General features: G+C 36.2%; 54 protein-coding genes (1 of these 54 running past the window's edge). 16 read left to right on the forward strand and 38 right to left on the reverse strand.

Going from position 1 to position 57,671, the window contains the following annotated elements:
* Positions 1-508, reverse strand: the 5' portion of a protein-coding gene (locus tag MHI57_RS04195) for a superoxide dismutase (RefSeq protein WP_095373101.1). The gene continues 104 nt to the left of window position 1, outside the view; 508 of the gene's 612 nt are visible here — the first part of the coding sequence; its start codon is at positions 506-508; its stop codon lies beyond the left edge, outside the window.
* Positions 509-921: 413 nt separating this feature from the next.
* Between MHI57_RS04195 and MHI57_RS04200 the strand changes: the two genes are divergently transcribed.
* The gene (locus MHI57_RS04200; RefSeq protein WP_340975196.1) at positions 922-1,539 is read left to right on the forward strand and encodes an NUDIX hydrolase; all 618 of its coding nucleotides are present in this window, start codon (positions 922-924) and stop codon (positions 1,537-1,539) included.
* Between the two features lie 46 nt (positions 1,540-1,585).
* Here MHI57_RS04200 and trhO read toward each other — a convergent pair whose 3' ends face one another.
* The 6 genes from trhO to MHI57_RS04230 all read right to left on the reverse strand — a co-directional run bounded on the left by trhO (position 1,586) and on the right by MHI57_RS04230 (position 6,175).
* Complete coding sequence (gene trhO, locus MHI57_RS04205; RefSeq protein WP_340975198.1) at positions 1,586-2,548, reverse strand: oxygen-dependent tRNA uridine(34) hydroxylase TrhO; 963 nt, start codon at positions 2,546-2,548, stop codon at positions 1,586-1,588.
* Positions 2,549-2,561: 13 nt separating this feature from the next.
* Positions 2,562-2,825, reverse strand: a complete 264-nt coding sequence (locus MHI57_RS04210) for a DUF1450 domain-containing protein (protein ID WP_095373098.1) — start codon at positions 2,823-2,825, stop codon at positions 2,562-2,564.
* Between the two features lie 92 nt (positions 2,826-2,917).
* Positions 2,918-3,973: an undecaprenyldiphospho-muramoylpentapeptide beta-N-acetylglucosaminyltransferase gene (locus tag MHI57_RS04215; RefSeq protein ID WP_340978537.1), complete on the reverse strand. Its 1,056-nt coding sequence runs from the start codon at positions 3,971-3,973 to the stop codon at positions 2,918-2,920.
* A gap of 47 nt (positions 3,974-4,020) precedes the next feature.
* The gene (locus MHI57_RS04220) at positions 4,021-4,389 is read right to left on the reverse strand and encodes a DUF4363 family protein (protein WP_095373097.1); all 369 of its coding nucleotides are present in this window, start codon (positions 4,387-4,389) and stop codon (positions 4,021-4,023) included.
* Positions 4,390-5,118, reverse strand: coding sequence for a DUF421 domain-containing protein (locus MHI57_RS04225; protein WP_095373096.1), 729 nt, complete (start codon positions 5,116-5,118; stop codon positions 4,390-4,392).
* A 301-nt stretch (positions 5,119-5,419) separates the two neighbouring features.
* Positions 5,420-6,175 (reverse strand): exodeoxyribonuclease III, encoded by a 756-nt coding sequence (locus MHI57_RS04230; RefSeq protein ID WP_095373095.1) that lies wholly within the window; start codon positions 6,173-6,175, stop codon positions 5,420-5,422.
* A gap of 116 nt (positions 6,176-6,291) precedes the next feature.
* Here MHI57_RS04230 and MHI57_RS04235 point away from each other — a divergent pair, with 116 nt between their 5' ends.
* A complete protein-coding gene (locus MHI57_RS04235) occupies positions 6,292-6,732 on the forward strand; it encodes an OsmC family protein (protein WP_307313581.1) in 441 nt (146 codons plus the stop codon).
* A gap of 54 nt (positions 6,733-6,786) precedes the next feature.
* On the opposite strand, the gene MHI57_RS04240 is transcribed toward MHI57_RS04235, so the two are convergent.
* A complete protein-coding gene (locus MHI57_RS04240; RefSeq protein ID WP_307313579.1) occupies positions 6,787-7,656 on the reverse strand; it encodes a LysR family transcriptional regulator in 870 nt (289 codons plus the stop codon).
* A gap of 116 nt (positions 7,657-7,772) precedes the next feature.
* On the opposite strand from MHI57_RS04240, the gene MHI57_RS04245 reads away from it, so the two are divergent.
* Positions 7,773-8,687, forward strand: a complete 915-nt coding sequence (locus tag MHI57_RS04245; protein WP_322909448.1) for a DMT family transporter — start codon at positions 7,773-7,775, stop codon at positions 8,685-8,687.
* A 36-nt stretch (positions 8,688-8,723) separates the two neighbouring features.
* Positions 8,724-9,155 carry a terpene synthase gene (locus tag MHI57_RS04250; RefSeq protein WP_340975204.1) on the forward strand — a complete coding sequence of 144 codons (432 nt, stop codon included), beginning with the start codon at positions 8,724-8,726 and terminating at the stop codon, positions 9,153-9,155.
* 78 nt (positions 9,156-9,233) lie between these two features.
* Here the strand turns inward: MHI57_RS04250 and MHI57_RS04255 are convergent, their stop codons facing one another.
* The 8 genes from MHI57_RS04255 to MHI57_RS04290 all read right to left on the reverse strand — a co-directional run bounded on the left by MHI57_RS04255 (position 9,234) and on the right by MHI57_RS04290 (position 16,827).
* On the reverse strand, positions 9,234-10,508 hold the full coding sequence (locus MHI57_RS04255) for an MFS transporter (RefSeq protein ID WP_157733968.1): 1,275 nt from the start codon (positions 10,506-10,508) through the stop codon (positions 9,234-9,236).
* A 160-nt stretch (positions 10,509-10,668) separates the two neighbouring features.
* A complete protein-coding gene (locus MHI57_RS04260; protein WP_340975206.1) occupies positions 10,669-13,041 on the reverse strand; it encodes a xanthine dehydrogenase family protein molybdopterin-binding subunit in 2,373 nt (790 codons plus the stop codon).
* Between the two features lie 14 nt (positions 13,042-13,055).
* Positions 13,056-13,529 (reverse strand): (2Fe-2S)-binding protein, encoded by a 474-nt coding sequence (locus MHI57_RS04265; RefSeq protein ID WP_095373088.1) that lies wholly within the window; start codon positions 13,527-13,529, stop codon positions 13,056-13,058.
* The gene (locus tag MHI57_RS04270) at positions 13,522-14,415 is read right to left on the reverse strand and encodes an FAD binding domain-containing protein (RefSeq protein WP_095373087.1); all 894 of its coding nucleotides are present in this window, start codon (positions 14,413-14,415) and stop codon (positions 13,522-13,524) included. The genes MHI57_RS04265 and MHI57_RS04270 overlap by 8 nt, the downstream gene beginning before the upstream one ends.
* An 18-nt stretch (positions 14,416-14,433) precedes the next feature.
* Positions 14,434-14,883, reverse strand: coding sequence for an SRPBCC family protein (locus MHI57_RS04275; protein WP_095373086.1), 450 nt, complete (start codon positions 14,881-14,883; stop codon positions 14,434-14,436).
* A gap of 196 nt (positions 14,884-15,079) precedes the next feature.
* The gene (locus MHI57_RS04280; RefSeq protein ID WP_340975207.1) at positions 15,080-15,703 is read right to left on the reverse strand and encodes a nucleotidyltransferase family protein; all 624 of its coding nucleotides are present in this window, start codon (positions 15,701-15,703) and stop codon (positions 15,080-15,082) included.
* Positions 15,675-16,472, reverse strand: a complete 798-nt coding sequence (locus MHI57_RS04285) for an XdhC family protein (protein WP_307313564.1) — start codon at positions 16,470-16,472, stop codon at positions 15,675-15,677. The genes MHI57_RS04280 and MHI57_RS04285 overlap by 29 nt, the downstream gene beginning before the upstream one ends.
* A complete protein-coding gene (locus tag MHI57_RS04290; protein WP_307313562.1) occupies positions 16,447-16,827 on the reverse strand; it encodes an XdhC family protein in 381 nt (126 codons plus the stop codon). The genes MHI57_RS04285 and MHI57_RS04290 overlap by 26 nt, the downstream gene beginning before the upstream one ends.
* A gap of 188 nt (positions 16,828-17,015) precedes the next feature.
* Between MHI57_RS04290 and MHI57_RS04295 the strand changes: the two genes are divergently transcribed.
* Complete coding sequence (locus tag MHI57_RS04295) at positions 17,016-17,684, forward strand: class I SAM-dependent methyltransferase (protein ID WP_340975208.1); 669 nt, start codon at positions 17,016-17,018, stop codon at positions 17,682-17,684.
* Positions 17,685-18,077: 393 nt separating this feature from the next.
* On the opposite strand, the gene MHI57_RS04300 is transcribed toward MHI57_RS04295, so the two are convergent.
* Positions 18,078-18,728 carry an AAA family ATPase gene (locus MHI57_RS04300; protein ID WP_095373677.1) on the reverse strand — a complete coding sequence of 217 codons (651 nt, stop codon included), beginning with the start codon at positions 18,726-18,728 and terminating at the stop codon, positions 18,078-18,080.
* Positions 18,729-18,927: 199 nt separating this feature from the next.
* Here MHI57_RS04300 and MHI57_RS04305 point away from each other — a divergent pair, with 199 nt between their 5' ends.
* The 5 genes from MHI57_RS04305 (at position 18,928) to MHI57_RS04325 (ending at position 24,417) form a co-directional block, all read left to right on the forward strand.
* Positions 18,928-19,992, forward strand: a complete 1,065-nt coding sequence (locus MHI57_RS04305; RefSeq protein WP_340975209.1) for an AbrB family transcriptional regulator — start codon at positions 18,928-18,930, stop codon at positions 19,990-19,992.
* A 290-nt stretch (positions 19,993-20,282) separates the two neighbouring features.
* Entirely contained in the window at positions 20,283-21,230 is a 948-nt protein-coding gene (locus tag MHI57_RS04310; RefSeq protein ID WP_224938355.1) for a MerR family transcriptional regulator, read from the forward strand.
* A gap of 46 nt (positions 21,231-21,276) precedes the next feature.
* The gene (locus tag MHI57_RS04315; protein WP_157733964.1) at positions 21,277-21,441 is read left to right on the forward strand and encodes a hypothetical protein; all 165 of its coding nucleotides are present in this window, start codon (positions 21,277-21,279) and stop codon (positions 21,439-21,441) included.
* Positions 21,442-22,061: 620 nt separating this feature from the next.
* Positions 22,062-23,192 (forward strand): CAP domain-containing protein, encoded by a 1,131-nt coding sequence (locus MHI57_RS04320; protein ID WP_233435241.1) that lies wholly within the window; start codon positions 22,062-22,064, stop codon positions 23,190-23,192.
* A 217-nt stretch (positions 23,193-23,409) separates the two neighbouring features.
* Positions 23,410-24,417, forward strand: coding sequence for an LLM class flavin-dependent oxidoreductase (locus MHI57_RS04325; protein WP_095373080.1), 1,008 nt, complete (start codon positions 23,410-23,412; stop codon positions 24,415-24,417).
* Between the two features lie 159 nt (positions 24,418-24,576).
* Here the strand turns inward: MHI57_RS04325 and MHI57_RS04330 are convergent, their stop codons facing one another.
* Positions 24,577-25,146 (reverse strand): DUF1836 domain-containing protein, encoded by a 570-nt coding sequence (locus tag MHI57_RS04330; protein WP_340975213.1) that lies wholly within the window; start codon positions 25,144-25,146, stop codon positions 24,577-24,579.
* A gap of 132 nt (positions 25,147-25,278) precedes the next feature.
* On the opposite strand from MHI57_RS04330, the gene trhA reads away from it, so the two are divergent.
* The gene (gene trhA / locus MHI57_RS04335; protein ID WP_095373078.1) at positions 25,279-25,926 is read left to right on the forward strand and encodes a PAQR family membrane homeostasis protein TrhA; all 648 of its coding nucleotides are present in this window, start codon (positions 25,279-25,281) and stop codon (positions 25,924-25,926) included.
* Between the two features lie 94 nt (positions 25,927-26,020).
* Here the strand turns inward: trhA and MHI57_RS04340 are convergent, their stop codons facing one another.
* Positions 26,021-27,451: an aldehyde dehydrogenase gene (locus MHI57_RS04340; RefSeq protein ID WP_340978540.1), complete on the reverse strand. Its 1,431-nt coding sequence runs from the start codon at positions 27,449-27,451 to the stop codon at positions 26,021-26,023.
* Positions 27,452-27,476: 25 nt separating this feature from the next.
* Between MHI57_RS04340 and MHI57_RS04345 the strand changes: the two genes are divergently transcribed.
* Complete coding sequence (locus MHI57_RS04345) at positions 27,477-28,151, forward strand: lysoplasmalogenase (protein WP_340975215.1); 675 nt, start codon at positions 27,477-27,479, stop codon at positions 28,149-28,151.
* 140 nt (positions 28,152-28,291) lie between these two features.
* Positions 28,292-28,441: a hypothetical protein gene (locus MHI57_RS04350; RefSeq protein WP_157733963.1), complete on the forward strand. Its 150-nt coding sequence runs from the start codon at positions 28,292-28,294 to the stop codon at positions 28,439-28,441.
* Positions 28,442-28,491: 50 nt separating this feature from the next.
* Here MHI57_RS04350 and MHI57_RS04355 read toward each other — a convergent pair whose 3' ends face one another.
* Genes MHI57_RS04355 through MHI57_RS04370 form a run of 4 tightly spaced genes read right to left on the reverse strand, consistent with a single transcriptional unit; the run spans position 28,492 to position 31,933 of the window.
* The gene (locus MHI57_RS04355) at positions 28,492-29,175 is read right to left on the reverse strand and encodes an ABC transporter permease (protein WP_095373075.1); all 684 of its coding nucleotides are present in this window, start codon (positions 29,173-29,175) and stop codon (positions 28,492-28,494) included.
* A 12-nt stretch (positions 29,176-29,187) separates the two neighbouring features.
* Positions 29,188-30,108: an osmoprotectant ABC transporter substrate-binding protein gene (locus MHI57_RS04360; RefSeq protein ID WP_370873274.1), complete on the reverse strand. Its 921-nt coding sequence runs from the start codon at positions 30,106-30,108 to the stop codon at positions 29,188-29,190.
* Between the two features lie 16 nt (positions 30,109-30,124).
* On the reverse strand, positions 30,125-30,778 hold the full coding sequence (locus tag MHI57_RS04365) for an ABC transporter permease (protein ID WP_095373074.1): 654 nt from the start codon (positions 30,776-30,778) through the stop codon (positions 30,125-30,127).
* A 15-nt stretch (positions 30,779-30,793) separates the two neighbouring features.
* Positions 30,794-31,933: a betaine/proline/choline family ABC transporter ATP-binding protein gene (locus tag MHI57_RS04370; RefSeq protein WP_095373073.1), complete on the reverse strand. Its 1,140-nt coding sequence runs from the start codon at positions 31,931-31,933 to the stop codon at positions 30,794-30,796.
* Positions 31,934-32,239: 306 nt separating this feature from the next.
* On the opposite strand from MHI57_RS04370, the gene MHI57_RS04375 reads away from it, so the two are divergent.
* Together MHI57_RS04375 and MHI57_RS04380 are read left to right on the forward strand one after the other, a co-directional pair.
* Positions 32,240-32,767: a GbsR/MarR family transcriptional regulator gene (locus tag MHI57_RS04375; RefSeq protein WP_233435238.1), complete on the forward strand. Its 528-nt coding sequence runs from the start codon at positions 32,240-32,242 to the stop codon at positions 32,765-32,767.
* Positions 32,768-32,884: 117 nt separating this feature from the next.
* Positions 32,885-33,907 (forward strand): DUF1646 family protein, encoded by a 1,023-nt coding sequence (locus tag MHI57_RS04380; protein ID WP_340975218.1) that lies wholly within the window; start codon positions 32,885-32,887, stop codon positions 33,905-33,907.
* A 301-nt stretch (positions 33,908-34,208) separates the two neighbouring features.
* Here MHI57_RS04380 and MHI57_RS04385 read toward each other — a convergent pair whose 3' ends face one another.
* Complete coding sequence (locus tag MHI57_RS04385; RefSeq protein ID WP_340978542.1) at positions 34,209-35,267, reverse strand: DmpA family aminopeptidase; 1,059 nt, start codon at positions 35,265-35,267, stop codon at positions 34,209-34,211.
* Between the two features lie 49 nt (positions 35,268-35,316).
* Entirely contained in the window at positions 35,317-35,517 is a 201-nt protein-coding gene (locus MHI57_RS04390; RefSeq protein ID WP_224938368.1) for an IDEAL domain-containing protein, read from the reverse strand.
* A gap of 253 nt (positions 35,518-35,770) precedes the next feature.
* Between MHI57_RS04390 and MHI57_RS04395 the strand changes: the two genes are divergently transcribed.
* On the forward strand, positions 35,771-36,949 hold the full coding sequence (locus MHI57_RS04395) for an MFS transporter (RefSeq protein WP_307313540.1): 1,179 nt from the start codon (positions 35,771-35,773) through the stop codon (positions 36,947-36,949).
* Positions 36,950-37,106: 157 nt separating this feature from the next.
* Here MHI57_RS04395 and MHI57_RS04400 read toward each other — a convergent pair whose 3' ends face one another.
* The 13 genes from MHI57_RS04400 to MHI57_RS04460 all read right to left on the reverse strand — a co-directional run bounded on the left by MHI57_RS04400 (position 37,107) and on the right by MHI57_RS04460 (position 57,513).
* On the reverse strand, positions 37,107-38,081 hold the full coding sequence (locus MHI57_RS04400) for a bile acid:sodium symporter family protein (protein WP_307313538.1): 975 nt from the start codon (positions 38,079-38,081) through the stop codon (positions 37,107-37,109).
* A gap of 119 nt (positions 38,082-38,200) precedes the next feature.
* On the reverse strand, positions 38,201-38,488 hold the full coding sequence (locus tag MHI57_RS04405; protein WP_095373069.1) for a DUF3219 family protein: 288 nt from the start codon (positions 38,486-38,488) through the stop codon (positions 38,201-38,203).
* Between the two features lie 230 nt (positions 38,489-38,718).
* A complete protein-coding gene (locus tag MHI57_RS04410; RefSeq protein ID WP_095373068.1) occupies positions 38,719-40,071 on the reverse strand; it encodes an aspartate aminotransferase family protein in 1,353 nt (450 codons plus the stop codon).
* A gap of 16 nt (positions 40,072-40,087) precedes the next feature.
* Positions 40,088-41,554: a CoA-acylating methylmalonate-semialdehyde dehydrogenase gene (locus tag MHI57_RS04415; RefSeq protein WP_340975220.1), complete on the reverse strand. Its 1,467-nt coding sequence runs from the start codon at positions 41,552-41,554 to the stop codon at positions 40,088-40,090.
* Between the two features lie 187 nt (positions 41,555-41,741).
* Positions 41,742-43,346: a PucR family transcriptional regulator gene (locus tag MHI57_RS04420; RefSeq protein WP_340975222.1), complete on the reverse strand. Its 1,605-nt coding sequence runs from the start codon at positions 43,344-43,346 to the stop codon at positions 41,742-41,744.
* Between the two features lie 251 nt (positions 43,347-43,597).
* Complete coding sequence (locus tag MHI57_RS04425; protein WP_340975224.1) at positions 43,598-44,281, reverse strand: 4'-phosphopantetheinyl transferase family protein; 684 nt, start codon at positions 44,279-44,281, stop codon at positions 43,598-43,600.
* Between the two features lie 20 nt (positions 44,282-44,301).
* Positions 44,302-45,690, reverse strand: a complete 1,389-nt coding sequence (locus MHI57_RS04430; RefSeq protein ID WP_095373064.1) for a DHA2 family efflux MFS transporter permease subunit — start codon at positions 45,688-45,690, stop codon at positions 44,302-44,304.
* Positions 45,690-45,902 carry an MbtH family protein gene (locus MHI57_RS04435; protein WP_095373063.1) on the reverse strand — a complete coding sequence of 71 codons (213 nt, stop codon included), beginning with the start codon at positions 45,900-45,902 and terminating at the stop codon, positions 45,690-45,692. The genes MHI57_RS04430 and MHI57_RS04435 overlap by 1 nt, the downstream gene beginning before the upstream one ends.
* Positions 45,899-53,005, reverse strand: a complete 7,107-nt coding sequence (locus tag MHI57_RS04440; RefSeq protein WP_340975226.1) for an amino acid adenylation domain-containing protein — start codon at positions 53,003-53,005, stop codon at positions 45,899-45,901. Before MHI57_RS04440 ends, MHI57_RS04435 begins: the two co-directional genes overlap by 4 nt.
* Positions 53,006-53,020: 15 nt before the next feature.
* Positions 53,021-53,905 (reverse strand): isochorismatase family protein, encoded by an 885-nt coding sequence (locus MHI57_RS04445; protein WP_340975227.1) that lies wholly within the window; start codon positions 53,903-53,905, stop codon positions 53,021-53,023.
* 15 nt (positions 53,906-53,920) lie between these two features.
* The gene (locus tag MHI57_RS04450; RefSeq protein ID WP_095373060.1) at positions 53,921-55,537 is read right to left on the reverse strand and encodes a (2,3-dihydroxybenzoyl)adenylate synthase; all 1,617 of its coding nucleotides are present in this window, start codon (positions 55,535-55,537) and stop codon (positions 53,921-53,923) included.
* Between the two features lie 20 nt (positions 55,538-55,557).
* Positions 55,558-56,718 (reverse strand): isochorismate synthase, encoded by a 1,161-nt coding sequence (locus tag MHI57_RS04455; RefSeq protein WP_095373059.1) that lies wholly within the window; start codon positions 56,716-56,718, stop codon positions 55,558-55,560.
* A 21-nt stretch (positions 56,719-56,739) separates the two neighbouring features.
* Complete coding sequence (locus tag MHI57_RS04460) at positions 56,740-57,513, reverse strand: 2,3-dihydro-2,3-dihydroxybenzoate dehydrogenase (RefSeq protein WP_095373058.1); 774 nt, start codon at positions 57,511-57,513, stop codon at positions 56,740-56,742.
* Positions 57,514-57,671 lie beyond the last annotated feature (158 nt).

A 57,671-nucleotide genomic window follows, 5' to 3' on the forward strand; every position in this document is an offset into this window, starting at 1 on the left:
CATGCTCCCAAACGTCAAGACCAAGGATTGGTGTTTTACCTTCCATTACTGGGCTATCTTGGTTTGGTGTGCTTGTAATAGATAATTGACCATTTTCAGATACTAACCATGCCCAACCAGAACCAAAGCGTCCAGCTGCAGCTTTAGCGAATTGGTCTTTAAATGCATCATAGCTACCAAAAGCTTCTTCAATTGCACCAGCAACGTCACCAGTTGGTGCACCGCCACCGTTTGGAGAAAGAAGTGTCCAGAACAAGCTGTGGTTTGCATGTCCGCCACCGTTATTACGTACAGCTGTACGAATATCTTCAGGAACAGCGTCTAAGTTAGCAATTAGTTCTTCAATAGATTTGCTAGCTAACTCGTCATGTCCTTCTAATGCAGCATTTAAGTTGTTTACATATGTTGCATGGTGACGATCGTGGTGGATTTCCATTGTTTGCGCATCGATATGTGGTTCAAGCGCATCGTTTGCATAAGGTAATGCTGGTAATTCGTGTTTAGCCATTTTGAATTCCTCCTAATATGTAAAATCTATTTACACTCTATATTTTAGAATACCTTATCTACTTTTTCAACTAATAAGTATAAAAAGTAACTAGAAAATAAAACTCCTTATTTCCACCTTATTTTGTTAAACTTGGGATACAATGAGTGAGAGGGTGACTTTATGAAAGCAGTCCTCCATTTATTTCGATGGTACGTTAGCCAACACATTAAATTGTAACGCTGCGTTAAATGTTTAACATTTAATGAGTGTACACTTTCTCATCATGAATGCCAATCTATGTTAGGTTCATCAGAATCAGGGATTTCTGAAAACATCTAAAGCTTACCAAACGACGGAGTTTCAACTACAAGCAAATACCGAATTGGATGATTGATAAACATTGTGTAAAGCTTATCAAAGGGGATGAAATAATGAGCGACCAGTGGTTAACATGGGCGAGGAAAATCCAAGCGATTGCACAATCAGGCTTAGCTTTTTCAAAAGATATCTATGATATTGAAAGGTATGAGCAGTTAAAAGAACTGAGTGCTGAGATCATAGGTGAGTACTCAGGGCAAACAATGGATGAGATTGTGGCAGTATTAAGTAATGAATCAGGCTATCAAACACCGAAAATTGACGTACGAGGGGTTGTTTTCAGGAAAAACCAAATTTTGCTAGTGAAAGAAAATGTTGATAACAAATGGTCCTTACCAGGTGGTTTTTGTGATGTTGGCTTATCTGCAAGTGAGAATGTTATAAAAGAAATTCAAGAAGAATCAGGTTTTATTTGTGTTGCGAAGAAGCTCATAGCCTTATTGGATATGAATAAGCACCCACACCCCAAACAATTCTTCCATTATTATAAAATATTTATTTTATGTGAGATTTCGGGCGGACAAGCTGCCTGTGGTATAGAAACCGAGGCGATTGATTTTTTCACTGAAAACAACTTACCTCCTTTATCCCTTAATCGAAATACGGGAGAACAAATCAAAATGGCTTTTAGCTACCTTAAAGATCCTCATAAATTCCCCATCTTCGATTAATCAAAGTAAAAAGGCCCATTACCATTTTTGGTTATGAGCCTTTTTCTTATGCATCAATGGTTATCTTCTGTAATCGCTCTTGCCACGCTTCATCTGTTAAACCATTTTCTTTCACGTATAAATTATCAGGGTGTGTGCGGCATTCATCCGAACAGCTCCGTAAATATTTATGCTCGTTTTCTTCTGTCGTCATAAAACGTTTATCACATTCAGGATTAGCACAATTGACATAACGTTCACAAGATTCACCAGTGAAATAGTCTTTTCCGACAATGGTATGTTCTTTCTGATTAATTGGCACACTGATTCTTTCATCAAATACATAACATTGACCGTCCCATAGTTCACCTTGAACTTCTGGGTCCTTACCATATGTGACAATGCCACCATGTAGCTGACTCACATCTTCAAAACCTTCTCTTACTAACCAACCAGAGAATTTTTCACAACGTATGCCACCTGTACAATATGTTAAAATCTTCTTACCAGAAAGTTGGTCTTTATGTTCACGTATCCAATCAGGTAAATCACGAAATGCTTCAACATCCGGTCTAATCGCCCCTCTAAAGTGGCCGATATCATATTCATAATCATTTCTTGCATCAATAACAACAGTATCCTCTGCTTGCATTGCTTCAAAGAATGCTTTTGGCTCTAAATATTTGCCTGTGATCTCATTAGGATTGAGATCATCCTCAAGTTTTAATGTCACTATTTCATTACGAGGTCTGACATGCATTTTCTTGAATGCATGGCCATTCGTTTCATCAATTTTAAAGACCATATCACTGAAGCGTTTGTCGTTTTTCATCATATTTATATACGCATTTGTTTGTTCCACTGTGCCTGAAACCGTACCGTTTATACCTTCTTTGGCAACAAGGATTCTTCCTTTTAATCCGAGCTCACGACATGCTTTTAAATGATGTTTACTAAAGGCTTCAGGATGTTCGATTGTTACATATTTATAATAGAGTAAGACGCGGTATTGATTATTTTCTTCTGTCATTTCTTCCACCTGCTTATTTCTGTTCTTTCATTTGCGATAATAGTTCACTGGGCGTTTCACATTGTATAAACTCGCCATTAACTATTGCATATGGACTTTTCTTGCATTGCTTACAATGTGATTGGCATTCATATTGTTTGTAAGATACCTCTTTACTAGAAAGAAAAGGACCAAATAGCGTAAAGTCTTCATCAGTATAAAAACGATCGAGGTTCTTTTCACAAAATTCTATCGTAACTTGTTCTTTTTTCGAAAAAATTTTATTAAATAATCCCATTTACAACATCCTTTTTTAGATGTCTATTTCATATTTATCCGTAGAATACTATACCATGCTTTGACAAGCATTTTCAAATAGATTTGTAACCATTACCTTTCCCTAATCTCATTCACTATAACTTTTAAACCGTTCGCCAAAGGAGATTTGCTCATACTAGCAATCATTTCTGCTCTATCCAATTCCATTTGTCTTAACGTATGTAATAAGGAACCAATTGCTTCTTCCTCAACTACTTTAGCGAATCCTTTTTGTGCAAAAGACTCAGCATTTAACAATTGATCTCCTCTACTTTGTTTTTTAGATAGGGGAATGATTAACATGGGCATATTTAGTGCTAAAAATTCAAATAACGCATTGGATCCACCCCTTGTGATTACACAATGAGTAGCGGCAAGGATATGTGGTAATTCCTCATGAATATATTCGAATTGTTTATAACCTGCTTTCCCTAGTAAACTTTCATCAACTTGACCTTTTCCACAAATATGCACAACTTGATAGTTACCTAATAGATTCGGTAATTCCTTGCGAACTTGTTCGTTTATCTTTTTAGCACCTAAACTACCACCCATAACAGTAATAATTGGCTTTACACTAGAAAAATGAAGCAACTTTAGGGCCGTGTTTTTATCGCCGTTAAATATTTCTGGCCGTATTGGTGAGCCAATGGCAAACACTTTTTCTCGCGGAAAATAAGCTTTCGCTTCTTCAAACGAAGTGAACACCTTTTCAGCAAACCGTTGGGCAATTTTATTTGCTAATCCGGGTGTTAAATCACTCTCATGGATAAATGCTGGTATTTTTAGCATTTTAGCAGCAATTATTACGGGGACTGATACAAATCCACCCTTTGAAAAGAGCAAATCAGGTTTTATCTGTTTTAAGATTCTCCTTGCGTCAATTACACCTTTCATGACGCGAAAGATATCCCTTACATTCTCTAAGTCTATATATCTTCTTAATTTCCCACTGGAAATTGAAAAATAAGGGACCTCGGTCTTTGCGATTAACTCCTTTTCAATGCCTGTTTTCGAACCTATGTAAAAAAAATCGACTTCGTTCTGTAATTCTGTAATAAGGGCGAGATTAGGGGTAACATGCCCCGCTGATCCCCCTCCTGTTAAAACTACTTTTTTCTTAGCCAACATAAATCATTCTCCTCATTCTCTTATTTAATGGTCTTACTGTTATTTTATTTTCCTAACCCCTCCCATGCAAATTTGATTTCTTCTATTTCAGCCTGAGCTCCTCCCTCATCATGAACATCAATAAAGCCAATTGCGCGGTTTAAACTTGTGCCTATTTGATTCAGTTCATTTTTCTCTACAGAAAACTGCACTCGCATCTGAACAGTTAAAAACCCTTCTTTGGCTCTATTGATTTGTTTTTTTGCACTTTTCCAATCACCTTCGTGAATTGATTGTTCAACTAAAGAAAGCGTCCCTATTACATCATCCCCATCAACAAGTGGTTGTTTAAGAAAATCTCCAGACTTCATTGTGAAAATAAAAATAGCCAATATAAGTAATGGAATCAATTTATAAAGAATAAACTCTTTCATTTACTTCAATCCTTTAAAATCTGTTATATCTACGGGTTTTTTCATTTTATCATGATAAGCGTCAATAAAGAGCATCCCGTTGCTATCAATAATCGCTAGAAAGATATCACTAATTTTTGTATATCCACGATTTTTTAATTCTTTCATCAGCCATTCCTCAGATTTTTGCAATTGCTGCAAATTATTGCGGACAAGCACACCATCATAAATTAATTCCGTCCCTATTCCTTTATATGTAGACTTTAACTGTAAATCTCTTGGGGTAACTGGTAAATAATCCGCTTTTTTTAACACGGATATTTGCCCATCTTTTTCTACAATTGCATAATCTACCTCTTTTAAATCAAATATCCCTTTTTCTCTTAGTTGTTCTTGGAGATCAGAGATACGGTAACGCAGTTTCTTCATAACTTCATCCATAATTTCCCCATCCATAATAACGATGACAGGCTCCCCATCGAAATAGATTGATGCTTGTCGCCACTTCATTGTTACTTTTTGCAGACATAATACAAGAACCGTCCATGTAAATAGCCCCACCCAATATGGCCAAGCATCTGTCGCGATGTCTGCTGAAAGATTTGCGGCCATAGAACCAATCGAGATACCTAAAATGTAATCAAAGAATGTGATTTGACTCACTGTTTGTTTACCTAAAAATCGTGTAAATATAAGTAATGTACCAAAAGCAATAATCGACCTTACAATAACGACCGATGTCTCATTCATTGACTTCACTCCTACAATCATTGCCTTTAGTATGAGCAGAACTAGAAAAAGTATCCAGAAAACCATTGAAGTTTGAGGGGAGTAAATAGATTTTTTACTAATGAAATTTTTTTGTATAGATACAAGGGTTCTTATTTAAAGAATCAAGATTCTCGCACCATCTTCACAAGTTTTGCTTGCTTAGTTAACATCTATTTAATTTTACATTTGTTAGTTGCACAATAGATTGCTTTATCCTTTGTCAATTAATATGAACAACACAAAAAAATGAAGCCTTATTAGACTTCATTTCATTTTCTCCCTATATATCTAATTCTAAGAAAATCGGACAATGATCACTACCCATTGTTTGACAGTGTGCACCGGCATCTTTGATTTGTGCTTTTAATTTTTCCGACACGATAAAATAATCAATTCGCCAGCCAATATTCCGCTCTCTCACTTTGGCCATGTACGACCACCATGTATAGACATCTGTCTTTTCTGGATAAAGGTATCTAAAAGAATCGACAAACCCTGATTCAAGGAGAATTGTCATTTTCCCGCGTTCTTCATCAGTAAATCCTGAATTTCCAATATTGGACTTTGCATTCTTCAAATCAATTGTTTGGTGTGCAACATTTAAGTCCCCTGTATAAATCACCGGTTTTTCCGCCTCTAACGAAAGCAAATATGTTTTTAATTCATCTTCCCATTGTAAACGATAGTCTAATCGGGATAGATCTCTTTTTGAATTCGGTGTATATACATTTACAAGGTAAAACGTTTCAAATTCCAACGTGATAATTCTACCTTCTTCTTGTTCTTCGTTTTCCCCTACGCCATATTTTACTGATAAAGGTTTTTCTTTCGTAAAAATAGCGGTTCCTGAATAGCCCTTCTTAACAGCATAATTCCAATATTGATGATAGCCTTTTAAATCTAATTCAATTTGACCCGCTTGAAGCTTTGATTCTTGTATACAAAACACATCCGCATCCACTTCTGCAAAAAAATCGAGAAAGCCTTTCTTCACACAAGCACGCAAACCATTTACATTCCATGACACAAATTTCATGTTGCTAAACTCCCCTTTATCTCTATCTGACCCTTCTTATTCTATAGGAAGTTTGTCTTTGATAAAAGCCTTGTGATTTGCTATAGTTTTTACGTATAGTTGAAGGAGGAATACTAATGGCTGATCATCAATTTCATTTAAAAGCACACTTTCCAGGATTACGAAATAGCATCGGAACAATCGAAAGTGGACAACTGCATACAAAAGTATCTATTCCACCTGAAATGAACGGTCCAGGAGTAGGGACTAACCCAGATGAAATGCTTCTAGGTGCTGCTGCCACTTGTTATATCATTACATTAGCTGCCATGATGGAAAGAAGTAAAGTGGAAAAAAATGATTTATCGATGGACTCAACTGCAATTGTTAACGAAACGAATGGCGTCTTAACTTATAAGAAAATCATTCATAAACCAACCATCGTACTTACTAACCGTGATAATGAACGTGACAGAGATCTTGCTCTGAGATTGGCTAAAAAAGCAGAAGCATCCTGCATGATTTCACGCGCCATACAAGGCAATGTAGATATTGAACTAGAAGTAACCATTAGATAAAAGTTTTGCTTTCAATCCACGTCTCTTACAGGTATTCACTAGAGGCGTGAGGATTTAATAAAACGACGCCAACCACTTCTCCGTGATTTCTACAAATCTTTTGGCTGCTGGTGACAGATTAAACTTCATCGCTAATCCTAATGTGCGATAGCTTTCTTCCTTTAATGGCATTACCACACAATTTTTAGGAATGGTTTCTAATAATAATTCTGGCAATATGCTTACACCAAAATTATGAGCAACCATTGACTTAATTGAATCTTCTGCCATTAATTCAAAGCGAATATTTGGTTGGATCTCCGCTTTAGCAAATAAATCTTTTACTTCATGGTACCCCCCATATGTCGGCATGATAAAAGGGATATCCTTTAACTCTTGTACGCTTATTTCACTTCTTTTTGAAAAAGGATGATCTGTTGACACAATACAACGCAAACGGTCTTTTTTTAACGGAATAACATCAAAATGACTGGAGCTATCGACATTAATAAAGCCACAATCTAATTTTCCATTAAGAATCCAACGGTCAATCGCTTCATAATCTCCTTCAATTAATTCAATACGGATATGTGGGTAACTTTGCTCCATTGATTTAATGATTTCGGGTAACCAAGTAGATGAAACACTTGTAAATGTCCCTACTTTTACTGTTCCTTTCATCAAACCCGTTATTTTCGCTGCCTCTTGTTGTACTTGTTCGTCATAATGTAACACCTTACGTATACTTACAAGCATGCTTCTTCCTTCATTCGTCAATGTAAGCCCACCTCTTGAGCGATGAAAAAGCGTGAAACCTAATTCCTTTTCTAAATTAGCCATCGCATGACTGACTGCAGATTGTGTCATCCCTAGTACTTCTGCTGCTTTCGTAAAACTTTGAAGCTCAGAAACCTTGCTATAAATCTCATATTTAACTAAACTCATCTCGCTACTCCTTTTCATGAAATTATTTCATATAAACAATGAAAAAGATTCGTTTTATTAATGTTAATAGATTCATTATAATACATGTAGAAAATCATGAGAATGGAGAAATGGTTATGAGTATGCGCACGAAAGCAACGATTCTTTTAGTTGTGGTAAATTTTTTCTGGGGATTATCTTATATTTTTATGAAGATGGGAATCGCGTCGATTGAACCATTTAACCTTGTCGCATTAAGATGTTTAATTGCCTTTATAATTGCCGCTACCTTTTTTTATCGTTCTTTACGGCATGTAAATATCGAACTTTTATTTTACAGTTTTCTATTAGGCTTCTTATTATTACTTGTGTTCTCTTTAGTTACCGTTGGCTTAACGATGACAGATGCTTCTAATGCCGGATTTTTATTAAGTATGACGGTCATATTCGTTCCGGTGATCCAAAGTATTTTGCAAAGAAAGTTACCAATCGTGCCAGTTAGAATAGGCATCATCATTACATTTGTTGGTATTATCATCATGACAATTACACATTCCTTATCATTCAATTACGGTGATATTTTGTGTATGCTTTCCGCTCTCGCATACGCTATTCAAATTCTGATTATTGGAAGAGTCACTAAGGATCATGAACCTATTACAGTTGGTATCATGCAACTCGGCTTTGCTGGTATACTCGCTCTTGTTTTAAGTAGCTTTTTTGAATCACCAATCCTGCCCCAAAACACAGTTGCTTGGATGAGTATACTTGGACTAGCGATCCTATGTAGTGCCTTTGGCTTTATTTCCCAAGCAGTGGCACAAAAACATACATCACCAACACAAACGAGTTTAATGTTTTCGCTAGAACCTCTCTTCGCTGCCGGTCTAGCTGTTATTATTCTTGGTGAAGCATTTACCATTCGAGATATCATAGGTGCTTTTTTAATTATTTGTGGTGTGATTGTTGCGACATTAGGGAGTTATCGAGTGCCTGTTAAGGTAAAAACTGAGCAAACAATGGAACAAAAAACAGAAAAAATTCTACTTTAGTACAGCCATTAACTTAATATGGAAAAGAGGAAGTTTATGTTATCACTTCGTAGAGTCTTAAAATTACGTGATTTAGAAATCTTTCATGTATGGAAGCAAGAACATTTCTTATCTTATGTAATCATTGAAGATACTAGAAAACCTTTTACAATTGATGATAAAAAACTAGAGCCACTATGTTATATGGATGAAGAAGATATTGATGAGATACTAAATGTTTTCAGAATTTCTATCCTTAATGATGAAAAGTTAAACGAAGAGGATTCGGAAACACTACGATTATATTTTTCGGACTTCGTTAACAATACTCACTTAACAAATTTTATTATGAAGAAATATATTCAAGAAGGTTTGTATGAGAACAAAGACGATATAAAATCCTTTAATAAAATCCTACAAAGTATTGGTTCAAATTATATAATAGAAGAATTTGATGAAAAAAATTGGATTTATTTATCACAAGACTAAGGTTTCTTATAAAAATAGAGCCGTTCACTTCGTTCAGAACGACTCTTACTTTTTTAATTTTTTTAAAATGATTCTATATCAATAACCTTTTTTCATCAAATACACACATAATAAAAGTGAAAGAACGATAAAACTAATTAACGCCATAAAACCGCCTGTAAAAGAGCCTGTTGTTGTACTGAAAAAGCCAACAACCATTGGCCCAGCGGCTGCTACTAAATAAGATACACATCCGAATGTACCGCTTATTCTCCCCATCACTTGGGATGAAGCGACTTCATGGAGCATCGTCATGGTTATCGGTGCTGGCATGTATAATACACTTAATAGAATAATTGTAAGTAGAATAACGACTGTAGTATTCGTAGTGTATAAGAAGCCTACGAAGCAGCCTATGATGATGACACTTGCTACGGCGACAAACGCAGCCCGTTTCATCCATCTATCAGAAAGATAGCCACATACTAATTGAACGATGATGGCAAGAGCATAACCCGCTGCATTAATCATAGCTGAATTAACAAAATCAATCCCTTTTGCTTCTGTTAAATAGCTTGGCAAAAATGTAGAAAATCCAAAAAAACCGATGGAGACGCAAGCATATACTGTTGTTAATATCCAGAACAGAGGACTCGTTAAAACAGATTTAACACTTCCTGTATCGATGTTAGCAGTCTTTTTTACTCCTTGCCCCTTTTCTATATAGTTTACTTCTGCAGCATTAGTTGCATAATGTTCAGATGGTTTGTTTCTAATCATAAAAATAAATATGGCCAAACAAATAAAAGAAATAATCGCTAGTGCGAAATAACTTTCTCTCCACCCAAAAGAGGCGGCAATTAATGCGATCGCTGGAATACCAATAACTGGTCCGATTGCATTCCCTGTAAACCAAAAAGACTGTGCTTTCCCTTGTTCTTGTTGCGGAAACCACTTAGCAGTTAAGGTAAGTGCAATGGGGTATAAAACGCCTTCACCTACCCCTAGTAATGCTCTTGACCATAATAATGCCGTAACCGATGTAGCTACTCCACCGATAATCATCGCTATACCCCAAATGGCTATACCAATCATTCCACTTTTAAATGCGCCGATACGGTCGACTACAAACCCCCAGAAAAACTGCCCTAATGCGTATGTAATTAAAAAGACAGAACTTAATGTTCCCTTGATCACATTATCACTAATAGCTAAATCTTGTAAAAACTGTCTTTCTGCAAATAATATATTAATATTAGATTTATCGATCATTGAAACCGTGAACAGTAGCATTAATGGTAGTGAAATATAAATCCACCTAGCATTTGTTGCCTTTGTCATGTTTTCTTCGTGAAGTACATTTGCCTTTTGCATAGTTGAATCACTCCTTGTGAAAATTGGCATGTTAGTAGAAGAGTGATATAATAAATACACTCTTATTGATGGCTTTCCTAGTAATCTTTAAGATAGAACAGGTATCTTGCAATCAAAGGGATTTCCCACAAAATCCTTTGGAAGATACCTGTTTTTTCCTTTAATTTGTTTGTAGTGCTTGAAAAGATGCCTCTGCTTCCTTAATCCATGTTCTTAACTTATTTGGACTGATAGGTAAATCATTTGTTTTAATTTCTAATGGATGAAGTGCATCTACGATTGCATTTGCTATTGCAGCTGGTGGCGCGATGGCCCCCCCCTCACCTACACCTTTTATTCCTAGGCGATTTCTTGTTGATTTGAATTCCTGGTGTGCTTTTGCCACCGTTGGTACTTCCATCGATGTTGGTAATAAATAATCCATATAAGTACCGGTAAGCAATTGCCCTGTTTGGTCATAGACGATTTCTTCGTAAAGAGCTGAACCAATTCCTTGTGCAATACCGCCTTGCACTTGACCATCAACAATCATCGGATTAATAACCGTACCACAATCATGTACAACACTATATTTCTGTAAATCTACAAAACCTGTTTCTTTATCAACCTCCACTTGTGCCATATGAATCGAAGCAGCAAATGTAACCGTTGGAGGGGCAAAATAATGTGTTACTTCTAAGCTTGCTTCCATGCCTGCTGGTAAATTCCCTAATTTAGCAGGCAGCGCCGCTCGCCCAACATCTTGATAGGTGACAAACTTTTCAGGAGAAGTCTCTGCATATATTTTCCCTTCATCAATGACTAAATCTTCATCCGTTTTTAGCAAATGTGCGGCGATTTTTAACACTTTCTCTCTCATTTTTAATGCTGCCTCATAAATAGCTGAACCTGCATTTACTGCGCTTCGGCTTGCGTAAGTTCCTTGGCCCATTGGCAACACAGTTGTTTCGCCAACTCGAACAGTAATATTTTGCGGGTTTACACCCAATCCGTCTGCTGCAATTTGTGAAAATACTGTTTCATGCCCTTGTCCTTGAGGGGTACAGCCTAAATAAGCTGTTACATGACCAGAAGGGTCAATAGAGATATGTGCCCCTTCATAAGGTCCTGCGCCCGTACCTTCTACGTAAGAAGAGATGCCGATACCAACTAGCTTACCTTCTTTCTTCTTCTCTTCTTGTTCTTTTCTAAAAGCATCATAGTCAACTAAATCAACTGCCTTGCGTAATGCATCAGGATAATCGCCACTATCATAAATAAGCTGATGGCCATCTTTTACAAGAATTCCTTGATCATAAGGCATGTCTTCAGCTTGGATCATATTTTTCTTCATAATTTCGATTGGATCTACTTTTAATTTTCTTGCGACGATGTCGATAATTCGATCCATTACAAAGACTACTTCAGGTCTACCTGCTCCCCTAAATGGCACATTAGGTGTTTTGTTCGTTAAGATGACTTCACATTCACTATCATAATTAGGGATTTTATAAGCCCCTCTTAAATGATAAGCACTATTATAAGCACAAGTTAAGGCGAAGAAATTAACAGCACCACTATCAATCACAAAAAAATCCTTAATTGCCGTAATCGTTCCATCCTGTTTAAATGAAACTTTCACATCATGGATTTGATCCCTCGATTGCCTTGCACTTGTTAAATGCTCCATTCGGTCCTCTACCCATTTTATCGGCCTCTGCAATTTTTTAGCCAAGTAAGGAATAACAATTTCTTCTGGGTGAACTCCACCTTTTGGTCCAAATCCGCCTCCAACATCAGGTGCTGTAACACGAATACTTAGATCGGGTAATGACAAACAATGTGCTAAAGTAGATCTGATTTCATAAGGCATTTGCGAAGAAGACCAAACTCTCAGCTCTTGATTTCTTGTATCAAATTTCGCCACTACTCCTCTTGTTTCTAACGGATTTGATCCGAGTCGGGGGGTGCGAATTTTTTCATTCATTATATAGTCCGCCTCGGCAAATGCTTGCTCAACATTACCTGTTGTCACATGAAAATGGGACTGAATATTATTTTCTAAATGTTCTTGTATAAGAATTGCATCCTCTTTTCGCGCCTCATATGGGTCAACAAGGGGTTGTAGCGGCTCATAAGTTACTTCAACTAGATCAGCTGCATCTTCGGCGATGTAACGGTTTTTCGCCACAACAATTGCTACAGATTGGCCAACATATGTAACTTTATTCTTAGCTAAAATATCTTCATAGTTAAAGTTGATTGTTGGCGATATAGCCTCAACCAAATTGGGTGGTAAAAAACAATGTGATTCAAATTGCGTCAATGGTTTTAGGTCTTCAATATCTTTTGCAGTAAATATCCCATAAACACCCTTTAATGCTTTTGCAGCCTCTATATTTATGTCCACAATCTTCGCATGTGCATGAGGGCTTCTTACAAATACTGCCTCTGCCATATTGGTTAAACTAATATCACCTACAAACATGCCCGTTCCAGTTAAAAGGCGATAATCTTCCTTTCTGTGCATGCTTTTTCCGATATATTTATGCATGTTTCTCCCTCCTTTTATACCGTTTGATGTGTAACTTGCTTTACTGCTTTAACAATATTCGCATAGCCTGTACAACGGCAAAGATTTCCTGAAATGGCTTCTCGAATTTCTTCTTCTGTCGGATTCGGATTTTCTTTCGTAAATTGCGTTAATGTCATTAAGAACCCTGGTGTACAAAATCCACATTGGAGGGAATGGCAATCCGTAAATGCTTGTTGAAGAGGATTTAATTGTCCATCTTCACCAGCAAGCGATTCAACCGTTTCAATTGTAGCCCCATCTGCTTGAACAGCTAGCATTAAACAACCTCGAACCGCTTCACCGTTTAAAAGTATTGTACATGCCCCGCATACGCCATGCTCGCATCCGACATGTGTGCCTGTTAAAAATAATTCTTCTCTTAAGAAGTCTGTTAATAAGAGCCTAGGTTCTATATCTCTTTCCACTTTTTCACCATTTACATTTAAAGAAATATTAACTTTATCCAACCTTCTCTTCTCCTTCCCATGCTCTTGCTATTGCTTCTTCTATTGCACGTTTTAATAGGGTACCAATAAGTTCCCTGCGATAATCAGCACTTCCGTGCAAATCTCCTTCTGGGTCCACACACTCACTCGTTAATTCAGCTATTTCTTTTAATAAAGCTTCTGTCACTTCTTTTCCTATTAATAATTCCTCAGCTTCTTCTATTATAAGAGGAACTGGATTGACACCTCCTACAGCTAGTTGTGCCTTTTGAATAAGTCCTTGGTTATCAAGTTCAATTACTGCTGCAGCAATTGCTAAGCCAAAATCTCCATGTCTCCTCGCCACTTCTACAAAAGAATGCCCCACTCTCTCTCCTTGTGTCATAATTGGAAAGCGGATTTCTTTCACTAATTGATTTGTTTGTAATGACGTCAGGAGATAAGTGAGAAAAAAATCTTCAGGACCGACAACTTCCTCTTCATCCACTGAAGCAATCACAATCTCACCTCTTAATGTTGTCAATACACACGGTAGTTCTGCCGAAGGATCACCGTGAGCTACACTGCCACCAATTGTCCCACGATTGCGAATTTGTTTATGACCTACCCACTTAATTGCATCAATAAGCAACGGACATTTTTCTTTAATTAATAGTGAATTTTCCACTTCCACATGCCTTGTCAGTGCACCAATGGCAATATATCCATCCTCTTCACGAATATAATTTAACTCCTTTATTCCGCTCACATCGATTAAAAAGTCAGGGGTGGATAGCCTCATATTCAGTACAGGTATTAAACTCTGTCCCCCAGAAATGATTTTACAATCATCTCCGTATTCTTCTAGATAGGTTAATGCCTCATTAACACTTGACGGTTTTAAATATTTAAATTTTGATGGTTTCATGCTTGTGCCACCCTTTCGTTACGCCTTTTGTAAAGTGATTTGTTTCTCAACATCTTTAAAAAAGTTTCCAGCAATAAATTTCGCCACACCGCTCATTACTCTGCTTCCTACACCAGCAATCATGCCGCCAACTTCAGCATCACATTCCCATTTCACTTCACATTTTTCTTCATCAATTGCAGTAATATAGCAATCCATTTTTGCTTTAACAAATCCTGGTTTCCCACTCCCTTCTGCTATTAATTGATAGTGTACAGGTGCTTCGATATCTTCAAGTTTTACATTCCCTTTGTAATCCCCTTTAACTGAAGCGATGCCCAATTTCATTTCAACATCATAGGTTCCGTCCTCTTTTAACAGTAGGCTTTTGCATCCTGGAATAGCTTTTTCTAATATTTGAGGGTTATGAAGTGCATCCCAAACATCTTTATTATTTTTTTTCATTTTCACTTGACCTGATAAGATCATTATTTTCTCCCCTTTACACTTTTTGAATTGTTCTAATAGTAATAATATTAATTTTTTCAAAAAATTTTGTCAATAAAATGCGGATGTTTTTGTTTTGTTAACTAAATAACGTTTATTATATAAAACATAAATTTGTAAATAAGTTTGTTTTAGATAAAGAAATCTGTTTTTTTGTTTTGAATGTAAAACTACAATATTATTTTAGCTTTTCATACTCTTTTATTGTGTCTATATCTAATAGAATACCGTGATCATTCACTGCTATTTCTTCCTTATATGGGATGGTCTGAATAAAGTTCTTTCCACTTTGTTGTTGAATCGATTGAATCATTGTATTATTGATGTTTGCAAAATAAACAGGATGGCCAGGCGTTTGATCATATGATGGCCTTATAGATATTGGATGATTTTTATCTCTCGCTAACTGCTGCCCTCTGTGAATAATCATTTCACTTGTTTCCTTTTCTATAAAGGGGGTGTCTCCTAAAAATACGAGTGCATCTTCCTTTGGAAAGGCAACTTGGGTAAGTCCTTTGTACAGTGAAGACGATTGACCATTGGCATAATCCGAATTATAAGCCCAAGAAAAGGAAGGGTCGTTTATCTTTATTTCTTCCATAATGGTAACTGCATCATGACCAATAACAGCTATCACTTCTTTACAATGTAACTTTAATACTTGTTCAATGACATAATGAAGCATAGTTACCCCTTTAAACGGCAGCAACTGCTTCGACCGCCCCATTCGCGTAGATAATCCTGCTGCGAGAATAATTGCTTTTATTGGACGTTTATGATGATTGGTGGATAAATTCCGCACCTTGTAGAAAGCCTCCTTTATGTCTTGTTCTAACTGCAATCACTTCAGCAACAATACTAATAGCAATCTCCTCAGAGGATACGGCTCCAATATCAAGTCCAATTGGACTATGCATTCTTTGTAAGTTTGTATACGTGAAGTGACAACCTTCCAAATAAAGCTGATCGAGGATTTTGATACGTCGTGATTTCGGCCCTAAGACGCCTATATAAGGAGCCAGTGAAGATAAGGCAAATTTTAATGTCTGCTTATCTTTCTCAATATGATGATTCATAACGACAATATATGTACGATTTGTTACGCGAATACAACCTGAGAAATCCTCTGGTCTAGCTATTATTCTTTCGGCATGAGGAAACCTTTCTTCATTGTTATAAAGGCTTCTTTGATCAATGACAACCGTTTTCATCCCGCATTCGGCTGCATATTTAACAACTGGTATCGCATCATGTCCTGCACCAAACACCATCAAAGTAGGTGATGGAACAAATACATCGAAGAATATGTCTACATCTAATTCATTCTCATCTTGTATCATTAAACTTTCTGATTGCGGGTTGGATTGCCCTAACTTTTCTTTAGCAATGGATAAAGCAGCCAATTCCAATGCTTGATCATAGAAAGATCCAATTGGGGGTTGATTTTCTAGATAGCAAATCCGATAATTTTTTTGTGACAAGCTAGCTTCCGTAATGGTCATTAAAACAGCAGCTTGTTGTTGGTCAATGGCATCTAGCCAAGCATCAAAAGGAGGCAATTTCTTTTGCACATTCATCCACCTCCTCAATATTCTGTATTGTATACATTAATGGTTCAATATAGATATGAACCGTTCCTGGACAGCCAAGACCTAACCCCCATACCTCGTCTTCATCTAATTGATACGTTTTAATTATTGGGGTTTTTGTCTCTATTACTTCCTTGGCTATTTCTGCTACATCTGCTTCTAAACAGCCCCCCGATATTAATCCGACAGTAACTCCATCCTCATCGATTAGCATTTTTGCCCCTTCTTTTCGATAAGCCGATCCTTTTACTTTAATAACTGTTGCTAGCGCACAAGGAAGCTTCTTAGCTTTTAGTTTTTGTATTGCCCTCATTACTTCCAGCTGTTCATTTGTCATCGACATCACCCTCCAATGCGTATATATTTAATAGTAAAGATGAAAATTGGAATGTTTTACCTATAAAACAAAGTTTCCGATATAGAATAATATAATCGTTACTTCTTGACTATGTCAATTAAATTTTTAGAAAATTTACAATAGATTACTATTTGAAATTTTTGACTTTTTATTATGGAGGTATTCATTTGAAAAATCCTACATTATCCAATTATTGGCTTTCTCCTCACTCCCCTGAATGGTATAGGCAAATAAGCAAGAACGGGAATGCATACATTTATCCATGGCAATCTACAATTGATTCACCTATTGCAGAGAATATCTTTGATCAACTCGTCTGCTTACATACAAAAGATAAAGTCGCCCTTGATTTTGGCTGCGGTGAAGGAAGATTCACAAAAAAATATGCTTTATATGCCAAGCAAATGATTGGTGCCGATTCTTCTACGCAATTTATTCAGACGGCAATGAAGACAAAGCCCGATAATACATCCTTTATTGTTGCTCATTCAAAACATGTACTTCCTTTTAAACGAGCATTCTTTGATATTGCTATTATCCGTAAAGGGCCTACTTCCATTTATCATCATTTACCTCTTTATGTAAAAGAAGGAGGGCTCATTTTAGGGTTGCACCCTGGTGAAAATGAAGGAAAAGAGTTATCAAACTGGTTTCCTAAACTTTTTCCAAACAACCAACATAACATACCCATTCAACAACATCTCACAAAGATCTTTACAAAGGCTCCTTTCAGGAAATTTGAAATTCACCCGTATCATACGATTGAATATTTACATTCACCCCTTGATCTCATCCACTATCGTTGCTTTGGACAAAAAAAGAAATCTATGAAGTAGTTAGCTCCGACATACGAGAGATCACTAACATTTTCAAGAAACATCAAACAGTTAAAGGATTACCTATCACCTATGAACGATATATAACAATAGTACACGTGTAAATCCCTTACAATTCTATGGATTAAAGTCATTATTAGAGTAAATATTGGCCTCCCTGCAAGTAGGTAGACCCAGTTTTTATTCTCTAAGGGATAAAAGTATGATTCTTAGGTATGTGTTACTTATAACTCTAGCATGTCTTTTATTTTCAACTTTTTTTGCGGTGGTCATAATTGCTGGATTCTTCTAAAGACAAGATTGGTAACCTTATATAACACGATGACTGATCTTTGATGGAATATAAGATAATAAAAGACTAATCAGTACCTTGTTTATACAGCAAGGTACTGATTAGTCTTCTTCTTTAAATATTTCATGTAAATATCTCTCTCTATTTTCCAAGAAGTATTTCGTTATTTGGTAATGATCTGTTTCTTCATACGTTGTTTCCGCAATGCTACCTTCATCGAAATTTAAAATTGTTGCTCCTGGAAAGCCAAGTAGTATCGGAGAATGGGTGGCAATAATTAATTGGCTTTCTTCTGCTGAGACAATATCATGCATGATTCTAAGAAAAGCAAGCTGCCTTGCAGGCGATAATGCCGCTTCAGGTTCATCTAACAAATAAATACCCTCTCCATCAAAACGATTCAGAAAGAGTGATAGAAACGATTCTCCATGTGATTGTGCATGTAATGACTTGCCACCATAACCACTATATCCTGTTGGGCATTCCCGTTCTAATTCATCAATATGTGAAGAAAACTGATAAAAAGATTCGGCTCTTAAGAAAAAGCCATTTGTTAACTTCGGCATCCAAGAAAGCCTAATGTGGGCAGCTAAGGAAGATTCGGAGGCATGTAATTCATAACTATTACTTCTACTCCCTCCAGCCACATTAAAACCGCATTGATGGGCAATGGCTTCTAATAAGGTTGACTTGCCAGAACCATTATCACCTACAAAGAATGTTACAGGTGACTTAAATTGAATTTCATCCATTGATGCAATCGTGGGAATGGATAAAGGATAGGTATTTTCATGACTACTACTTATTTTCTTTATTTTTCTTAGCAAGGTCTCTCCTCCTGTTTTTAGGATGTCTCATTTAAGCATTTACTAAAAATATGCCATTGTCTATGGTATGATAAACATATCTTTCCAGAATCGAAATTTCTCATAAGAAAAAGAAGGTCTGCACATGAACAAAAGCTATTCACTATTGCTAGCAGTTATTATTGCCGTAGCAGGTGGGGGCATCTTCACCCTACTTCATATCCCTGTAGGCTGGCTATTAGGATCCATAACAAGTATTATGCTTTATTCTATAATATCAAAGAAGACGTTATACTGGCCAATATCTTTTAGAAACATCGGGATCTTTATAATTGGATACAGTATGGGCCTTTCATTAACAAAAGAAGCGATGGTGTTCATCTTGCACCAACTACCCTCCATGTTATTTTTAACAGTACTTATTATTGGGTTCAGTTTAATCACTTCATTCTTCATAGCAAAATTAACCGGTATCCATTATCCATCGATATTGCTTGGTAGTATTCCTGGCGGTTTGTCACAAATGCTCGTATTAGCTGAAGAAACAAAAGAAATGAATGTGACTGTTGTTACTTTCTTACAAGTAGTAAGATTAATACTTATAATCTTTTTTGTTCCTTTTCTCATATTTGGTCCGTTCTTCCATAATGGCGGTAATATTTTACCAACCTATGAACATACGGCTAGTTGGCAGCAGTTACTACCTGACATTATTCCATTTATGATTCTATCATTTATTTTAGCTATTATTTTTAAGAAATGGAACGCACCAACCCCATTTCTTCTCGGTCCTATTATTGCAACAAGCCTCATGACACTGCTTAATATCAATGGTCCTGAATTACCTAACAGCTTACTTGAGATTGCACAAGTTTTTATTGGTATTAACATTGGTCTCATGATGCATCCAGAAAAACTTGAAAACAAATGGAAATTATTAAGCTTAGGTGCATTGAGCAGCGCTTTATTAATTGTCATTTCGATGGTTCTCAGCTTTCTTCTTAGTCATTTTTATGGGTTTTCCCTTGCTACAAGCTTCTTAAGTTTATCACCTGGCGGAATGGATCAAATGGCTATTATTGCCCATGAAGTCGATGCACAGTTAGCTGTTGTAACCGGCTATCAACTCTTTCGGGTATTTTTCATCTTCTTTATTGTACCACCTTGTTTAAAATATCTATTTTTTCGATATAGGAAAGAAAAAGGGTAACCAGTTGGTGACCCTTTTTGCCTATCCCAAATGATCTACCCTCATCTCAGGACCATTTACCCATTCCTTCCTAAATCTGTTTTTTATCTACAAAATTCATTGTCAAAATAGTCAATTTCCTTATAAAGTGCCTACATTTGTGGAATAACGTCTTGTTTTGATATCTTTTGTCAGCAGGCAGGAAAAGACGGGCTACAATGCGGAATAGCTAATTATACGGAATTTATTATGTAGTTCGGAATCCCCTTCCGAAAGATGAAAAATTACACTATGATGAAAGGGAGTTATTCATGAATCAAATTATGCAAGCATATACCATTAATGAAGTATCTAAACAATTAAATATTCCGCCGGGAACACTAAGACAGTGGGAAAAAGATTTAAAGGATATATTAGTTATTCCCCGATCTAAAAATGGGGCAAGATATTATACAGATGAAGAAATTAGCTTACTAGACACCGTGAAAAAGATGCGTAATCAAAATTTAAGTCAAAAAATGATTCGCAGATTACTTAAGCAACATCTTGATTCAGAGTCAATAGCAGACCAACAAGAGAACCCCTTAGAAACATCATTGAATCCTATACTACATGAAGCAACAACTGAGCAAGATCATCATCCTCTCAATATCGAACAACTATCTATGGTCATGACACAATTCCAGGACCATTTATTACAAGAGATCAAGCAAGAATTAAAAACGAACTTTAAAAAAGAAGTTGTAGAAGAAATGAAAATGGAGCTTTCCAAAAATTCTCTTCATACTGTTAAAACCATTTCAGACTCCATCTATAAATCCAACGAGAAGACGAAAGCAGAAATTCAAGAAATGACTGACGAATGGAAGCATGCTTCAAAACAAAGCTCCGGAGCGCTCGAAACCTTGTCAAAAAGAGTTGCGAAACAGTCGAAGCGAACGACAGACCAGATGCACTATATCACGAACAAAATTACCGAATCCTCAGAAGCATCCTCTGAAGAGTTCAAAACAATGATTCATTATATTTCTAGCTCGCAAGAATTAACAGGTACAGAATTTAGCAATGAAATAAATGAATTAAAAGAGAGCATGAATGCCGATCGTGATATTTATGTCGAAACAATGAGAAAAGAACATGAAGAATATTTACATCGATTACGTGAGCGAGAAGACGCATTTCAAGATATGATGCTATCTTTCCGAGATGCTGCAGCGAGTAAGCAAGAAAAAAAATGGTGGCAAAAGTGGAAAAAATAAATTCGTAGGGGCGAGTATCCCCTCAATATAAAGGGGTTTTTATCAAATGAAAAAACAGCAAAAAGCGCATCATGTGGATGAATTATTAGTTACAATGGACAATGATCATCATCGTGTAGATTTTCGTCTAGATGAACTGGAATCGAAAATGGAGATGTTAAAAAGAAAACTTGAAAAATTTGAACACAAAATGCAAATGCTTAAAGACTAACACGCCTGATAATACCCTCTAAAAGAAGCTGGGACATATATATTCTAGCTAAAGATTTATCCGAATGAACAGGAGTATACAACTTCTAATCATTCGGTTTTTTTGTGTGATTTATATCCTATATGAAAAGAATAGTGGAATGGAGCGGAAGACACTCGACTCCTGCGGAAAATAGAAGGAAAGCTGAGACCCGGCAGGCAATGCCGAGGACGCTCAAGCCCCTCCCCGCGGAAAGCGAGGGTCTGTTTGTGCAATGGAACGGACTTGTTTTCATCTGATTTTTTATAGATCCTAATTTGTTATTGTTCGTTTTTGAGGTTAGGTCATTTAGTTATGTTCCAGCCCTTTTTTAGTTAATCTTCTTAAAAGCGGTCCCATTCCCCATTTATTCAGGGTATTATCTCTCCATTCAATGACTTCTCATACTATTAGAAAGCCAAAACATTTATCCTTTAAAACAAAACTATATTTTCATAAACAGATTATGTTATTCTGTAAATAACAGGAAATACACCCTTGATGGATAATTATGGATAAGTCGAATGAGTTGTTACCTATGTTTAACGAGACTATAATTTAGGCAATAAAGAGTAGTATCAAGGTTAGAAAGGAATTCTATTTTGAAAAAGATTAGTATATTTTTCTTAATATGTTTACTTATTTATATAAGTTGGCCGTCAATTCGTGAAGCTCTAGGGGATAAAACCAACGAACACTTGAAAGAAATTCAATCATCTATTGAAGAAAAAGATGTTCAAGGCTTTACAGAAGATGCTGTTACTGCTTTTAATCAAATGATTATCAATTTTGAACAATGGATCCAGCCTTCACCTAATGACTCTCCTCCGGCAGAAGATGAATCAATCGAGAAGCCCGCATTATCTAAACCTGATAGCCAAACAATCTCAGTCTATAATTTTGAAATCGGTGAGAAGAAAGCGGAAGTTGAGAATTCATTAGGATCCCCACAAAGAATTACAGCAAATGAATACGGTAGTAAATGGCATGCTTATCATGATAATTATCATCACTTCATCATGATTTCCTATGATGAAAATGAATTAATTAATGGCATCTATACGAATCAAGATTTAATTACTTCTAAAAACGGCTTTCAAATGAATATGACAAAAGAGGAAGTAACAGAAATATTCGGGGAACCGATTAGCGCGATTCGTAAAGGTATAACCAATTATCAATATGCAACCGATAGTAATTATGCACTTTATGAGGTCGATGATAGTTATTTAACCGTTTTCTATGATATTCATGAAAATAACCAAGTAACTGCCATTCAATTAATTGGTAAAGAGCTTGAACTTAATAAAGTTGGTTTCTATGGTGAAAAAAGTGCAGCTTTAAAGGAAGGTTTTGAATTCCAGTTATTTGATTTAACAAATGCTGAGAGAGTTAATTATCGTTTACCTACATTAACTTGGGATGATCCCGTGAGACAAACAGCTAGAGATCATAGTGCTGATATGGCTGTTAATAATTATTTCGGTCATGATAACTTAAAAGGTGAATCACCGTTTGACCGGATGAATGCGGATGATATTCTGTTTCGAACAGCTGGCGAAAACTTAGCCTATGGCCAATTTAGTAGTATTTTTGCCCATGAAGGCTTAATGAATTCTGCTGGACATAGGAAAAACATCCTTAAAGAAGATTACCAGCTTCTTGGTGTTGGGGTGGCATTTAATGATGATAACCAGCCTTATTTCACAGAAAATTTTTATACGAAAAGATAAGCATGCAGAACTGCTCTGACATGCTCTTTTTCATACTGCAAACCATTTAATATAACTATTCACACTTAAGACAAACGTTTAAATGAGCTTTCCTTTAATGATCATATCAGGTAACATTTTATAACCGAATCATTCATTTTAAAAGCAGATAATTTCATTCATGTAATAGAAGTTGCTACAATATGTACAGATACTAAAAAGAAAGTAGCTGAAAACGATGTCAACGATAAAATATTCTGTTTTAGATTTAGCACCAGTCCTTGAAGGTGGATCACCTAGTGAGTCATTAGCGAACTCGCGCGATTTAGCCAAACATGCAGAAAAATTAGGTTATACGAGATATTGGCTGGCCGAACACCATAATATGCCGGGCATTGCTAGTTCAGCCACATCTATTGTCATAAGTGATATTGCCCGCGCTACCAATACAATTAGAGTAGGATCTGGGGGCATTATGTTACCGAATCACTCTTCTTTAGTGATTGCTGAACAATTCGGTACACTCGAATCACTTTACCCAGGAAGAATTGATTTAGGCTTAGGTCGTGCGCCAGGTACTGACCAACTTACTGCGGCGGCATTAAGAAGGACTCGACGAACAGATGCCGAAGATTTCCCTCAACAAGTGGAAGAATTGAGAACTTACTTTGATCCTTCACGCTCGGAACAACCATTACCAGTTAGAGCGGTTCCAGGAGAAGGCTTGAATATTCCAATATGGTTACTCGGTTCAAGTGGGTATAGTGCGCAACTTGCGGGTCAGCTAGGTTTGCCTTTCTCTTTTGCTAGCCATTTTTCACCGGACAATACATTACCAGCAATTGATCTATACCACCGGAGCTTTAAACCATCTGATGTATTAAAAGAACCTTATGTAATGGTTGGTGTGAATATCATTGCAGGGGAATCAAACGAAGAAGGACAATACCTAGCAAGCTCTCTTTATCAATCTTTCTTAGGCATGATGCGTAATAAACGTGGAAAGATGTTGCCTCCTGTTGAGAATATGGACGAAGTTTGGACACCTATAGAGAAACAATTATTACAACAACAATTAGGTTCTTCCATTATTGGTGGTCCTGAGAAAGTGAAAGAAAAGCTTGAAATATTCCTTGGCGAAACTGGCGCAAATGAGATCATCGTCAATGCTCAAATCTATGACCATGATAAAAGAAAAGCATCTTATCAGCATGTGGCAAATGTAATGAAGGAAATAAACGCTTAAGAACTTTGAACATCGAAAGCAAACAAAACTACTTGAAATCTAGTTTGCATGTTTGCTTTCGAACCCATTGTTCTCTTTCATATGCGATCGTATTTAGAAGTCTGGGTTACATGGTTTTAGTTGTGGTACGGAGCACCCTTCCTCATCCATCATTTTGATTCACTTCCGATCTTCTTCCCTAGAAAGTGAATCAATTTTTGCTTCAGCTAAGCGGCGATAAAGATTGCTCATATGAACCAATGAGTTAATCATTAATACCTCTTTCATTTCATTGTTCGGTTGGGGGATTTTTTCATTATAATTTTCAGCAATCGATTTCTCCATCCAGTCAACATTTTCATTAAATTGTTCTTCATTCTCATTTATCATGTCAACATACATATCATAAACGTCTTCTATATTCACTCCTTCTTTTTGCACTTCCTCGTTCAGACTCTCTAACGTTGTTTTAATGTCCTGAATCGATAATATACCTTTCAGTTGATAAATAAGGCTCATCGTTAATATATGTTCTTTACTGTAACGCTTATTTTTAATGGGTGGTAATAGTTTTCCTTTGGCATAATTATTAATCATTGTTTTTGTTAAGATTTTCTCATCTTCATTTCGTTTATAAGAATGGTAGTTTTGTTCAAACAGTTGTATGACTTGATCCATATATAAAGCGATAGACGGAATGTCTTCCATGCGAATAGGCTTTCCTTGTCTGATTTTTTCTTGTTTTTCCATCATTTATCCCTCATTATTTTTCTTACTATCATACATCCTATCATTAGAAATGTAAATGTTGACTATATATTATAGTTAGTAGTAATATTATATGTAGTATTAAAAACTACTTATAATATTATTAGGGGTGTTATCATGTCGTTTATAAGAGAACCCATCAATAGCTTAACTCATTTCGTTGGCGCAATATTGTCATTTATAGGTTTACTGGCCTTAATCATCAAAGCATCATTACATAACGGAACAAACATTGCCATATTCTCCGTTACTTTTTTCGGTATTAGTATGATGTTACTTTATCTCGCTTCCTCCACTTATCATGGGGTGAGAGCAAAACATACAGTTATTGCTTTCTTGAGAAAAGTTGACCATTCAATGATTTTCGTTTTAATTGCTGGTTCTTATGCACCTTTCTGTTTAATCGCACTTGATGGCGTATTAGGAATAAGTTTATTCGCTTTCGTTATCACGACATCCATTCTTGGTGTATTATTTAAAATGGTCTGGTTTAGTTGTCCTAGATGGTTATCCACTTTTTTATATATTCTTCTTGGTTGGGTTATCATCATCGCCTTCCTCCCATTAAGTAAAGCATTGAGCACAGCAGGTCTCGTATGGTTAATTCAAGGGGGCGTATTTTACACAATCGGTGGCGTTATTTATGCGGTCAAACCTAAATTCATGGAATTTAAACATATGGGGTTTCATGAGATCTTTCATATCTTTATCTTATTAGGAACGCTTTGTCACTTTATTAGCGTATATGGCTATGTTCTTTAATAAATTGATTGGTCATGGCAATATTATGTTTGTGTAAAAAAATGAAGGGCTAAGTGAGATAGATGTCTATTTTACTCATTAGCCCTTCTATTCTTTATTTAATTAACTTTTTTAATAGCTTTAATGACTTTTCACTCGGATACCGAAATGGAAAATCCACTTTTGTTGTTTGTTTTAAGATGCTTTTATAATGCGTAAATGCATCAAAACTTGCCCGTCCGTGATAAGATCCAATTCCACTATTGCCTACACCACCAAATGGTAAATGTGGGGAACTTAAATGCATGACTGTATCATTGATACAACCACCACCAAAAGAAATTGATTGCAAGATTTTTTGCTGGACTTTTTTATCATCTGAGAAAAGATAAAGTGCTAGCGGTTTCGGTTGTTCATTTATTTTGCTAATGACATCATCTAATTCCTTATAACACAATACTGGAAGGATCGGACCGAAAATTTCATCTTGCATAATCGGATCTTGCCAATTAATTTCAGTTAAGATGGTCGGTTCGATCAGATGATTTGATTCATCCACTCTCCCCCCATAATAAGATTGACCATTAGTTAAAAATGTAGAAAGCCTTTTAAAATGCTTCTCATTGACAATCTTTGTGTAAGATGTATTTTCTATTGCATTCTCTCCATAAAGACTTTCTATCTGAGCTGTGACTTCCTTAAGAAACTTGTCATGAATCTCTTGATGGACATAAACAAAATCGGGTGCTACACATGTTTGTCCAGCATTTAAGAATTTCCCCCATACTAACCTTTTGGCCGCATGGTTTATTTGGGCATCATGATGAATAATTGCTGGACTTTTTCCTCCCAGTTCTAACGTAACAGGTGTTAAATGATTAGCGGCTGCTTTCATAATGTGTCGACCCACTGCTACACTCCCAGTAAAGAAAATATGATCCCAAGATTCTTCTAACAAATTTTGACTAACTTCCACGCCACCTTCCACAACTGTAATATATTCAGCTGGAAAATGCTCCTCGATAAGGTGAGCAATTAAACGAGAAGTGTGAGGTGTTAATTCGGAAGGTTTGATGACTGCTGTATTGCCTGCGGCGATTGCACCAATTAATGGCGCAATCGCTAATTGAAAGGGATAGTTCCATGGTGCAATGATTAATGTATTACCATATGGCTCAGGATAAATCATACTTTTTGAACCGAACGTAGTTAAAGATGATTTTACTTTTGCAGGTCTCGACCACTTTTTCACATGTTTAATTGTAAATTTTATTTCCTCTAGTAAAACAGCAATCTCTGTTAAAAAGGAGTCAAAAAATGATTTCCGTAAATCTTTTTGCAAAGCCTCCGCTATGCTGCTTTCGTTCTCCTTAATTAAACTTCTTAATGTATATAATGCGTCCAATCGGTATGTAAGTGCTTTTGTTTTACCCGTATGAAAGAATGCTTTTTGCTGTGCTAAAATATTTTTTTCCATGCTCTTCCCTCTTTCTATTTTCAATTTTATATACCTCCTGCAGGAAAATGGTTTTACACTCTTGAATATATACTAAAAAAATGAGGTGAATCCTATGCGAAAAAAACTGCCATATTTGATTCTTCTATTTGCTGTTCTTTATATATTTTTTATACCTGAGGAACCGACAGTCCTAAAAATCTTTTTCAAATTAGTACCGATGATTCTTATTATTCTATACACCTATCGCAATCGGCAAGAAACTAAACCTATTCACTACTATTTTATTTTTTTAGGTCTTATTTTTTGTATGTTCGGTGACGGTCTACTCATTTGGTTTGTGGTTGGATTAACTGCATTTTTAATCGGTCATATATTCTATACGATTGGCTTCTTTAAGATCTGGGAATACTCTTTAGCTAGGTTTCTTTCTTTTATTCCTATTCTTGCCTATGGCATCTTTATGAGTTCTGAATTTGTGGAAGCTCTTCACAACCGCAATGAAAATGAATTGATTATACCAGTTATCCTTTATATCGCTGTCATATCATTGATGTTTTGGTCTGCTATTATGTCAGGGCAATTGTATGCCATCATTGGTAGTTTACTCTTTGTCATTTCTGATAGTGTGTTAGCTTGGAATAAATTTATTTCTTCCATTCCTTTCTCTGGAAGCATTATTATGATTACCTATTATTTAGCACAATTTTTAATTGCTTTTAGCTTGCTTCATACAGTCAAACAAGTGAAGATACAGAAACCAATTTCACCCATAGCAACAAAAGGATAATTTTTCAAATTTATGTTAAAATAAAGAAATAACCTAAATTGGGCATTAGCATAAAATAACAATAAGCAAATTTATTTCACTCTCCCTTTTAGGCTTAACTAGCTATACTCTATCTTACATTGTAAAAGGAGGATACCAGTATGAACAAGAAACAGCATTCTTTTCATTCACAAGATAATGGCGAAAATCATGAAAATGAATTAGAGACAGTTGAGACAGCTGCTGAAAGAATTGAAAGAAAACCAGAATTTGATACGTTCGGGACGGGGTTAAATGGTTACGGAAATTAAGAACAAAAAAATGATGGTGATTCATTTTAAAGATGAATCACCATCATTTTTTATGCCGTAACCTCCTCTTGCTCATTACTTTCCTGTTTCTTCTTCTTCACTGGCATTAAGCTTCTTTCCAACCAGCCCATTATCACATCTGCAATTACTGCCATAAATGCTGTTGGAATAGCTCCAGCTAAAATGATTGCCGTTCCGTCTTGCGCATTTGTTCCACGCATAATAATATCACCAAGTCCCCCAGCACCAATAAAAGTACCTATTGTTGCAATACCAATCGTAATGACTAGAGCTGTTCGAAGCCCTGCCATAATGACAGAAAGAGAAAGCGGGATTTCTACCATTCTTAATATTTGCCATTTTGTCATACCCATTGCTTTACCTGACTCTATTAAAGTATGATCTACATTCCTAATTCCTGTGTAAGTATTCTTAATAATAGGCAATAAGGAGTATAGGAATAGTGCAAAAACGACTGTATTTGTTCCAAGGCCCATCACAAGCATTAATACTGCGAGCATAGCGAGTGCAGGGATCGTTTGAATAACATTGGCTAACGAGAGAACTACACTACTCAAACGTGAATATCTTGCTATCAAGATGCCAACAGGAATACCTACTATCGCTGCAAATAAAACCCCGTAGGCTGACATTAGAAAATGTCTAAAGAACTGTTCCCATACATAAGAACCGTTATTTGTAAAATAAGTAATTAAGTCAGAAAACACATCCATTTAAGCCACCCCCTATTCCTTATCACGGAAATAATTATTTTCTTCTAAAAATTCTTCAGCAATGATTGCGGGTTCTCTTAATTCCCCATCTGCTGCATAATTTAATTCTTGCATTTTTTCTGTACTTATTTTTCCAACTAATCTCTCTAATAATGGATCAAGTTCAGGGTACTTCTCTAAAATTTCTTTACTCGCAACAGTAGAGGAATCATATGGAGGGAAGAAATTCTTATCATCTTCTAATACTTTTAAATTAAAGGCTTTTATACGTCCATCCGTCGTGTAAGCTAAAACGACATCCATTTCGCCCGATGCCGCTGCTTGGTAAACAAGTCCAATTTGCATAGGATACACATTCGAAAAATCAAAACCATATGTTTCAACAAAACCATCATATCCATCTCCTTCACGATTCAACCATGAAGTATCTACACCGAAATTTATTTCATTTGCTAATGCCTCTAAATCAGATACCGTTTCTAAATCCTCTGCTTCTGCTAATTCATCAGTTACGGTAAAAGCATACGAGTTCTCAAACCCATAAGAATCATACCATTTTTGATTAAACTTCTCGTCAAACTCTTCTTGGACAACTTCCATTGCCTTATCAGGGTCAAGTACTGGCTCCATTCCTAATGGTCCTGCGATATCTGTGCCTGTATAACGAGTAGATGATATATCTACATCATTACTCACCATTGCCTGGTGAAGCACAATAGAAGATCCAAGATTATTAACCATATTTACACTGAGATCGGTTTCTTCTTCAATTAACTGTTTAATGATTTGACCGACAATTTGTGATTCAGAGGTGACCACAGTCCCTACTGAAATAGAATCTTCACTAGATCCGCTTAAACCAGGAAGTGAACAGCCTGATAATAAAAGAGTCATCGTTAACATCATCGTCATGAAAATTTTTTTGCTTTTTATCAAACTAATCACCACCTTATGCTGTTTTTTCTTTGTCACGCATTGATTTAGGCGTAACCTTAAATTCTAATTTTCCAAGTATTAAATCGACTATTAATGCGAGTATGGTGACAGGAATCGCACCTGCAATGATAAACTCAGTTTGATATAAATTTAACCCGCTAAAAATAAAATCACCTAAACCGCCTGCACCAATAAACGCAGCTAACGTAGCCCACCCAATTAAATATACTGTCGATACACGAATACCCGCCATAATAACAGGGATGGACAGTGGTAGTTCAACATATCGAATTCTTTCCCATCCAGTCATGCCCATCCCACGGCCAGCTTCTAATAAGCTTTTATTAACATCTTTCACACCTGTATATGTGTTTCTTAAGATAGGCAGGACTGAATAGAAAAATAAAGCAATAATGGCGGGGATTTTACCTATTCCAAGAATAGGAATAAAAAAAGCTAAAATTGCGAAACTTGGAATTGTTTGAATCATACCAAGCACTGCCATTACGGGTGATGCCGCTTTATCGAATCTTGTAAGAAGAATACCTAAAGGAACAGCTACAATGACACCAAGAGCTGCAGCAATGACTGATATATATAAATGCTCCCAAGTTTTGATCAATAAATCCGAACCGTTATTATTTAAAAAGTCTATGATGGCACTCATTTATATCTCCCCCTTCTACTGTGCACTTTCTAGCTCTTCGTCTCCCCAAATAGAGTCGTAAACGATATCGACTAAACTTGTTCTTGTCACAATACCGACAAGATGTCTTTGCTCATCTACAACCGGCACATATTTGAGCCCTTTCTTTAATATTTGCCTGATCGTATCACGTACAAGCGCATCTTTATACACAGAAAATGTATCAGGGATTAAGATATCGGCTACATCTTTTGCTTTTTTCCTGTTTTGATCAATGGCTTCCACATCAATATATCCTTCTAAAACTCCTTCTTGATCAATAACCAATAATGAGTCTACACGATTTGTTTTCATAACAGTTATAGCATTAGATAATTGCTCATCACTTGTAATCGTTACAGGATGCGCATTCATTATTTGCTCAACTGTTGTAATGTTTGGTTTTGCTTGCACTAATCTTTCTTTTCCAATAAATTCTTCAACAAATTCATCGGCAGGCTCACGTAAAATTTCGTCAGGAGTCCCACATTGTACAAGCTGTCCATCACGTAAAATGACAATCCTGTCTGCTAGTTTAAGCGCTTCGTCCATATCATGCGTAACAAAAACAATTGTTTTGTCTAACTTCTTCTGCAAGTTTTTAAACTCATCTTGGAGGGCATCTCTCGTAATTGGATCGAGTGCACCAAATGGTTCATCCATTAAGATTAACGGTTGATCAGCAGCTAACGCTCTCAAGACACCTATACGTTGCTGTTGCCCTCCACTTAATTCATGTGGATATCTCTCTAAATAATCAGGAGTCATATCAACGAGAGAAAGAAGCTCTTCTGCCCGACTTTTTCTTTTTTCTTCTGGCCATTTTAAAAGTTTAAGCACAAGTGAAATGTTTTCTTGAATAGTCATATGTGGAAATAGACCAATTTGTTGGATAACATAACCGATTTCTCTTCTCAGCTTAACCGGATCTTTTTCCATAATGTCTTCACCATTAATGAAGATTTTGCCTTCTGTTGGTTCAATTAAGCGGTTGATCATTTTCATTGTTGTTGTCTTTCCACAACCACTTGGGCCGATAAATACAATAAATTCACCCTTCTTAAATTCTAAATTTAAATTAGAAACGGCTGTTTTACCGCCTTTATATTTTTTTGATACATGCTCAAATTTCAGCATTTATAACACCCCCATTTTTTCTCTACCACAAACAATACCCAGTTCTCCGTAATATGAATCCTCTTGTCAGACTTTTTACTTACATAACGTAGTATATTATAAACTTCGTAAAATAAAAAGTTTACAAAGTGTACATATTTTATAAAAAATAGTTAAAATAAATATTGTATAATGTTTTTACTCGTTATATCTTATAATAGCTACGTAATCATACGAATTACTCCCAAAGGTGTGATTATGTAAATTTTTACAAATATGATACATTGACATTAACTAAATGATCCTTATATTGAAAGGGTGATTGGATTGAGCGAAAGTTTTGAGCAAATTGAATCTATTTTTATTGATAAAATAGCTGATAATATGAATACGTATGGTGTTTCCTCAACTGTGGGTAGAGTGTTAGGAATTATTTATATGCACAGAAAACCGATGACACTTAGCGAATTATCGGAAGCAACGGGCATGAGCAAAACACGAATGAGTCAAGTAGTAAGAGAAATGGTGGAGTTAAATATAGCGGAAAAAGTATTTGAGAAGGGCATCCGTAAAGACTTATACAACGTTGAACAAGACTATTACCAAACGTTCGTATCACTATTCACTTCCAATTGGCAAAAAGCGATACAAAAGAACAAACAATTTGAAAAGAAAATAAAAGAAGAACTACACCTTATCACATCAAAAAAGGAACTGACCGCCGAAGATGAATTAAAGATAAATGAATTATTAGCCGAAGCAAAGGAATGGATGGAATACTACAAATGGCTAGCTAATCTTGTGGAGTTTTTTGAAAGTGGGGAAGTATTTAAACATGTACCGAAGCCATACTAAAGAATTTGCTATACCCTTTCTTAAATATTTCTTGTAAAGTTTGTCCTATCTTCTCATATATATAACATATCCAACCGTTTCTAAGGTTAGGAAAAACAATTAAATGGGGATTGTTATATGTTAACTGGACTGATCATCATTTTTTTACTTGTGTTGTTTCTGCCCTTTAGTTCGAAAGTAGTCGAAGAAAATTTAGAAATATTTCTTTTCATTATGGGCGTTTTAGCTGTTTTTATTAGTCAAGTCTATACGGAAGCATTATTTTTTAAGGCAGCAATTGCACCAATTAACATCGCAATAGCGGTTTTTATAGCAGGTGTGTTATTCAAGTGGTTTCGACGCGGACTGCAAAATTCAATCGTCTATGTTAGTGAACGCGTACCCTTTTGGTTTTTTATTTTTTTCACAGTGATCTTTTTAGGACTGATTTCAAGTGTTATTACTGCAATTATTGCCGCACTCATTCTTGTCCTTATTGCTTCTTCACTTCCACTACATAGGCAATCACTAATCATTTTTGTTGTTCTTTCCTGTTTTTCTATTGGTCTAGGTGCATCTTTAACACCGATTGGTGAACCACTTTCAACAATCGCTATTAGTAAATTAAATGAGGATTTCTTCTTTCTTATCAATTTAGTTGGTAAAGAGATTCTAATTGCCTTGTTATTCTTCGGTTTCCTAGCCGCTATTTTTGTTAAATCACCCAGCCAAACAGATAAATTCAGCAAAATGGTGCACAACGAGGAAGAAGGCTATGGTGAAATAAGTATCCGTTCTTTAAAAATTTATTTCTTCGTAATGGGGTTAACATTTTTAGGTGCAGGATTTGAACCACTAATTAGTCAATATTTGATCAACCTATCGCCTTCTGCTCTGTACTGGATTAATACATTATCTGCAGTACTTGATAATGCGACATTAGCTGCTGCGGAAATTAGCCCTTCTATGAGTAATCAAACCATTCAAGCGATATTACTCGGCCTTTTAATAAGCGGTGGGATGCTTGTCCCCGGCAATATCCCGAATATTATTGCAGCCGGTAAATTAAATATTACGAGTAAAGAATGGGCGAAAATCGGTTTACCTATAGGACTAGTATTTATGCTTGCTTTTTTTATTGTGCTATTGTTTATTCAATAATTAATCGCCTTTAGATAATATAGCTTTCTTTAACATATACGATTGACCAGTTGTAGGTTCTATCTTATTAAACACTGATTATTTATATGAACAAAACTTCACATAATAGAGTAATAGCGGAGACAAATTGAATCATAAATGTCTCCGCTTCAACATTTGTAGTTTAATAAATAATGGTCTGATCATTTTTTGATTGCTGTATTATTCAACTAAATTTATTTCGAGGATTATTTTATGTATTCCTTTTTCATTTGTATAAGTATGAATAATGTCAAATCCACTTTTAATATTCACTCCTTATTTAAGCTAAATCAAATAAGGAGTGTACAACCGTTTCATTTCTTCCAATGGTCGTTTCAGCTTGGGATAATGAGTTCATAATTGCTTCTTCTGTTACTTCTGCTGCTGCTGCAAACAGCTCATTCATAATTGAATGATCTTCTCTTAAAGTTTTCATCGTATGCAAATAAGATGATTGTTTGTGCTTTATTGTATTTGCAGTAGAAAAAGCAATAACGATATCTCCACTACCATGACTATAATGGCTACCCGTCCTACCCAGTCCAATTCCACATCTTTTAGCAACTCGGTGTAATTGTCTATCACTTAACGGAGCATCTGTTGCTAATACAATTATAATTGATCCGTCAGCTGCTTTATCTAACTCTAAAGGATAATGTAGGTTGTTTTTAAAATAACGATTAAAAGGGAATTCAGGTTTTCCTCCAAAATTACTTAAGACAAGACATCCTACATGAAAGAATCTCCCGTCATTTACTGACAATTTTCTAGAAGAAGTACCTATCCCTCCTTTATAGCCAAAACATACCATTCCCTTACCTGCACCAACTGCACCTTCTTCCACTGGATTTGTTGAAGCGTTCAAGATGGCTTCTATAGTATCTTTAGGTGTAACAACCATTTCTCTTATTGAATTCAGTAGACCATCATTACACTCTCCAGTGACAATATTAATCGTCCCTGTTGTATCTCCAATGTCTTTATTTTCTTGTAACATATATTGCAGGGTACCTTGTGTAACTGCCGGGACTGAAAATGTATTGGTTAACATAATGGGTGATTCTATCTGTCCTAATTCATTTACTTGTACCAGCCCAGTGGTTTTACCAAAACCATTAATAACATACGATGTGGCCACTACTTTTTCTTTAAACAAATTACCACCATGTGGTAAAATGGCTGTGACACCTGTACAGGCATATCCTGTTTCCGTCTTTTCATCAATGGTTTTATGACCGACTCTCACCCCGGGAACATCAATCAAGCAATTATTTTCCCCTGTTGGTATACTACCAATGATTATTCCTCTTTCTCGTATTTTCAATGCTTTTCTCTCCATTTCTTTCAATACCAAAAAAGCAACCTTCCTTGAAGAAGGTTGCTTTTTTTTATTCATTCGTTAACTTATTTAATTCATCAGTTAATTCAATAAATCTCTCTTCGTTTCTTTCTTCAAGAGCGTTATCAATTTCTTGGCGGAGCTTTTTCATTCTGAAGTCAAGTATAGCCTTATTTAACACTTGTTCCGCTACGACTGAGTATTGGTTTTCATCGGTTTGGACTGTTGAGTTAAGCGTGTACTTTTCCATTTTGAAATCAACCCCTTGACCTTTTTTCTATTATAACAAAAAATTTCTGATAATTCAAACCTTAAATGAAATTTATCTTATACTCTATTATTAATTGTTGTTAATATAAATATTACCCCGTACTATCTTGATTTAAACCTTTTTAAAATATGTTTATTCACTTCCTTGCAAATATAATTTTCTTTACTATAATGGATATTTAGGGAATCAAAATATATCTATTGGTATATATATTTATAAATGAGGTGGGGTTTTGGATCAATCAACAAATTCATTACAAAAAGAAAGAATTTGGACTAAGGATTTTACATTAATTTGTTTTGCAAACTTCTTTGTATTTTTAGGTTTTCAAATGACATTACCAACATTGCCTTTGTTTGTCGAAGAACTTGGTGGCAATGACCAATTAATCGGGTTAGTCATCGGGATATTTACCTTTTCATCCCTTATTATGCGTCCTTTTGCGGGACATGCGTTAGAATCAAAAGGCAGGCGGTTTGTCTTTCTTATTGGACTAGCTGTATTTGTTCTTTCCGTTGGAGTCATTGGCTTTATTACGAGTATTGCCTTTCTCCTTATACTCAGATTAGTTCAGGGTTTAGGATGGGGATTCTCTACAACAGCTTCAGGGACAATCGCAACAGATCTTATTCCACAGAAAAGACGTGGCGAAGGGATGGGTTACTTTGGACTATCAGGTAATCTCGCTCTTGCCTTTGGTCCTACTTTAGGATTAGCACTCATTGGTAATATTAGCTTTACTTCCTTATTTCTAATCTGTTCTTTATTAGGACTCGCTGCTTTCATCCTTTCATCATTCATAAAATATAAACAAGTAGATTATACTGCTAGCGTAGTAGAAAAGAAAAAGTTTGATGTTTACGAGAAATCCGCTCTGCCCCCTTCCATATTAATCTTCTTTGTAACCGTTACATTTGGAGGGATTGCTACATTTCTACCTATCTATTCATTACAAAAAGGTATTGATGGAATTGAATGGTATTTCTTTCTCTATGCTTTAGCTCTGCTCATCAGCCGTACTTTTGCAGGTAGAATTTATGATAAAAGAGGGCATCAAGCTGTATTTATTCCAGGTGTGCTCCTTATTATTGCTGCCATGCTTCTACTCGCATGGTTACCGAGTAATGCGATTCTATTTACTGCAGCCATATTATATGGTTTAGGTTTCGGTACGATCCAACCAGCTTTGCAAGCTTGGTCTGTTAAAGAAGCACCGGTCAATCGTAGAGGAATGGCTAATGCCACGTTCTTTTCTTTTTTTGATTTAGGAATCGGTATTGGATCAATTATGTTTGGGCAAATCGCTTTTTACTTAGGATATAGCTCTATCTATATCGTTGCTGCCATTTCAGTTGTTGTTTCTCTATTCATCTATATTGGTATGTTATTACAAATGAGAAAGAACCGCTAACAATCTTGTAAAAAAATAAGCCTAATAGAAAGCCCGAAAAGACATTTTTTCATTGTGATTAAAATGTTTTTCGGGTTTTTAATTATGACTTATACCAAAAACTATTATCTCCAAGCTTCGAGATTAGACCACCTTCATAGGACTGTCTCTTTTATCTTCACACGGCCTCTTTCCTCACATTCAGTCGATCCTTTTCTTCAACCTTATTTATAATCATCCCAAATAAAGCTGCTAATATTTGTTGAAATAGCATGCCAATAACAACAGGCACGGCCACTGGCGGTGGGAAATAGGCAACTGCTAATACAGAGCCTGCACTAATGTTTCGCATACCACCATTAAAAGTAATCGCAATCACCGCTTCTCTATTTTTCCCTACTATTTTTCTAGCAATTAAAAAAGCTACTAAGTATCCTGTAAAGGCTATAAAGAAGACGGTGACAACTAATGCTAGTAAACGTAAATCGAAGGCAGTCAAGTAGGATGAAACAACGGCACTATTAATCATTACAACAGTCGCCATACCTATTTTAGAAAATGGAGCAAGTCTTGCACTAAGTATGTTTGAAACCTTCTCTTTTGCGATCGAATTAACAATCATTGCCAAAATAGATGGAATGACAATCATCATGATTAACCCACTCACCATGCTTATGACATCCATTTCCACTTTTGCTCCTACTAAGAGCTTTAGTGTAAGTGGCACAAGTATTGGTGATAATAACGTATCAACGAGAATAATCGTTAAAGTCAATGGAATACTGCCTTTGTAAATGGAAACCCATATCAGGCTTGAGATTCCTGTAGGTATTGCCATCATTAAAATTAGACCAGTAATTGTATAAGTATCATTTGGAAAAGTAATATGACCAACAGTAAAGGCCCATAATGGCATAAAAATATGTAGAACAAATAAGACAATAAATAGTGGCAAAGGATGAGTGATGGCTTCTTTCATCGATGTAAAATTTGCTTTCAAACTACCTGCGAATGTCATAAATGCAAAGATCCATGGGATAAGACTATCTAGATTTTTTAAATAGATAGCAAAGCATATACCCAATATGACACTAGTAGGAGTAATCAAGGGCATCATTTTATCTAGCTGACTGTTTATTTTCGTTAATATCATCCCTCACTCCTTTCTCTTTTTTATACATATATATTTTAACACTTTTTAGCAATGAATTTTTCGATAAAATAAAAACGTAATATTATGCCTTTATGAGCACAATATTACGTTATTCTTGATTATTCACCTAAAACTTCCCGTAAGGTTACATGATAGTCGCCAATTTCACCTTCACGATACAGATTTGTTACTGATGTATAATATTGAGTTATTGCGGCCTTCATTCTAAAATTATTCGCCGGAACTTGCACATCAAAATTTTCTTCATATAAAAGCACAGCAATATCATGATAGTTCTCACTCGTTACTTTAAAGTCAATGGCAATTTGTTTTAAACCATTTACTGAGGTTTCCTTATATTGATTAATAGGTAATGTATAATTGTTTAATTGTATCTCTTGAACCATTATCGTCTGCTCCTTCCTTACAAATTTTATTCTAGCAAATAATGAGTGGATGTTATATTGATTTGCTTATTAAATACCAATGATACAACCTACATAGAAAAATGAATGGTGAGAAATATATTCTCATAACAAATAAAAAAACTAGCTAATGACTTCTTAACACCGTTCATACATACATCTATGGAAAAAAGCACTGGTTGCAATCAATGGCAAGCCAGTGCAGCATATATTTAAAGTTGGTTCATTTGCTCTGTTAATGTATCAATTAAAAAAGTGATATCACTATCAGTTATATTTAACGGTGGGGCAAGTGTAATAATATTATTATATCCAGCAACAGTTGCTCCGTTTTTACCTATTAGTACACCTTTCTCCTTACATCCGGAAATGATCTTATTCACATACTCCACAGCTAGCGGTTCCTTCGTCGCCTTATCCTCTACTAACTCAATACCTATTAATAAACCTTTTCCTCTCACATCCCCTACATAAGGGTGATGTTGCAGCTTTTGCAGTAATGTCCTCTTTAGCGCATCCCCAGCTGTTTTCGACCGTTCGTACAGCTTCTCATCTTCCATAATCTCTAGGTTTTTCAATGCTAAAGCGCAAGCAGCAGGGTTTCCTCCAAAAGTATTCACATGGCGAAAGTAATCATATTCTTCTGTTCCTTTGAAATAATCATAGATTTCTTTTTTCACTGCGGTAGCTGACAATGGTAAATACGCACTTGTTATCCCTTTTGCCATCGTAATAATATCTGGTGAGACCTCATAATTCATAAATCCAAACGGTTCACCCGTGCGACCAAAGCCATTAATAACTTCATCACTAATGAGCAATGCCCCGTGCTTCTCACAAACCTCTTTTACTCCTTTCATATAGTTTTCTGGTGGCATAATAACCCCGCCACCTGTAATAATTGGTTCCATTATGACAGCTGCAACGGTCTCGCTTAGCTCCCATGTCATTACTTTATCTATATCCTGTACTGATTGAAGCTTGGTAGATGCCAAGGTTTCATCTTCCGGTTGGCGATACATATCAGGTGGTGCGACATGAATAAAGCCAGGTGCGAGCGGTTCATATTTATATTTTCTTTGCGCCTGCCCTGTTGCTGCAAGTGTTGCCATCGTATTCCCATGATACCCACGATACCTAGAAATAATCTTGTAGCGTTCATGTTCTCCCTTTTGTTTATAATACTGTCTAACGATTTTAAATGCGGTTTCATTCGCCTCTGAGCCACTATTTGAAAAGAAGAATACATAGCCGCCACCGAGCATTTCATTTAGTTTTTCAGCTAATTTTATCGCTGGTGTATGGCTTTGTGATAAAGGAAAATAACTCATCTCTTTTAATTGTTCGTATGCTGCTTCTGCGAGCTCTTTTCTACCATAGCCTGCATTAACACACCATAAACCTGCCATTGCATCTAAATAGCGATTACCTTCATGATCAGTAACCCAAGCACCATCTGCTTTTTCCGCTATAATTGTGCTATTAGGGCTAAATGGTTTCATCGCGTGCCAAACAACCTCTGCATCTTTCTTAAGCAACCCTTTCTCTTCCTTAATTTCAGCCATGCACTTTTCCTCCTTATTAATAATCAAAACGTGAGGTAATCATCTTCTTCCGGGTATAAAAATTAACACCATCTTTCCCGTTTACATGCAAATCACCATAAAACGAATCCTTCCACCCAGAGAAAGGAAAAAAGGCCATTGTTGCTGGGACACCAATATTGATCCCTAACATACCTGCATCCGCTTCTTCTCTGAACTGACGGACAGCACGCGCATCTTTCGTATAAATCGTTGCGCCATTTCCATATCTTGATTGACTAATATAAGCTAATCCCTCATCTAAATCTTTCGCTCGCAATAAACTTAGCACTGGGGCAAATATCTCATCCTTTGCAATGGTCATATCAGGTGTGACTTGATCAAAAATTGTCGGACCTAAAAATGTGCCGTTTTTCATTTCAGACATAACAGCTCTACCATCACGTAACAGCTCTGCTCCTTCTTCAATGCCTTTCTCAATATATCCTAAAACTTTCTGACGATGAGAATCTCTTATAACTGGTGTTAGCAGGACTTCTTCATTAGATCCTTCACCAATAATTAATTCATCTGCTGCTTGAGAAAGCTTTTCAACAAACTCAGATCCATCACCTACCACAACAACCGCACTACAAGCCATACAACGCTGACCGGCACTGCCAAATGTAGAGCTTATAATATGGCTAATCGCTTTCTCCTTATCCGCATCTGGCATAACAATATGATGATTCTTCGCTCCTGATAATGCTTGCACTCTTTTACCGTAAGAAGCCGCTTTTTCATAGACATATTTCGCAACCGGTTGAGAACCAACAAATGAAATTGCTTTGACGAGGGGATGTTCCAGTAAGCCATTAACTACATCATGCGCACCGTGGACAACATTTAAGACGCCAGCTGGTGCACCAGCTTCCATAAACAACTTCGTCAACTCATTAGATAAAATAGGCGTTCGCTCTGATGGCTTAAGAACAAAAGTATTGCCACATGCAATGGCAAGTGGAAACATCCACAAAGGAACCATCATTGGGAAATTAAATGGTGTGATACCAGCGACAACTCCATGTGGGTAACGAAACATTTGTGAATCGATGTCTTCTGCAATCGTCGACAAAGTTTCTCCCATCATTAGTGTTGGGGCTCCAGCGGCAAATTCCACACATTCAATTCCCCTTTGCACTTCCCCATATGCTTCTTTATATGCTTTACCATTCTCTTCTACGATTAATTTTGCTAATCTTTCATGGTTTTCCGTTAACAAATGATGATATTTATAGAGAATTCTCGCTCTTTTTGGAACCGGTGTTTTTTTCCAAGTTTGAAAAGCATTTGCTGCTGCCTTTACTGCTTGATCAACATCTGATTTCGTGGATATAGGTACCTTTGCAATAATTTCCCCAGTTGCTGGGTTAGGCACCTCCATTGTTTCTGTAGATTGTGAAGGTACCCATTGGCCATTAATAAAATTCTGTAAAGTTTTCGTTTCCTGTTCAATTACGCTCATCATCAAACCTCCTATTAAAGATTGATTATTCTGATTTCATTATCTCTTATTTATTATCCCTTTTTCATTAGACATACTGTAAAAAGGATAACGGTCATTCATAAACAAACGGTCTATATGAAAGAATAGGGTAAATCTTGAAATCAGTGCCTCAAAGGAAATCGTAACAAGCAAAATAAACCGACTACTATAGAGACGGTTCATTCTTTTTTACTTTATTTGTTTTATCGATTGGTCGCTGGATAAAATCATAGCTTAATAGCATAAATTCCAATGCCAATCTTTTCTCATGACTCATAAAATCGGAGCCTAATAACTGCTCAATTTTTTCCAACCGATGATATAAAGTTTGTCTAACAATATACAATTTCTGTGCCGTATCTTTTTTTGAGCCATTACAAATTAAGTACATTTTTAATGTTTCCATTAACTTTGATTGATGTGCAGTATCATATTCAACAATCGGTCCTAAATATTCTTCGATCATTCCTTGTAAATTCATATGTCTACTGGCAACTGAGATAATACGAAATATATGTAAGTCATCATAAAACATACTTGAATACGAACGATGATAAAATTGTTGATTCACTTGGATTGTTTCTAATGCCGTTTGATAACTCTCATGCACGGCATTCAAATCACAAACATATTTTCCAATTCCAAAATTAAAAGTCGTGTCTGATTGCATATCCGAAAATAATTGCTTCATTTTTTCAATTGCTTGTACTACTCTCCTCTTCCAATCAGTTAATCCTCTTTCATTAAATAATATAAATACAATTGCTTTGTGCTTCTCAACGGCTAAGAAAGAAAAACCTTTTTGTTCTAATATGGAGCGAAAATACAACTTGAAGTAAGTTAAATTTTCTAACATTTCCACTTGATAGACACATACAACCGCCCCTCGAGGTGCTTTCGGTAAATAGGCAGATACATGGTTTAGTAATGAAGGCGTCGTTTCCTTACCTTCTAACCAAGAATTTACCCACTCACTTTCTTCTAACCTTCTTTTTTCCTCTACATATAATTCACGAATAAAGAATTGTGCTAGAGCGTTAGCTGTTCTGTCTACAATTAGCTGATCATATTCTGTTAAGTGATGAGATGAAGAAATGATGATAAGTTCAGCAAATTTCTCTCCTAAAAGTTCAATAGTAGCTCTTACGACAAAACGTGAAGGTTCTTGTTGGGCTTGTACCTTCTTTAGGATATTTTCTCTTTTTATTTCTGGTAGTACAGGATAAAACTTCGCACTTTCATCTTGAAATAATAATAGAATTTGCACTTGCAATTCTTCATAAATGACCTTCAAAAGTTCATCATAATGATTAATAGAAAGAAGTTTCTTATTTAAGATATGAGAGATTTTTTCTAAATTAGCTAACATATCATATTGCTGATTAATTAAAGATGTATGAATGTCTTGCGTGATTTCTACGAAAGGAACTTCCTTTAATATGAGTATAATGGGGAAATTCGCTTTGTTTGCCATAGAGATAATTTCATGAGGTATGCCCTTCGTATAAGTGCCATATTCAATACATAAGCCTGCTGCATTCGACTTAATTAACTGTTGTACAATTGAGATAAATAATTCCTTTCTCTCTCGCCATGCAACAGCGGTTGAAAGGATTAGTTCATTTCCTTTTAAAAGATTCCCTATTTTCGTTACCTCAACAATATGAACCCACTTCACTTGATCTACTAACCCATCTTTCCCTGCAACTATTTCTATTTGATCGAAATGCTTCCTTTGCAAGATATCATTGACGGTTAAATAGGATTTCATTCTCGCCCTCCTAAATTCTGAATATATAGAATATTAATAGATAACTAGACAAATTGTCAAATATAATAGAAATATTTAATACATTCAGTAAACATAAGAGGTCAACTCCCATGAAAATAAATGTTTATTCTTTTTACACATTTCTTAAACGCATTGCAACAATTCTTCTGATCAAACGCTCTCCATACTCAGCAAGATTTCTTTATGTATTCCGTCATATAAATGAGGTTCATAAAATGAAACCCAGCGCTTTATACTGTTTGTACGCTGGGTTTGATAATTTCTTCAAATGTGACAAGTTGTAGATGATGAGGAAGTTTTTCCTCGGGTGACAATGCGCAAATTGATAAGCTATATTGCTTTAGGAGGTTATATACCTTTACTTTTCCCCCTGGATACCGTTTTTGTTGATGGTTGACATCGAATTCACTCCGATTTTTTTCTTCGAGTTCTATTTCTTGGAGGTCTACAAGTAAACCAGTACCGATGGCTTTTAAATAGCTTTCTTTTATCGTCCAACGATTAAAAAAATCTTTCGCTCCCATACACTCTTCTTCCTCTCGAAACAAAAGGGAGTGTAACTCTGGCTTTGGTTTAGTTATTTTTTCTAAATCTATCCCTACCATTCCATCAGATCCAACGGCACACACACACCAATCACCAGAATGAGACAAGCTAAAAGGGGGAAAAGGGTCCGCGTTCAAAAAAGGTTTACCGTATTTGCTGAATTCGAGCTTTGTAAGATCAACTTTAGGTAACTTTTTCATAAGTATTTTCCTTAATAATAGATAACCTACTAACGTACGATATGCATCTTCTATTCTTCTATAACGGTGGATTTGTGTTCTTTTTAATGGTGGTAAATAGTCGCTATAATGATGTAAAGTTACCTCTGAATGTACTTGCGGTAATCGACAAGCAAAAACTTCAAGCATACCTTCCCCTCCTTCTTATACTAGCTTGCTTTTTTCATTTTTGGTGATGTTGACTTAATAGCGGTTTGACTATTGATCGCAAACAAGCACGCAGCAAGTAGAAGCATAGCACAAAAAATAATAGCCACTTGATATAATTGCTCATTTCCGATTGAGAACATGCTGATAATTAAAGAAATACTCACAATTCCCATTGCTGCACCCAAGCGGTTCTGCACATTAAATAATGTGGTTGCTTGTGACATCTTTTCTTTATTAATATGATGGAATGCCGTATACTGCATGGCAATCACGGCATGTCCTAACGTCAGTCCAATTCCAAATAAACAAATTTGTAAACCGATGATAGAACCAGTAGGGCCTATCCAACTGATGAGTAGGAAAAAGACACTGGATAATAAGAATCCATAAACAATCACACGATAAACGCCGAGAAGTTTTAATGTCAGGGGCATTACTCTTGATGCCACCATTAAACCAATCGCTTCAATAAAAATAGTTAATCCACTTTTTAATGGTGATGCACCAGTTGTATATTGATACATAATCGGGAACAAATACAAGAAACCTTGTAAGCCTGCCGCTCCAAGAAAAGAGAGCATGCTTATTCGTTTAAATGTCTTTTCCTCCAATAATTTTAAGTTCAATAAGGGTTGATCTGCTTTTAATGCATGAAAAACATATGTAACAATCATTATTAGCCCAATCATCCCAAAAACGATTATTGGCAGACTCATTCCTGCTGTTAGTCGATTCAACGTATACATAAATAATGGAAAACCAATCACCATTAATAATAAGCCTTTCACATCTAGCTTTTTACCCATATACTCATGTTTTTCCTGTAAAAATAGTGCACCGATTATAACGATGAACAAGCCAATCGGAATATTAATTAAGAAGATCCACTGCCATGGTAAATAAGTAACGATTAACCCACCAATTATCGGACCAAGGGCAGGTGCTATAGCAATTGGAATGACGAAAGACCGCGACAGTTTCGGACGTTCTTCAATGGAAAACGTCCGAAAGATCATCGCCATGCCTATAGGGGCAAACAAGCCGCCTCCTAATCCTTGCAGAAACCGGGCTATGTTTAACATCGATACTGAATCTGCTAAAGCACACATATAAGAAGCGAATGTAAAAACGAGTGAGCTAACCATAAACATCTTTTTACTTCCAAAACGATCACCTAAATACCCTGCACAAGGTAAAATCATGCTAACCCCAACAAGATACCAGACAGTCAATCCACTTAACTGAGCGGATGTTACGCCCAGTTCAGCAGCAATCGAAGGAAGGGCAACATAGACGATTGTTCCGTCTAATGCCGCCATAAACATAGCTAGTATATACACTGTACATAATGCTCTTCTTTGGTATTTAACTTTTCTATCCATTGTCATTACAGTGATAGACTTTCCTTCTCTTTTTCATTTGGAAGTAGACTTTCCCAATGCTCTTCAATATATTGATGGCAGCTTGAAAGGGTAGTTTCCCCCCAAACCACTTGCCAGCCTGTAGGCACATCAATATAACTTGGCCATAATGAATACTGCCCTACATTATTCATTAAAACAAAATACAAAGAATCTTTTTGATCAAATGGGTTACTCATGTTTGTAGACTCCCTTCTAAATGCTTGTTTTCAATTAAACACTTTAACTCTCTTGCGATTCCTTCTCCTATTTCTGCTAAAGGTTCTGGTTGACACATATCTTTATGACGGCAAGCAATATCATATTGTCGCATCCTGCCATGAACATATGGTAACCATCTCGCTGGATCATCATTTTTAAACCACTCTGGAACAATTGTTGACTTGAAGAAAATCATATCTCCCTCATATACTTCTGGGTCATATTCTGACATTATACGAACGGAATTTTGATAGGTTTCTTTAAGATTTTCGATTGTTTCTTCATCCAATGATGCAAGTACACTCCCCTTTTCCTGAAGTAATTCTTTAACCGATTGTATTGTTAATTGATCGCCTTTCACTTCTTGAGGATCATAGCCCCCAAGTGCTAGCATCGCAATTAACGCATCATCTTCTGCTTCTTCTTCATTCATAGAAATGAAATGACCTGGATAGGAATCCATCATGACTAAAAACTCAATTTTCTCGCCCTGCTTTTGTAATTCAACTGCCATTGCATGAACAACGTTGCCTCCTAACGACCAGCCAAGTAAGCGATACGGACCTTTTGGTTGAACAGAACGAATCTCTTGGATATAATCCTTCGCCATTTCAACTAAACTTGTAGGTTTATTTTTCTTCTCTTTAATCCCTTTTGCTTGTAGGCCATAGATAGGAAAACGACTATCTAGTTTCGACATCAATCCAGCATAGCACCAGCTTAAACCACCTGCTGGATGCACACAGAATAATGGCGTCTCACTTCCTGTTTTTCGTAAACCCAATAATGACTGTAATGAAGCGCCTTCTTCTGCATCACCTTCAATCACTTTTGCGAGTTGCGCTGCAGTTGGTGCTTCAAATAACACACCAATGCCTAACTCTTTGCCGAATGTTGATTCTATTTTTTTCATTAATTGAACAGCTAATAACGAATGCCCTCCTAAATCAAAGAAACTATCATCAATACTTACTTCAGTTAAATGTAGGGTTTCTGCAAATAACTGCGTAAGTATTTCTTCTTGTGGAGTTCTAGGTAGATGCCTATCTCCCTGCATTGTCTCCATCTCTGGTTTCGGGAGAGCTTTCAAATCTAATTTCCCGTGGTTCGTTAATGGAATATCATCTGTTCTAACGAAGTGATTCGGAACCATATATTTAGGCAATCTCATTTGTAAAAATTGTCTCAGTTCTTTGTAATCAATCTCATTGTGAGAGATGAAATAGCTAACCAATTGCTTATCACCATGCATCGTTAGTACTGTTGTTACAGCTTGTTTAATTGCAGGATACTGAAGAAGTGCTGCATTCACTTCACCTAACTCGATGCGGAAACCACGAATTTTCACTTGATGATCGGAGCGACCAATATAGTCAAGTGAACCATCTTCTGTCCATTTTGCTAAATCTCCCGTTTTGTACATTCGACTTCCTGCTGATCCATATGGATTAGCGACAAATCTCTCCGCTGTCAGTGCTGGTTGATTTAAATAACCATGAGCGAGTCCATCCCCACTAACATACATTTCTCCTATTACACCTTTAGGAACAGGTTGAAGGTAATCATCTAATATATACACACCTAAATCAGGGATACCTTCACCAATTAAACTACTAGCAGATTGTCGAATTATGTCTTTCGTTAGTTCTAAGTAACTGACGTGAACGGTTGTTTCTGTGATACCGTACATGTTAATAAGCTTTGTTTTTGACATTGCATGCAGGTTATACCAACTTTCCAATCTTGGTAGTTCCAACGCCTCTCCACCAAAAATGATATATCTGATTCGCAACATATCCGATAAATCAATTCTTTCTTTTTCAGCTTCCATTAATTGATAGAATGCAGATGGTGTTTGATTTAATACAGTCACTCGTTCTTTAACTAATAATTGTAGAAAAGCTTGTGGGTTTCTAGTCGTCTCGTATGGGACAATAACTAGTTTTCCACCATATAATAATGCACCCCATATCTCCCAAACAGAGAAATCAAAAGCATATGAATGGAAAAGTGTCCAAACATCATCATGATCAAAAGAAAACCATTGATTCGTTGAGGCAAACAGTCTTACCACATTGCTATGTGGAACTAGCACACCCTTTGGCTTACCGGTAGAACCTGATGTATAAATAATATAAGCTGGTGAACTCGGATATATCTCATTCCCCTCAATTTCTTCTAAGTTAGAAGTATCATACAATGTCAATGTTTGATGTAATTCTAGATCAAACACAATTTGATTCCCTTGTTCTACCTGTTTTTTATCAGTAATCATCATAGCCGCACCAGCATCACGATGGATATATTGTTTGCGATCTTCTGGGTAATCCGGATCTATTGGTACGTAGGCTGCACCGGCTTTCAATACCGCTAAAATACTTGTAATTAACTCCAAGGACCGTGGTAATGATATGGTGATAAAATCATTTGCTTTTACACCTTTATCAATTAACATTCTAGCAAGCTGATTTGCTCTTTCATTTAGTTGTTGATAACTGATTGATGTCTCATCATATGTTACCGCTATTTCATTGCGGTATTGTTCTACCATTTGTTCAAAGTTATGAACGATATGTTCTTGTTTCGCTGTTACTTTCTTTGATTGTAGATGTAATAACTCATTTTTTTCTGTGTCTAATAGAATCGGTAACTTTCCAACAGATTGATTCGGCGTAGCAATGATTGAACTTAAGAGAGTCAACCATTGTTGCAATAAATGTTGGATTTGTTCATGCTTATAAAGGTCTTTTCTATATTCAATCGCACCTTCCAATGTATCTTGATTAAATCCTTGCCAAAATTCAAAAGTTAAATCAAATTTCGCTGTGTTCGTACCGTTAATTTGAATTTCTGCATCCACTCCCTCCACTTTAAATGACGGTTGTGGTGTGTTTTGCATAATAATCATTGATTGGAATAATGGATGAACTTTATTAGAACGGGTTGGGTTAATCGCCTCTACCACTCTATCAAACGGTGTGTCTTGCTGATCATAAATACTCATATTTTGTTTCTTCACGCGATGTAGTAACTGTAAAAATGATGGATTGCCTGAAACATCTGTACGTAGAACAATTGTATTAACAAAGAAGCCAACGATTGCTTGTAATGACGGCTCATTCCTCCCAGCTACTGGTGTACCAAATGGGATATCATCACCAGCGCCTAAACGATGATACAGTGTTGCTAATGCTGATTGTAGAACCATAAACAACGTAACATCTTCATCTTTTGCTAACTGATTGAGTTGTCGATAAAGGTTTTTGTCCATCTCAAAAGTCAATCGTCCACCTTCAACCATTCTTTTTTCTGGTCTTTCAACCCCAAGTGGTAGTGGGATGGCCTCAGGTATGTGGGCTAATTGTTTTTTCCAAAAGGCAAGCTTTTCCTCCATATCATCCACTAACATTTCCTGTTGCCAGAAGGCATAATCACCATACTGAATAGGTAATGAAGATAAAACTGGCTGATCACCCTTAACAAAGGCCTCATAAGCAGTTGATACATCTTCCATAAATGGTGCAATCGACCACCCATCAGCGAATAGATGGTGATAAACAATACATAATATATTCTCTTTTTCATTTATTCTAAATAGATAGCTATGCCAACCTAATTCATTTTCCCAATCGATTGGCATTTTGATCGCTTCATCAATCTCATGATTGAGCTCATTTCGATTAATCGTTTTTTCATAGTATTTCAATGTTGCTTCATCAACTGATAATACCCTTTGATATACTTCACCATCTTTTGTTTCTATGACAGTTCTCAACGCTTCATGCTTTTTCATTACCTCAACTAAAGATTCGTATAAAGCGTCCTTTCGGAGTGTGCCTTTCAACTTGACTACTACAGGAATATAATAAGTAGAACCTACATTTTCTGTTTGTTCGATAAACCATAATCTTTTTTGTTCATGACTCATTGGAGCATACTGATCTCTCTTATGTGGCTTTAACTTTCTACCTTCAAACTTGTTGTCTGATTGTTCTTTCACTTGTTCAACAATAAATTGGATTGTTGGGTTTTGATAAAATGCTGAGAATGATAAACTTAGACCGAATTCCTCACGAAGCTTACCCAGTAATTGGGAAGCAAGTAATGAATGACCGCCAAGAGCAAAGAACGAATCGGTTTCGCGTATTTCATTCAACATTAATATTTGGCGGAAAATATTATAAACATCCTTCTGCAAAGGAGTCCAACATTCGTCATCTGTATAGCTTGCGTTACTTTCCAGCGGATTAGGTAATTCACGCAAATTTAACTTTCCATTAAGCGTCAATGGGAAAGCGTCCAAATACATAAAGAAACTAGGAATCATATAATCTGGCAAAAACTCACGTAAGTATGAATTGAAATCTTCACTTGTTTTCTTCACGTTCTCTGCCGCTATTATATAAGCCGTAATACGTTGATCTCCCGGTTGATCTTCTCTTACAATCACTTTACAGCTTTTCACATTAGGGTGTGCTAACAAGTGATGCTCAATCTCGCCTAATTCCATCCGATGTCCACGGACTTTTACTTGATCATCACTTCGTTTCACATAATGAAGTTTTCCAGATAAATCTCTTATGCCAATATCACCTGTTCGATACATTCTTTGGCCGTTTTCAGTAAATGGATTAGCCACAAACCTTGAGGAGGTGAGCGCTGGCTTACGATAGTAACCGTATGTAACAGCCTCTCCCGCAATATAGATTTCACCTGGTCTACCCGGAGCAACTAGTTGCAGGTTTTCATCCAAAATGTAAATTTCTGTGCCTGAAAGGGCGTCTCCCAGTGGTGGTGAAGTAAAACCATCAACTGACGTTAATACATAATGTGTAGACCAAATTGTCGTTTCAGTTGGACCGTAAACATGATGTACTTCTTGACATAACGTTTGCATTTGCTTAGCTGTATGTGAAGGAAGTTTTTCTCCCCCAACTAATACTTTGACATCCTGTAATTCTTCTGTTATAAATGGCAGGATCATTTGCCAATGTGTCGGTGTTGCTTGAACCGCACTAATGTGCTTTTCCTTTAATTCTTTTACAATATTTGGCGGATCAGAAATGACTGCATTCTTAGCGATCACACATGTGCCCCCAACCGTGATGGGTAAAATCAATTCTAATATAGAAATATCAAACGAAATCGTCGTTAAAGCATAAAAGCGATCCATATGGTTTAACTGTAAATGCTTATTCATTGCCGATAAGAAATAAGAAAGTGACTTTGCAGGTACGAGAACACCTTTTGGATTACCAGTTGAACCTGAAGTATAAATCATATACGCTGGATCTCCACTATTTACGGGAGGTAGCAAAGTTTCACTCTTATCCTTAAAAACATCGATGGTCATAAGATATGGTTGGAAACTTTTTGGTAGTTTCTGCTTCCCTTCAGTATCAGTAAGAATTAGTTGTGTTTGACTATCTTTTAACATATAGTTGAGTCTACTCTCAGGATAATCGATATCAATTGGCACATAGGCACCGCCAGCTTTCCAAACAGCCAATATGGCAACCAAAATATTGGCAGAACGGCTTACAGCTATCCCCGCAATAAAGGGATAATGGTACCCCGTGCTAATCATTTCTTTTGCTAATGCTGAAGTCATCTTATCTAGCTGTTCATATGTCCATATTTCCCCACTATATTCTAATGCCGGATGCTGAGGATATTTCTTTACCATTTCCTTGAATTGAATAAGCGGATGAACGCTTTCAGCTGTCTCACACCCTAAATCTTTTCGCATCAATGCGTTTTCTTCATCTAATAATAAATTAATCTTCCAAATAGGTTGCCCGCCATCAATACTTGGTAACCTCTTTAGCCAATGGATTATTCTACTTGCATGTTGCTCTACTTCCAATTGCTGAAACTTCGTACCATTTGCTTCAATATCTACTCTTAGACTGCCATCTCTATCTTGCTCAAACATATTCATATTCATTAAATCAATCGGACCTGTGGCTAATTTATAAGTAGTGGCAGCGACATCGCCAAAAATCGGTTGATACGTAAACGGCATAATATTTACTTGAAAAGAGTTCAAAAAACTGCTCTGGCCAATAGTTCCTAAATCTCTTTGTAATTGTTCTTGACGATAATGTTGATGTTTACTATTCTCTCTCGTTTCATTTACAACTTCTTTCACCAGACTCATAAAAGTCGAATCATTAGAAAATGATAGCAGTAATGGTAGAATATTCATTGTTGTTGCTGGAATATTCATCGCAACTGTTGAACGATTCATCATCGGTAATGTTAATAAACTCTTGCGATCCCCCGTTATCTTATATTGATAAACCCCCATAGCTGCAATCACGAGATGTGGCCACGCGATTTTCCATTCTTTTGCCTTGTTTTTTATCTTTTGAAACTCTGTGGCTGTTAATTTTTCAGCAATTTTTATCGTAGATGTTGCCTCAGAAGATTGAAGCTCATTCTGAGACAATGAAACGTCGTGTGTGACTCCTTTATATTTTTCCTTCCAATATTTTTGATCTTCCATATATAACGAAGATTCTTTATACTTGTTCTCTTCTTCAATTAATAGTGACAATTGTTTAAAAGCAGGTTCTGGCTCAAACTTTTCTTTTAGATATGCTGAATAAGTACTTGCCACTTTGTTTGTTATCAATGAAAATCCTAATGCATCACAAGCAATATGATGTATTTTCTGATACCAAAGATATTCATCACTTGCTATTTTAAAGAGAATTTGCTTATATATCGGACCTTTTTTCAAATCAATTGACAGGGATAAGTCATCATTCATGAGATCAATAGCTGTTTGCTTAGGGGTCTTCATTAGACTCACATCGATATATTGAACAGGCACTTCATTCGGTTTTTGAAGAACTTGATATAATTTTCCATTCTCTTCAAAAAAGGTAATGTGGAGGCTGTCTGCTTCTTGAACAGTACTCTTAATACTTTCTATTAATAACGACACGTTTATTCGCCCGTTTATTTCAACATATTCGCCAGTATTATAAGCTGTCTTTCTTTCATCTAATTCATGGGCGTACCAAATACCTGCTTGGGCATCTGTTGCTTGCAGTTTGGTTGCTTCACTGATCATTACATGCTCCTCCTTTTAAGAATAGACTTCGTCTGTTTGTGGAAACATTTCATACCAAGCTTGTAGGGTTGGATTTGATGCCATTTTCATAAAGTTTACATCTGCTCCTTCAGCTCGCCATTCTTCTACTAACGTCATCATCCTAATGGAGTCTAACCCTAAGCTCACTAAGTCATCATCATCCTTGATTTCATTAGGGGAGATATCTAGTATCTCTGCTACTTTTGCCTTTATTTCACTGTGCGCACGATTAGATGCGTTTTTTCCTGATAAATCATGAAGTAGTGCTTCTGTTAATAAAACCTTCCCACATCTAGTTGCTGTATAATTTAATGCCTGTACATGTTCCTCATAAGAGAAATCAGCTACTGCATCGGCAATTAGAAATGGTTGGATATCATACATAAATGCTTCCATTGCCGTAGCTAAACAACCTATATGTGCATACACACCACATATAATAAGTTGATCACGACCATCTTCTTTCATACGATCAAGTAAATTTGATTTCTTAAAAGCACTATATCTCCATTTTGTTTGAATCGTATCATTGTCTGTTGGTGCCAACTCAGGTACAATACCTGTTTGCGCTTCATCTTCGGTTAGTCCTGGCCCCCAAAAATCGGTTAATAAGGCACGGTCTTCATCTTTTTGATTACCTGGTTGTGCCGTATAGACAATTGGTATATTTTCACTTTGACAATAAGCTTTTACATGAGCAATCTTTTCAATTACTCCCTCAATCAATTGAGAACCATTCTCATAATAGTTGATAAAATAATTTTGCATATCATGAATTAGCAGTACTGCGCGCTTATTATCAAGCTGCCAATCTACTTTATTTTTTGGTAAACTATTTGCCTCAGGTAATGGATAGGTTTTGATTTTTGGTATTGACATAGGGAATCTCTCCTTTTATATTTTAGTAGCTAATTTTTCTTGGATGATTTCTCTTAAGCTTTTTTTACTTACTTTTCCAAGTGGTGTTTGTGGAAACTCATGTACAAATTCAAAACGGTCAGGTATCTTAAATGCGGCAATTCCTTTTAATTGTAGAAACGACTTCAAAGCTTGACCTGTCAGCTGTTCGTTTTGCGAGATAATAAATGCACAAGATCTTTCACCAAGGAATGCATCTGGCATACTGACAATTGCTGCATCTAATACATCTTCATGTGAGAGCAAATAATTCTCAACCTCTTCAGCAGCAATCTTTTCTCCACCACGATTAATTTGGTCCTTATCTCTTCCTTCTACGATTAAATAACCATCTTCCGTTTGTTTAACAATATCTCCTGTCCGATAAAAGCCATCATGAGTAAATGCTTTTTCGTTATGAGTCTCTGCATTGTAATAGGCAATTATCGTGTAAGGTCCTCTTACTTGTAAATGGCCCGTATCACCAACGGCAATAGACTGATCCTCTTCATCTACAATACGAATCTCATCAAATTCAGACATTGGTCTCCCTTGTGTATAAACGATTTTCTCATCTGTATCATCTAATCTCGTATAATTAACCAATCCTTCAGCCATGCCAAAAACTTGTTGTAGTGAACAGCCAAAGCTAGGTCCCACTTTTTTCGCTACTTCAGCACTACATTTTGCCCCACCTACTTGAATCACCTCTAAGCTAGTAAGATCATAACCTCTTGACTTCTTTGCCTCAATCCAAATAATTGCTAGCGGAGGAACGAGTGATGTAAAGTTGACTTTTTCTTTTTCGATTAATGGAAATGCCGTATCTGGACTAGGATCGGGACTTAAAATGATGCACCCACCAGCATATAAGACACCAAAAACACCAGGTGAACTCATCGTGAAGTTATGTGCTACTGGTAATACAGCTAGATATTTCGTCCTTTCACTTAATTCACAGATTTCTACACTTTTTCGAATACTATATAAATACTCATCATGTGTTCTCGGAATTAACTTAGGCAACCCAGTACTTCCACCAGATAATTGGAAAAATGCTAAGTCACTACCCGAAATATTTGGTAGATTCACAGATTCTTCAGACATTAGTGCTTCAACGTTTAAAAACTCCTGCTCATCTCCTGCGACAATAATATGTTGTAATGTATTGACTTTTCCTTTCACTTCTCTGGCCATCTTCACATAATCATGTCTATCAAAAACATCAGGTATCACATAAGCAACGGCTTTTGTATGTTCACAAAAGTAAGTAATTTCTGTTTGTCGATGCAATGGCAAAGAGAAAATAGGGAGAGCCCCCATACGGAATAGCGCAAAACAAACTTCAAAAAAGGTAATGGTATTGGTAAGTTGCAATACTACTCGATCTTGCTTCTTTATCCCAAGATGGATGAATCCATGGGCTAAGCGATTGGCTCTATCATTTAACTCTTCATACGTAACTTTACGATTTCCTTCAATCAGTGCAATGGATGTCGGTGTTAATGTTGCCATCCTTTCTAATACTTCACCAAAAGTTTCACCAGTCCAGCATCCATTTGAGCGATATTTTGTTGCCAATTCATCTGGCCAAGGTGTATATCCTTGTAACATTTACAACTCTCCTTTATGAATTATTCAATACCTAATGCACTTAACATCGTTTTTAATTTTGCGGCCGTTTCATCACATTCTTCTTGTGGTACTGACTGAGCGACAATTCCTGCTCCAGCAAATAACTTCATTTTTCGTTGACTCAGTTCTGCACATCTAATCGAAATCGCCCACTCTCCATCACCGTTCCTTTTACTATAACCAATCATCCCTGTGAAATAATGACGATTATATGGCTCGAGTTCATTCAACAATTGAAAAGCTTCAACTGCTGGAGTACCACAAATAGCTGGTGTCGGGTGAATACTCTCGGCTAATTGAACAGATGAAACGCCTTCGTCATACAACTCCCCTTCTATTTTTGTTGAAAGGTGCCACATCGTTTTTGTAGAAATAACAGAAGGTCGAGCGGGAACAGTTAGTGTTCGACAATATGGCTTAAGATTTCTTTCAATCGCTTCAACGACAAGGCGATGTTCATATAAATCTTTTTCAGAGCAACTTAATTCTTGGGCCATTCTTTTATCATCCTCTTCGTTCGCCATCCTCGGTCTTGAACCTGCTAAAGGATTGGTAATCACTTTTCCTCCCTCTTTTTTAATCAGCAATTCCGGGCTAGATCCTATCAACGTATTTTTTTCATCTGATAAATGAACCGCAAAATTAAATTTATCTTCATTATCTGCTAATAAATTCTGTAAAACATAACGAATATTCACGTTTTTACTAAACTCAATTTGCATTAAACGGCCTAAAACAACCTTTTTAAGCTCTGCATTTTTTATTCTCGCTACAGCCTTTTCGACCATCATCATATATTCCTGTGGTTGTGGATGAAAATTCACCTTATTAGGTAATGGGAGTCGATTTCCTTCTTGATATCTTGTACTAGTCAACGGTTTCTCCAACATCACTTCTTTAGGGATGAATAAGGTTGCCACATCCTTTTGATCGAAAGGAAAAGCTGCTATCATCAGATCATGATGTCCATATGTCCGGGGACACTTCTGCCAAAGTAAATCCACCCGTTCACTAAAGGATTTTCCTTCCTGTTCTTCCGTATGTAATTCAACTTCCTTTCCCTTTGCTAAAATATGTTTTGTGGGAAAACCAAGGAAACTATCGCCATTATTATATAAATCCGCCATTTTATTGACGCTTTTTTCTTGTAATATCGCCATTAATATTCACCTCTTTTTTCGTCATTGTGCACCTAAGCTCGCTCCACCATCTATCACAATATTATTCATAGTGATATGACTTGCCTGATCTGAAACGAGGTAAAGAATCGAATCAACAATATTTTCCGGAGTGGCAATCCTTTGTAATGGAATACCTACGCGATATTCTTCTTGAACACCCTTAATTCCTTGCTCAATAGCACCGTCCTTCCAGAAGTCTCTTTGCATATCTGTGTCAGTGGCACCTGGCGAAACAATATTGCAACGTATATTGTATTTTGCAAGCTCTAACCCTAAACATCTTGTAAACATGAGAGAAGCAGCTTTTGATGCACAATACGCTGACATAGATGTTCTCGGTACAGATGCTGCGTTTGAACTAACTGTAACAATTGCCCCAGATTGTTTGGCAATCATCACTTTACTCACCTCTTGGGATAGATAAAATACTCCATTTGTATTAATAGAAAAAGTATGTTCCCATTCATCCATTGTCATAGATTGAATCGGATTTACTGATATCACTCCAGCAACATTGACAAGAATATCAATCGTTTTATATTTTTCTATTACTAGTTGTATCGTATCTGTTACATGTGCTTTATTTGATACATCACAGATGTAGCCTTCAAATGTTTGATCCCGGTTTGATAACTCTTCCGATAGTTGTTTTAGTTTTTCTGCTTCGATATCTAACCCAACCACTTGGCAACCTTCAAAACAGAGACGCTTGACTAAAGCGGCACCCATTCCTTTTGCTGCACCTGAGATGACTGCAACTTTTCCTTTAAGCATCAGAACACCCTTTCTCAACAGATAATCATTCTCAATTAAAATTAAAAAAGAAAGCGTTCATTTCTTTCTTAGATTGTTAGAAAAAAAATTCCGCTTGAAATGATAATGATTCTCATTATCACATCACAATATTAACAATAGTATAGATTCCTAATATT

It is taken from the genome of Cytobacillus sp. FSL K6-0129 (assembly GCF_038007625.1).
Classification (GTDB): domain Bacteria; phylum Bacillota; class Bacilli; order Bacillales; family Cytobacillaceae; genus Cytobacillus; species Cytobacillus kochii.

What these genes read in the sequence shown, in the direction of transcription:
- MHI57_RS04250 (WP_340975204.1), top strand. Translation starts at nt 8,724, where the DNA reads ATGTTATCACTTCGTAGAGTCTTAAAATTACGTGATTTAGAAATCTTT.
- MHI57_RS04300 (WP_095373677.1), bottom strand. Translation starts at nt 18,728, where the DNA reads ATGGATGAAATTCAATTTAAGTCACCTGTAACATTCTTTGTAGGTGAT.
- MHI57_RS04240 (WP_307313579.1), bottom strand. Translation starts at nt 7,656, where the DNA reads ATGAGTTTAGTTAAATATGAGATTTATAGCAAGGTTTCTGAGCTTCAA.
- MHI57_RS04220 (WP_095373097.1), bottom strand. Translation starts at nt 4,389, where the DNA reads ATGAAAGAGTTTATTCTTTATAAATTGATTCCATTACTTATATTGGCT.
- MHI57_RS04210 (WP_095373098.1), bottom strand. Translation starts at nt 2,825, where the DNA reads ATGGGATTATTTAATAAAATTTTTTCGAAAAAAGAACAAGTTACGATA.
- MHI57_RS04270 (WP_095373087.1), bottom strand. Translation starts at nt 14,415, where the DNA reads ATGAAACCATCAAAATTTAAATATTTAAAACCGTCAAGTGTTAATGAG.
- MHI57_RS04235 (WP_307313581.1), top strand. Translation starts at nt 6,292, where the DNA reads ATGGCTGATCATCAATTTCATTTAAAAGCACACTTTCCAGGATTACGA.
- MHI57_RS04345 (WP_340975215.1), top strand. Translation starts at nt 27,477, where the DNA reads ATGCGAAAAAAACTGCCATATTTGATTCTTCTATTTGCTGTTCTTTAT.
- MHI57_RS04310 (WP_224938355.1), top strand. Translation starts at nt 20,283, where the DNA reads ATGAATCAAATTATGCAAGCATATACCATTAATGAAGTATCTAAACAA.
- MHI57_RS04245 (WP_322909448.1), top strand. Translation starts at nt 7,773, where the DNA reads ATGAGTATGCGCACGAAAGCAACGATTCTTTTAGTTGTGGTAAATTTT.
- MHI57_RS04450 (WP_095373060.1), bottom strand. Translation starts at nt 55,537, where the DNA reads ATGTTACAAGGATATACACCTTGGCCAGATGAATTGGCAACAAAATAT.
- MHI57_RS04410 (WP_095373068.1), bottom strand. Translation starts at nt 40,071, where the DNA reads ATGGCTGAAATTAAGGAAGAGAAAGGGTTGCTTAAGAAAGATGCAGAG.
- MHI57_RS04275 (WP_095373086.1), bottom strand. Translation starts at nt 14,883, where the DNA reads ATGATCTTATCAGGTCAAGTGAAAATGAAAAAAAATAATAAAGATGTT.
- MHI57_RS04425 (WP_340975224.1), bottom strand. Translation starts at nt 44,281, where the DNA reads ATGCTTGAAGTTTTTGCTTGTCGATTACCGCAAGTACATTCAGAGGTA.
- MHI57_RS04460 (WP_095373058.1), bottom strand. Translation starts at nt 57,513, where the DNA reads ATGCTTAAAGGAAAAGTTGCAGTCATCTCAGGTGCAGCAAAAGGAATG.
- MHI57_RS04440 (WP_340975226.1), bottom strand. Translation starts at nt 53,005, where the DNA reads ATGATCAGTGAAGCAACCAAACTGCAAGCAACAGATGCCCAAGCAGGT.
- MHI57_RS04455 (WP_095373059.1), bottom strand. Translation starts at nt 56,718, where the DNA reads ATGGCGATATTACAAGAAAAAAGCGTCAATAAAATGGCGGATTTATAT.
- MHI57_RS04290 (WP_307313562.1), bottom strand. Translation starts at nt 16,827, where the DNA reads ATGACAAATGAACAGCTGGAAGTAATGAGGGCAATACAAAAACTAAAA.
- MHI57_RS04305 (WP_340975209.1), top strand. Translation starts at nt 18,928, where the DNA reads ATGAACAAAAGCTATTCACTATTGCTAGCAGTTATTATTGCCGTAGCA.
- MHI57_RS04420 (WP_340975222.1), bottom strand. Translation starts at nt 43,346, where the DNA reads ATGAAATCCTATTTAACCGTCAATGATATCTTGCAAAGGAAGCATTTC.
- MHI57_RS04325 (WP_095373080.1), top strand. Translation starts at nt 23,410, where the DNA reads ATGTCAACGATAAAATATTCTGTTTTAGATTTAGCACCAGTCCTTGAA.
- MHI57_RS04380 (WP_340975218.1), top strand. Translation starts at nt 32,885, where the DNA reads ATGTTAACTGGACTGATCATCATTTTTTTACTTGTGTTGTTTCTGCCC.
- MHI57_RS04350 (WP_157733963.1), top strand. Translation starts at nt 28,292, where the DNA reads ATGAACAAGAAACAGCATTCTTTTCATTCACAAGATAATGGCGAAAAT.
- MHI57_RS04445 (WP_340975227.1), bottom strand. Translation starts at nt 53,905, where the DNA reads ATGTCAATACCAAAAATCAAAACCTATCCATTACCTGAGGCAAATAGT.
- MHI57_RS04330 (WP_340975213.1), bottom strand. Translation starts at nt 25,146, where the DNA reads ATGGAAAAACAAGAAAAAATCAGACAAGGAAAGCCTATTCGCATGGAA.
- MHI57_RS04405 (WP_095373069.1), bottom strand. Translation starts at nt 38,488, where the DNA reads ATGGTTCAAGAGATACAATTAAACAATTATACATTACCTATTAATCAA.
- MHI57_RS04400 (WP_307313538.1), bottom strand. Translation starts at nt 38,081, where the DNA reads ATGATATTAACGAAAATAAACAGTCAGCTAGATAAAATGATGCCCTTG.
- trhO (WP_340975198.1), bottom strand. Translation starts at nt 2,548, where the DNA reads ATGACAGAAGAAAATAATCAATACCGCGTCTTACTCTATTATAAATAT.
- MHI57_RS04255 (WP_157733968.1), bottom strand. Translation starts at nt 10,508, where the DNA reads ATGCAAAAGGCAAATGTACTTCACGAAGAAAACATGACAAAGGCAACA.
- MHI57_RS04365 (WP_095373074.1), bottom strand. Translation starts at nt 30,778, where the DNA reads ATGAGTGCCATCATAGACTTTTTAAATAATAACGGTTCGGATTTATTG.
- MHI57_RS04370 (WP_095373073.1), bottom strand. Translation starts at nt 31,933, where the DNA reads ATGCTGAAATTTGAGCATGTATCAAAAAAATATAAAGGCGGTAAAACA.
- MHI57_RS04230 (WP_095373095.1), bottom strand. Translation starts at nt 6,175, where the DNA reads ATGAAATTTGTGTCATGGAATGTAAATGGTTTGCGTGCTTGTGTGAAG.
- MHI57_RS04435 (WP_095373063.1), bottom strand. Translation starts at nt 45,902, where the DNA reads ATGAGTAACCCATTTGATCAAAAAGATTCTTTGTATTTTGTTTTAATG.
- MHI57_RS04225 (WP_095373096.1), bottom strand. Translation starts at nt 5,118, where the DNA reads ATGAATGAGACATCGGTCGTTATTGTAAGGTCGATTATTGCTTTTGGT.
- MHI57_RS04385 (WP_340978542.1), bottom strand. Translation starts at nt 35,267, where the DNA reads ATGGAGAGAAAAGCATTGAAAATACGAGAAAGAGGAATAATCATTGGT.
- MHI57_RS04390 (WP_224938368.1), bottom strand. Translation starts at nt 35,517, where the DNA reads ATGGAAAAGTACACGCTTAACTCAACAGTCCAAACCGATGAAAACCAA.
- MHI57_RS04315 (WP_157733964.1), top strand. Translation starts at nt 21,277, where the DNA reads ATGAAAAAACAGCAAAAAGCGCATCATGTGGATGAATTATTAGTTACA.
- MHI57_RS04430 (WP_095373064.1), bottom strand. Translation starts at nt 45,690, where the DNA reads ATGACAATGGATAGAAAAGTTAAATACCAAAGAAGAGCATTATGTACA.
- MHI57_RS04200 (WP_340975196.1), top strand. Translation starts at nt 922, where the DNA reads ATGAGCGACCAGTGGTTAACATGGGCGAGGAAAATCCAAGCGATTGCA.
- MHI57_RS04260 (WP_340975206.1), bottom strand. Translation starts at nt 13,041, where the DNA reads ATGCATAAATATATCGGAAAAAGCATGCACAGAAAGGAAGATTATCGC.
- MHI57_RS04355 (WP_095373075.1), bottom strand. Translation starts at nt 29,175, where the DNA reads ATGGATGTGTTTTCTGACTTAATTACTTATTTTACAAATAACGGTTCT.
- MHI57_RS04415 (WP_340975220.1), bottom strand. Translation starts at nt 41,554, where the DNA reads ATGAGCGTAATTGAACAGGAAACGAAAACTTTACAGAATTTTATTAAT.